Raw genomic sequence first — 57,671 nt, forward strand, 5'->3', positions numbered from 1 at the left:
TGTGTAGCTGGCAACGGTCTTGACCATGCGCAACTGCTTGGCGGTGTTATCCGCGCTCGCTGCCCGAAAGCGAGCCGATTCGTAATCCTCGCCGCCGAAACTGCGCACTACCCGGTAGCCCTGGATGGTTTCCGACGCGATATGCGTCAGGTCACCCATTGCGGCCTGTATTTTCCGGCTCTGTTTGCGAAACTTCCGGCTGGCGCGACTGACCATCAGAGCGATGACCGGCAGGATGGCGACCAGCACCAGGGTCAGTTTCCAGTTCATCCACAGCAGATAGCCGAACAGAAAGAAGACCGTCATCCCTTCTCGTATGACCACCTTGATTGCTTCGGTCGCCGCGCCGGTGACCATCGTCACGTCGTAGGTGATACGCGAGATCAGATGCCCGGAGTTGTGCTGGTCGAAATAGGTGTTCGGAAGGCGCAACAGGCTGTCGAAAAGGGCGCGCCGCAAATCGTCGATCAGACCCAGCGAAACCCTCGCCAGGTAGTAGGAGCCGAGGAAGGAGCCTATCCCTTGCCAGGTGACGACCATCACCAGCAGCAGGGGCATGCCATAGATCAGGTCGATCTCGCCGAACTGCGGAACTGCCAGTTGCGTCGCGCCGCTACCTGCATTCAGTCCGTCGACGAAATACTTCAGAATCGCAGCCATCATCGGGGACGATGAGGCGAACATCAGGTAACCCAGCAGGCTGATCAGGAACAGGCCGACGAAAGGGCGCAGATAGCCAAGCAGCCGGAAATAGATACGCAAGGAGGAAACAGGCGGGGTATTCGCGGGTGGCATTCTTGGGCCGTGCCGGAAATTCTGACGCCGGAGTGTAACACGTTGCCCGGATCTTCCTTGCGGGCACGACCGGGGCAGACGGCAATGGGATAGGCGGGACTGCCTGCGGCTCTGGCAGCATCATGATCCCCCTCCTCCGGAAGGTCCGCGCCTTCCGGGGTTTTCTTCAATCGAGAGTGGCAGGCGCTCCCTCGTAGATTGCAGCGAACTGTGCCGCGGATACGCCAGGCGAATCCGTACAACTGCCGAGCCTCGCCCTGAACTCGCCGGCTACTCCGAAGGCGGCCAGCAGCGCCCGGCCTTCCTCATCCTCGGGCTGGATCAGCAGTGCGCAATCCCCGCCTTCCACAACCATCAACACTTTCATTTCGACCTCCATGTTCGCCCGACTCTCGCATCGGACAGGCGGGCCAGATTCGCAGCGGCTGAGCAGTCGACCTGGCGCCCACTGCCGACACCAAGGCTGAAAGGTCAGAAGATGCAGGCCTTGACCTCTGAAATAAGTGTCGCGGATCTGGTGCTGCAGGTGAAAGGAAGTAGTGCACAGTTGCTACGGGATTCGCCATGCGAGTCACATCGGCGACACATGCACCCTGCTCCGAGCCTGCTCGAAGGACACCCTCTCTGATGATCGGGGTGCCGGGAAAGGCCTTGAGCGTCAGTCTTCCGGCTTGCTGCTTTGGTCGGCGGGCGGCTCAGGTTCCAGTTCGGCTGGCGCATTTTCCTGGTAGAACAGTTCTTCGGCCGGACCCTTGCCGCTCGCCTGCGAAGCGACCGAGACGATGCCCTCGGGAGCCGGTAGGAATGCCTCCGGAACATCCTTGAGCGCCCTGGCCATATAGCTGATCCAGGCAGGCAGGGCAGCGGTGCCGCCGGTTTCGCCAGCGCCCATGTTGCGCGGCTGATCGAAGCCGATCCACGAGCAGCCAACGAGCGTTTGCTGGTAGCCGCAGAACCAGGCATCGACGTGCTCATTGGTGGTTCCCGTCTTGCCTGCGAGATCCCGGCGCTTCAGCGTCGCCGCAGCACGCGCCGCCGTTCCATAAATGGTGACGTCGCGCAGCATGCTGTCCATCAGGTAGGCGTTACGCGGGTCGATCGCGCGCAGGCTTTCCTCGCCGGCAGTGATCGGTTCCGCGCGCGCAAGCACCTGCCTCTTGTTGTCCTGGATCTCGCGCACGACGTAGGGTCGAATGCGGTAGCCGCCGTTGGCAAAAACGGCGTAGGCGGTGACCATTTCCCAGGGCGTCACCGAGCCTGCACCCAGGGCCATGGTCAGGTAGGGCGGGTGTTTGTTCGCCGCGAAGCCGAAACGGGTAATGTAATCCTGGACAAAGTGTACGCCGCTCGCCTGCAGGAGACGGATCGAGACCATGTTCTTCGATTTGGCCAGCGCTGTGCGCATGCGCATCGGGCCTTCGTACTTGCCGTCGTAGTTCTTGGGTTCCCAGGCCTGGCTGCCGGTTACGGCGGAGGGAAAACTGATCGGTTCGTCATTGATCACGGAAGCGGGCGTGAAGCCTTTTTCCAGTGCGGCAGAATAGATGAAGGGCTTGAAGCTCGATCCGGGCTGCCGCCATGCCTGCGTGACATGATTGAATTTGTTGCGGTTGAAGTCGAAGCCGCCAACCAGCGCGCGGATCGCGCCGTCGCGCGGATCGGCAGCCAGGAATGCGGCTTCCACTTCCGGCATTTGCACGATACGCCAGTTGTTCTTCTCGTCCGCCTGGACGCGAATCACCGCACCACGACGCAGGCGTTTGTTGGGCGGTGCCTTCTCGTCAAGCATGCGGGCAGCAAACTTCAGGCCGTCGCCGCTGATGGTGACGACTTCGCCGCCACGGCGGTAGGCACGAATCTTCCTGGTGTCGGCCTGCAGCACGATGGCTGGGTGCAGGTCGTCCGGATCGTGGAAATCCAGCAGCAATTCATCCAGCGCTTCGTCCTGTTCCGACTTGATCTCAGCGATGTCGACGTAGGCCTCGGCACCGCGGTAACCATGCCTGCGGTCGTAGTCCATCACCCCGCGGCGGACGCTGAGGTAAGCCGCTTCCTGATCCTCCTTGAGGATCGTCGTGTAGACGCGCAGGCCGCGCGTATAGACATCATCGGGAAAACGCTCGGCGGCAATCTGGCGTGCCATTTCGGTGACAAACTCGGCGTGCATCGGTGTCTCGCTGACGTCGCGCCGGATCACCAATGCCTGATCAAGCGCAGCCTGGTACTGCTGATCGTTGATGAAGCCAAGCTCGTTCATCCGGTGCAGGACATACTGCTGGCGGATGCGGGCGCGCTTTGGATTGACCACCGGGTTGTAAGCGGAGGGCGCTTTCGGCAGTCCGGCAAGCATGGCCACTTCGGCGACGGTCAGGTCGGCAAGCGGTTTGCCAAAATAGATCTGGGCGGCAGCGGCGAAACCGTAGGCGCGTTGCCCGAGAAATATCTGGTTGATGTACAGCTCGAAGATCTGGTCCTTGCTGAGATTGCTCTCGATCTTGAACGACAGCAGCGCTTCGTAAAGCTTGCGGGTATAGGTTTTTTCCGAGGAAAGGAAGAAATTCTTGGCGACCTGCTGGGTGATCGTCGATGCGCCCTGGCGCTTGCCACCGCTCAACAGGTTGGCGTACAGCGCACGCAGGACACCCAGCGTATCGACCCCGCCGTGCTGATAAAAGCGCTCGTCCTCTGCTGCCAGGATGGCCTGCTTCATGATCGCCGGAACATCCTGGATGCTGACGACCGCCCGGCGCTCTTCACCAAACTCGCCGAGCAGATAGTCATCCGCGGTATACACCCGCAGTGGGATTTTCGGCCGATAGTCGGTCAGAATCTCCAGCGACGGCAGGTTCGGGTAGGCCAGGCTCAGGACAATGACCAGCATCGCGGTGGCCATTGCAACAATTCCGAGAACCACAAGAATCGGATAGATCAACCAGCGTAGGGCAGTAGGCAACAGGGCGTCCGGCAAAAAGGGCAATTGCCCGCCATTATATTTGAGGAAGGAGGTGAAAGGGCTCAGTCCGGCCAAATCGAGGAGCAGTGGGTCTTGCCGGAAAATCCGGCTTCTGGTGTTTTCGGCATCCACTTCTTCTTGCCGGTGCTCGCGACCGGCAGCGCTTGCTGATCCTTATCCGCGAATCTTGCGCTTCAAGGCGCCGAACAGGCCGCCCTTACGTTCTGCTTCCGGCGCTGCCCCGACTGCCGTGGCAGGGGCGGTAGCCGGGGCAGCCACCGCGGCGCACTGCGCGGCCTGTCGTTCCTCGCATTGGGCGGCGAGCTGGGCCAGGGTCTGGAACATGATTTCGCGCGGATTGAGGACGACGCCGTAGCCGGCCTTGAGGCGAGCGATGACGTCCATCAGGAGCAGTGAATCGCCACCCAGGTCGAAGAAGTTGTCCTGCGCGGCAATCTGGCTGACGCCGAGGACGCTTTCCCAGACGCGGGCAATTGCCGTCTGCATGGCGGTGGCGTAAATGACGCTCGGAGCGGCTTCGGCCGCTGCGGCAGCGACGTCGCGCGGCTTGCGTTTGACCCATTGCGCGATGCGCGTCGAGAGATCGCTGGTGGATACCAGCACCTGTGCGCCGAGGTCGGCGGCGAGGATGCGGCGAAAGGCGTCCACGCCTTCTTCGGTGGTCATTGCCAGTGCATTGACGACCGCGCCCATGCCGTGCCTGCCCGAGCTCGCGGCGGAGAGCCAGGCATCCCAGCCGATGGATAGCCAGGCGGGTCCAGACTGTCGCGATGCGCGCACAGCGTAGGCGTCGAGATAAGCGTTGGCGGCGGCGTAGGCGGCATAACCGAGGCCGCCGAGCACCGCCGAGATCGACGAGAGCAGTACGTAGAAGTCTGGCGGGTCGTCGCGCAGCAAGCGGTGCAGCACCAGCAGGCCGTCCACCTTGGGACGGAAGTGTTCGGCGCAGTGCTTTGGCCGGGTGTCCTGCACGGCCAGGAAGGCTTGCTCGGCGACGATGCCGGCGCCGTGAATGACGCCGTCGATATGTCCGAAGTGGCTCCTGGCCTGCGCCAGCGCGCGCGTCATGGCGGCAGCGTCGGCGACGTCGGCGCTGATGACGAGCACTTCGGCACCGAGCCCTTCGAGGGCGCGCACGCGCGCGATGCGCTGGCTGCACGGGTGCCCGGTTCCGTGCGTGCTGATCCAGGTATCCCACTCGGCGGCCGCTGGCAGGGCACTGCGGCCGGTCAGGATCAGGCGCGCCTGCACGCTGCGTGCGAGATCTTCGGCGAGCGCGTAGCCGATCGCGCCGAGCCCGCCGCTGATCAGGTAGACGCCCTGCGGGCGCAGGCGGGCCGGCGGGCCGGCGACGGGCTTCAGATGCCGTGGCTGGTAGTGCTGCACCCAGCGCACGCCGTCGCGGTAGGCGACGATGGCATCCGGCGCGTCGCTGCCGATTTCGCGCAGGATTTGACGGCCGAGTGCCTGCTCGGCAGCGGAACCGACGGCCGGTGGTTGCAGGTCATAGCAGCGGCTGTCGACATTGGCGTATTCCTGGGCGATGACGATGCAGGCGGCAAGTACGCCGGCACGTTCGGCAATGGGCTGTTCACCCGCTGTCAGAGCCTGGATGCCGGTTCCGAGGACGCCGATTCTGAGCGCTTCGGTATAGTCGCGGTCGCCCAGTGCCTGCGCAAGATAGAGCAGGCTGTTGAAGCCGAGATCCTGGGCGCGGGTAAAGCTGTCCCGGTCGGGGTCGCCGGCAGCCGGTGCCAGGTTCCAGGCATGCAGGACGCTCTTCGGCAGTTGGTCGGCGCTGGCCAGCGCTGCCAGCAGGCTATCGTAGTCGGCGCGCCGTGCCGGGTCGAGGGTGTAGCGTCGCTCACCACTCCAGCCAGCCTGGATACCGGGGAGAACCCGGATCACCGCCTGTCCGTCCGCTTGCAGCCGCCCAGCGAGATGTTCGCCGAAGCCCTCGCCGGTGGTGAACAGTAGCCACGGCCCTTTGGCCGGCGTGTTGCCGGCGGGGAGGGGACACTGTTTCCAGGCGGGCAGGTAGAACCAGTCGGCGAGAGGGCGCTTGCCTGGTGTTGCCCGTGTCGGCGGGCGCTCGTCCGCCGCCTGCGCCACTAGTCGACCGGGCTCGATCCAGTGGCGCTGGCGTTCGAAGGGGTAGCCCGGCAAGGGCTCGCGGCGACGCGTTTGATTGGCATGGAAGCCGGCCCAATCGACGTTGACCCCGGCCAGCCAGAGCTTACCGAGGGTGGCGAGCAGCATCGCCTGGTCGGGTTCCTGCTGTTGCGGGTGGCGCATCGACCATAGCGCACCCTCGCTGCCGGAGCTTGCCGCGCATTGCTGGACGAGCGTCCCGAGGGTGCGGCCAGGGCCGACTTCCAGAAACAGCGGGTCGCCGTCGCCGGCGGCACAGCCGATGCCATCGGCAAAGCGCACGGCATGCCGCAGGTGCCTGGCGTAATACGCCGGGTCGCAGGCCTGCGTGGCGCTGAGCCAGGTGCCGCTGAGGTTGGAGACCACCGGCAGGCGCGGCGCCTGCAGCGGGATCGTTGCGACCACGGCGGTGAAGCGCTCGAGGATCGGCTCCATCATCGCCGAATGGAAAGCGTGCGAGGTGTGCAGCAGGTGGCTTGGCTGGCCGCTGGCATCGAGCTGTTGCTGGCAGGCGGCGATTGCCTCGGTTGCTCCGGAAAGGACGCAGCGCTCGGGCGCGTTGACCCCGGCCAGCGCCAGACCGCGGGCTTCGAGATCGACGAGGGCGCTTTCCGGCAGGTCGACGGCGAGCATGCTGCCAGCCGGCATCTCCTGCATCAGGCGGCCGCGCGCGGCCACCAGCCTGAGGGCGTCGGCGAGGCTCATCACTTCGGCCAGGCAGAGCGCGGCGTACTCGCCGATGCTGTGGCCGATCATCGCCGCCGGGCGGATGCCCCAACTGATCCACAGGCGCGCCAGTGCGTATTCGATGACAAACAGCGCCGGCTGGACGATCCAGGTCTGCTGCAGCGCTGCTGCGCTGGCCTCGCGAGCAGGCCAGATCAGGCAGCGCAGATCCTGGCCAAGGTGGGGGATCAGGATTTCGGCGCAGCGGTCGACCTCCGCGCGGAACAGCGGCTCGGCGTCGTACAACTCGCGCCCCATTCCCAGATACTGGGCGCCCTGGCCGGGGAACATGAAAACCACGGGCCGGTTCTGCCGTTCGCAGACCGCTTCGGCACCGCGCTGGCAGTCGCCCGCGAGCAGCGCCTGTACGAGCCCGTCGTGGTCGCGGCAGACCAGCATGCGCCGGTGCGCGAAGCGTTCGCGGCCGGTCTGCAGGGTGAACGCGATGTCGGCGAGGGGCTGCGCCGGATCGGCGCGCAGATGATCGGCAAGACGTTCGGTCATGCGCTCGAGGGCGCCGGGCGTGCGTGCCGACAGGAGGATCAACTGCCAGGCGCGCGACGCGCTGGCGGCGGCACGCTTTGGGGCCTCCTCGAGCAGCACGTGTGCATTGGTTCCGCCGAGACCGAAGGAGCTGACACCCGCGCGGCAGACCGGCTGTGTCCACTCGGCAAGCGTGCTGTTCACGTAGAACGGGCTGTTGGCAAAGTCGATTTCCGGGTTCGGCCGGCGGTAGTGCAGCGACGCGGGAATGCGCCGATGCTCGAGCATCAGCGCGGTCTTGATCAGCCCGGCGACGCCCGAGGCGACGTCCATGTGGCCGATGTTGGTCTTCACCGAGCCAATCGCGCAGTCACCCTGGCGCGTGCTGCTTTCGCGAAAGGCCTGGGTGAGGGCCTGTATCTCGATCGGGTCGCCCATTGGCGTGCCGGTGCCGTGCGTTTCGATGTAGCCGATGGTGTCGGCCGTCAGTCCGGCCATGGCCAGAGCCTCGACGACCACGGCCGCCTGGCCGCTGACGCTGGGAGCGGTGTAGCCGACCTTGGCGTTGCCGTCGTTGTTCACCGCCGAGCCCTTGATCACGGCGTGGATGTGGTCGCCGTCGGCGAGGGCGTCGGCGAGGCGCTTGAGCGCGACGACGCCGGCACCGCTGCCGAGCACCGTGCCGCGGGCATCGGTGTCGAAAGCCCGGCAGTGCCCGTCGGCGGAATTGACGCCGCCTTCCTGGTAGAGGTAGCCGATCCGGTGCGGAACGGCAATCGAGATGCCACCGGCCAGCGCCAGATTGCACTCGCCGTTGAGCAGGCTCTGACAGGCGACATGCACCGCCACCAGCGAGGTCGAGCAAGCGGACTGGATGTTGATGCTCGGGCCGGTGAGGTTGAGCTTGTAGGAGACACGGGTGGTCAGGTAGTCCTTGTCGTTGCCGATCTGAATCTGGAAGTCGAACAACGACGGTGCCACGTCCGGGCGGGTGGCGAGGTGGTAGATCAGGTAGCCGTTCATCGCCGAGCCGGCGAAAACGCCGATGGCACGACCATGCGAGGCGGGGGTGTAGCCGGCGCGTTCGAGGGCTTCCCAGGCGCATTCGAGGAAGATCCGCTGCTGCGGTTCGATCAGGCTGGCCTCGCGCGGGCTGTAACCGAAAAAGGCAGCGTCGAAGCAGTCGATGTCGTCGATCACCGCACCGGCGCGAACGTAGGCCGGGTCGGCGAGGAGGGCGGGGTCGACGCCTGCGGCGAGCAGCTCGGCTTCGGAGAAGAAGCTGATCGATTCGACCCCCTGTTCCAGGTTGCGCCAGAAAACGGAAACGTCATTGGCGTCGGGGAAGCGGCAGCTCATGCCGACGATTGCAATGTCGTTGGGGTGGGGGATGGCAGCGGGCTGGTTCATGTCGGCACTCGGTTCTGACTGGCTGCGGGGATGTGAAGGTCCGGTTTGCGTCCCTCTTCAAGGGAGCGGCGCGACTGCCGTGGCTCAGGAGGGCGATCGTCTGCCGGCGGGCGGGCAGCGATTCTGCATTTCCCGGCGCTGCATGGCGCGTTCCCGACCGGCCGGGATGGCCGGCGGGCTGGCTGATGACAGGCCACTTGCCGCGTTGAGGGAGCGCGCCAGGCTCTGTATGGTCGGGTACTGGTACATCTGCAGCACCGGGATGGCGCGATGCAGGTGCTCGCACAAGCGGCGATTGACCTCGAGCATGCGCAGCGAGGTGCCGCCCAGTTCGAAGAAGTTGTCGGTGCTGCCGACTCGCTCGACCAGCAGCACCGCCTGCCAGATGGCAGCGATGGCTTGCTCGGTGGCGTCGTCCGGGGACAGATAGGACGCGGCCGGCGCTTGCGGACAGTTGTCAGGTGCGGGCAGCGACAGGCGGTCGACTTTGCCGCTGGGTGTCAGCGGCAGGGCGGCCAGCGCCGTGTAGCTGCTGGGCACCATGTACTCGGGCAGGCGTTCGCGCAGCCAGGGCTGCAGCGTGCCGGCTGCCAGGGTGCTGGCTGCGCGGGCAACATAGTAGGCGGCGAGGGCGAGTTCGCCGCGGGCGTCGGGACGGGCGACGATCACCGCTTCCAGGATGTCCGGGTGACTGCAAAGGACGCTGCCAACGTCGTCGGGTTCGATACGGAAGCCGCGGATCTTGACCTGATGGTCGCTGCGGCCCAGGTAATCGATGAACCCGTTGGCGCGGTAGCGGGCCAGATCGCCGGTGCGGTAGATGCGGGCGCCGGCTTCCTTGCGGAATGGGTTAGGAATGAATTTCTCGGCGCTCAATTCGGGGCTGCCGAGGTAGCCGCGGGCGAGTCCGGCGCCGCCCACGTAGAGTTCGCCGATGACGCCGACCGGCACCGGTTGGCGGTGGGCGTCGAGGATATAGGCCTGAACGTTGGCCAGCGGGCGTCCGATCGGTACCAGGGTATCGCTGTCGGCAAGCTGGCCAGCGTCGAAGAAGCAGGCATCGAAGGCTTCCGAGAGGCCGTAGAGGTTGAGCAGCAGACGTCCCGGCAGTGCCCGTGCGAAGCGCCGGGCGAGTTCGATACCAAGAGGTTCGCCGCCGATGCACCATTCGCGCAACAGCGGCAGGCGGGCGGCGAGCTGGTTGGGGGCATTACTCACTTCGTGCGCGTCGAGCAGCATGCGCAGCAGCGACGGGACCAGCATCATCCGGGTGACGCGGTATTCGGCGAGCAGGGCGACCATGGCCTGTGGATCGAGGAGCACCGGTTGCGGGATGAGCAGGCTCGGCACGCCCTGCAGCAAGGGGCCGAGCAGTTCCCACAGCGAATCGACGAAGTTGAGGGCGGTCTTGCAGGCGGAGACATCGCCGGCAACGAAGGGATATTCCCGCCACATCCAGGCCAGGCGGTTGAGGAGCTGGCGCTGCTCGACCAGGACGCCCTTCGGTCGCCCGGTCGAACCCGAGGTGAACACCACGTAGCACAGGCTGGCGGCGCCAGCCGGGCTGAGCGGGCGAGTGGATGCCTGGCGGGCGATTGCCGGCCAGTCGCGGTCGAGACAGAGCACCTCGGCGTGCTGGGGGGGCAGTGCCGCCAGCCAGCGCGTCTTGGTGAGAAGCAGTGCGACGGCGCTGTCTGCGAGCATGGCGGAGACGCGATGACGAGGGTAGCCGGGGTCGATCGGCACGTAGCAGCCACCCGCCTTGAGAATCGCCAGGACGGCGACGAACAACTCGGGGGAGCGTTCCATCGAGACGCCGACCAGGGTTTCATGTCCGACGCCGATCTGGCGCAGGTGGTGCGCAAGCTGGCTGGAACGTTGGTCGAGTTCCCGGTAGCTCAGACCCGTGCCGACGCCGAGAATGGCCGGCGCGTCGGGACTGCGGTCCGCCTGTATCTCGAAAAGGCGCGATAGCGACGAATCGGCCGGGTAGTCGCCGTCGGTGGCGTTCCACTCGTCGACAAGCTGCCGCCATTCGCTGTCGCCAAGCAGGCGCAGCGTGGCCGCTGGTTTGCGGGTGTCGGCGGCGAGATCGTCGAGCAGGTTCAGATAGTGGCCGGCAAGTCGCTGCAGGGTGGTTTCGTCGAACAGCGCCGGATCATAGATCAGGCGGGCGACGAGATGGTCGCCATCCTCGTCGACACGCAGGCTCAGGTCATGGTCGGCGCTGCCGAGATCGACGGCGAAGGGGTGCAGCGTGACGGCGCCGGCCGGCAGCGTCACGGGGGGCGCCGTGTGGTAGTCGAAGAGCACCTGGCAGACCGGTGCGTAGCCGAGGTTGCGGCTGGGCTGCAGGGCTTCGATGAGGCGCTCGAAGGGCAGTCCGGCATGTGCGCGGGCATCCGCGAGGGCTTCGCCGCAGCGCTGCAGCAGGGTGTCGGTGTCGGCGTCGGCCGAGATCTGCAGGCGTAGCGCGAGGATGTTGTCGAGCGGGCCGACCAGCCGGGAAAAGGGCGCTTGCGCCCGGTAGCTGCTGCGCAGGCCGATCACCAGGTCGTTCTGGCCACTGTGGCGCTGCAGCAGGGCGGCAAAAGCCGCCAGGAATACCCCTGGCAGGTCCAGCGCGTGCCTTGCCGCGAGTGCGCGCAAACGGTCTACGAGCGGCGCTGGCAGCGGCAGCGGCAGGCTGGCGCCCTGGTAGCTCCGGATCGCTGGACGGGCGTGGTCGGTCGGCAGTTCCAGCAGCGCCGTCGCACCGGCGAGCCGTTCTGTCCAGTGGGCGAGGAGGGTGGCCTGCTGCGGGTGTTGCCAGGCAACGAAATCGGCGAAGGTCGGTGCCGCCGGGCCGTCTGGCAGGCGGCCGTCGAGGTTGTTCGCGATCTCTCCGAGCAGCAGGTCGAGGGCTTCCTCGTCACAGATGTAGCGGTGGGCGCACAGCAGCAGCAGGTGCTCGGTATCGGCGAGGCGCAGCAGCTGTGCCCGCAGCAGTGGCGGCTGGCCGAGATCCTGCGGTGTGCCGGCGTTGACGGCGATCCAGCGTTGGCGCGCGCGTGCTTGGGCAGTGCTGCCGGGCGTTTCCGAGAGGCTGTCGACGGTCAGTGCAGGGCTGGTGACGGAGAGCGTTTGCGGCGGGGCTCCGAAGCTGCTCCGGAGCACCTCATGACGAGCGCAGACCCGGTCAATGGCGTTCTGCAGGGCGTCCGTGCAGAGAGGCCCGACGATGCGCGCGCCGCTGGCGACGCGGAGGAGGGCGTGGCCAGGATAGGCTTGCTCCAGGAACCAGATTCGTTCCTGGGCCTGCGTCCGGCGAGGAATCGGGCACCCATGATGACATATGGGTAGCAACTGCGCAACCTGTTCCAAACAGGCGGCATCGTTTACTTGGCAAGACATGATCTCTCCCTGACCCTGTGGATTGCTTTGTTCTTATGGGCTTGCCGCCCGCCGCTGCGGTTCCGGCTGACCCCTGCGCTCGACCTCTTGCTGGCATTTTCTCCGGTACCATGGGGTCGAATCTGTTCATACAGTCTAGTACATTTAGTACACTGCCGTGGGCACTTCAAATATATTCCTGACAACCCTGGCTACTGATCAAGGCGCTCGCCTGCGACGTGGAAGCAACGAATCTGTCCGCGGCTGATGACTGCCCGGATGCCCGCGGCGATGGCGTGGTCGGCGTCGGGGCAGGTGGAAAAGAGCGTCCAGGGCGAACCCGCTCCGGTCACCCTGGCGAATCCGGAGTCGGTATTGGGAAGGCTGATCGTGACCTGCTCGGGCGGGCGGGCGAGGCCTGTGCCGAGGGTTTTGAGGACGGCTTCCTTGGCGGTCCAGATGCGGAAGAAATCCCGGTCCTGGTCGCTTGCTGACCTGCCGGCCAGCCAGTTCAATTCGTCGGCGCTGCAACAGTGGGTGGCGAGCGCGTACCGGTTGGGCAAGGGGCGGATGCGCTCAAGATCTACGCCGATCGGTAGCCGGCGGGTCAGCCCGATGAGAACGCGATCCCGGCAGTGGGAAAGGTTGAACTGCAGTCCGCCGGCCGTACTCAGTGCTGGTTTGCCGTAGTCGTTGGTGGTGAAGTCGAGGCCTTGCGGGTCGCGTGCGAGGTAATACCCGAGCAGGTGTCGCAGCAGGCCGCGAGATTGTATCTGGCGCAATCGGTCTGCGGCGAACACCCGGCGGGCGGCGCTGGCACGCTCGGCGGCAGCGGGGAGCTTTTCGATCGTTTGCCGCAGCGCCTCGTGCTCAATCGGGAGGGGCAGCAGCCAGAGGTGGAGGTCGTCGCCGGACAGCAGTGGGGCAGGCGCCTTGTCGAGCAGTTCGGCAATGTTTGCCAGCGTGATCGGCGCGCGCGTTTCAGGCGGCGAAGTGGGCATCGGCCCAACGGCGCAGGGCGGCGATCAGTTCGTCGCGGTGATGGCGCGCGGTGAAGGTGTGATCGGCTCCCGGCATGCGGATCTCGGCGAAGTTCGGGTAGCTGGCAATCCTCGTCATTTCCTTGCTCAGCATCAGTTGCATGTAGTCGAGGGCAGGGTCGCCTTCGGAGTACACCATCAGCAGGGCGGTGCCACGATCGAGGATGCAGTGGAAGGCAGCGCGCAGTTCCGGTGCATTTTCCGGGACCTGCTCGCTGCCGATGAAGCGCCGCAGGAATTGCCGGCCGACGACACGCAGCAGTTCGATGGGATTGCTCTGCCCGCTCAGCAGCTTGCGCCAGCTAGCCGAGTTGAAGAGGGCACTCTTCCAGAGGTAGCGCGCCGATTCGCTGGCGCGCAGGGTACTGTTGATGCCAGCATCAATCGCATCACCAGAGTCGTCGGTGACGCCATGCAGGCCGCGCCCGTTGATCAGCACGGCGCCAAGCACCGCCGGGTTGTCGCGGCAGGTGAGAAATGAGATGTCGGCCCCCGAGCATATCCCGCACAGGATGAAGCCGCTGCAGTCGCTCTCGGCACCGAGCGCGGCCATCGCTGCCGAGGTTTCACTGATGGCACTCTTCTCGAAGCTCAGCGCGTCACTGCGTGGGCTGCTGTCGCCGATTCCCGAGAGGTCGAAGCGCAGCACCGGGTAGCCGACGGCAGCGAGTTGCCGGGCAATATTCACGTACAGTCGATTGGGACCGGCACGATGAACGACCCCGGAATTCACCAGCACGATGCCGGGACGTTTGCTGGACGCGGCGCTGGAGGTATGGATGCCGATCAGGTTATCGCTGTCCCCGAAACGGAGAACGCGCTCGATCATCGCCGACCTCCCTGTACCGATTCGACCATTGCCTGCAGAACACGCGCCGGCGGCATCAGTACGTCGTTCATTTCTGCTCCCTCGGCCCATAGTTCGGGCCACAGCACGTGTTTCCGATCGACGCTTGCACCAAGCGCAGCGAGCCGGTTACCCAAGTCATCCGGGTCGGCCTGCGGGCTGCTGCTCATCAGCAGCACCTGCGGGGCAGGGGCCCGCGGCAGGGTGGCGAGGTCGATGGCGCGCAGGCCGCTTTCCAGGCGGGGAGAGAGGAGGAAACCGAAAATCTCGCGCATCCCGTCTGCATCCGAGGTGGTCTGATCGCGCCCGACCGTCTGGCGGAAGCGCTGCTGGTGGGCTTCGAGCAGCTGATCCACGTAGCGATTGCCGTTCACCACCGGGTCCCACAGGATCAGGCCGTCGACGTCCTGGTGCTGTTCGGCATGCAGGGCAGCCAGGCTGGCGCCGACGCGCAGGCCGGCAAGCCAGACCGGCGCGCCGGGATTATGATTGCGGAAGGTGTTCACCGCTGTGGCGACGTCATCGAGCCATTGCTCCACACTGCCTTCGCTGTCCTCGCCGGCAGAATCGCCCGTTGCGAAGTAGTCGAAGCGCAGCACCGGGAAACCGGCGCGCGCCAGACGGCTGGCGAATTGTCGAAAGACGCGGTGGGTGGAGACGTATTCGCGCCCTGACGGAGGGCAGAGGACGAAACCGAAGGGGCGCGCTCTTGCTCGCCGTGGTGCGTCAAAACAGTAGAAGAGCTGCCTGTCCGCAGCCCCCATGTATCCCGTGATGGTTGGATCACGCATGGTCGAGCTTCCCCCTCTCGGGCCTGGCTTCCTGGCCGGGCCGAGGATCTCTCTGCACCTACTCAAGGGGCTCGCGCTCTCGCCTGTAAGAAGGGCGAGCGACCCAGGATCCTGACACCCCGAGAACGGTATTGTGACGACCGCGTCACCTGTTGTAAACATCAGAGATGGGGGGAGCACAGCCCTGAAGCGAGCATGCCTTTGCCCTGGAATGCCATGCTCGGCTACCACCTCCGCATACGCATGGCAGATGTCGTCAATACGCTGGCTTCAGGGCTGTCAGTCTGGCCAAAGCGTTGAATTTCCTCTCGTTTGGCAGGATAATTCGTTTCTCCCTCCCAACTACCGATGACTGTCATGAATACCTCCCTGCGTCTGCTGCGCCAAGGCCTGCTGGCCGTGGCGGGTCTTGCCCTGGCAATCACTGCGTGGGCACAGTCCACGATGGTCCGACTGCATACCACGCAGGGCGCGATCGATATCCAGCTCTACGATACCGCTGCGCCGAAGACGGTGGCCAACTTCCTCCGCTATGTGCGCAGCGGGGCCTATGTGGACAATTTCATCCACCGCAGCATGCCCGGTTTCGTCGTGCAGTTGGGCGGATATGCGTGGCCCGGCAGCGGCTACGCCGGCCACATCACCACCCTTCCTCCGGTGGTCAACGAGTTCAGCGTCGCACGTTCGAATGTGCGCGGCACGGTGGCGATGGCCAAGCTCGGCGGCGACCCCAACAGTGCCACCAGCGAGTTCTTCTTCAACCTGGGCAACAACGCATCCAACCTGGACACCCAGAATGGCGGCTTCACGGTGTTTGGCCGGGTGACCACGCCGGGCATGGCCGTGGTGGACAGGATTGCGGCACTGAGCACGGTCAATGCCGGTGGCGCTTTTACCAATCTGCCGGTGGTCAACTTCAGCGGCAGCACCATCCTGCGCGAGCATGTGGTTCGCCTGACCGAGGTGACTGAATTCCCGCCGCTCTCCGCTCAGAGCGATTCCGACCGCGTCTTCAACTATCTGGAGGCAGCGTATCCGCAGTACCTCTCGCCTGCGCACGGCCAGGCCGGCGTGGCGTCGGGCTATACCTTCCGCTACTACGCCGGTTCCAATGCCTACGTGGCTACCGCCAACGCCAAGGTCTGGTACCTGCTGCCGTCGATCTCTCCCGACATTGGTCTGCTGGGGGACACGGCTTCCTGGCTGAACGTCGCGGCGCAGGCCGGATACTGATGACCACCACCGGCCACTGCTAGACCAGACAGAAGGCCATCGGCCTGCCGGATCAGTTCGCCGCAGCGCGGATCATCGGCCGCCATTTATAGCCCACGTGCCCACGCCGGCCGCAGTGCTGCTGCTTCCGGGTTGGCGATGGTGTCGCGTACCTGCCGCAGCAGGCGCGCCTTGTCGGCGCCAAGCGTTCCCTTGAGGATCAGCCAGTTCGACGCGTGGTCGCTGCGAAACACGGTCCGTTCGAGTTCCAGCCCTGCGAGAAAATGCTCCATTTCGACAAACAGTTCACGCTGGCTGAGCGCTCGCCAGCCGGGAAAATTTCCGCGCAAGCGTTCCTCGCCGAGCGGAAAACTGACGACCAGCGTTGCCAGATACTCGGGCTGGGTGGCGTTGAGCAGGCGCGCCGAGTGGTCGGCGTGCCGCAGCGAGAGATCCGGGCCAGCGAGACCGTTGAGGATCATCACCGAGCGTTTGATGCCGGCGGCTCCGAGCTTGTTCAGCGCATCGAGAGTCGAGGCATGGGTTTCGCCCTTGTTGACCCGTTCCAGCACCTCGTCGTCGCCTGATTCGGCGCCGACGTAGGCGATCGACAGGCCGGCTGCGGCGAGTTCGCGCAGTTCCTCGACCGACTTCTTCCGCAGGTTGCGCGGCAGGCAGTAGCTCGACACCCGGCGAACGGCCGGCAGATGTTCGCGGATGGCGTAGAGGATCTTGAGCAGGCGGCGCGTCGGCAGCACCAGTGCATCGCCGTCGGCGAGGAAGACGCGCCGGATTGCGTCGGCGAAGCGTTCGCCGGTACGCTCGATGCTCTCCAGCACCTCGGTTTCGTCGCGTGCTCGAAAATGCTTCTGCGGCGCGGTGTACATCTCGCAAAAAGTACAGTGATTCCACGAGCAGCCGTCGGTCACCGGCAGGATCAGCGATTCTGCTTCACTCGGCGGCCGGTAGACGGGTTCGACGTAACGGATGGGGAGCACGGACAGCATGGCATGTAACTGATCTGGATGTGGGCTGATTCACGGATATTGAATAGTAATGCGAAAATCGCGTCAGCGACTCATTCTTCCTCGCTCTCACGCACCAGCGCATAATCGGTATCGCGCACACCGCGCAGCAGCAGGGAGGTGTCGTCAGTGGAAGTGCCGAGAGCCTCCAGGGCCTCCGCTGCCAGACGCAGGCTGGCCTCCAGAAGTTCAGGATAGGCCTTGTTGACGCCGGCTCGCAGCAGGGCCTCGCAGCTGGCCAGGTCGCGGGCGCGCGAGACGATGGTCACCTCCGGCGCGTGCGAGCGGATCATCGCGGCTGCGCGAACGGCAGTGTGCTGGTCGTCGATGGTCAGGACCACCAGATCGACCCCTTGCATTGGCGAAGTGGCGAGCAATTCCGGGTCTCCGATGTCACCATAGAACACCGGATGACCTTCGCTGCGCCATTTGGCGACCAGTACCGCGTCGGTGTCGAAAGCGATGCAGGAGATACCGCTATTGGCCAGGATGGTGCCCACCGTGTGGCCGACGCGACCATAGCCGCCGATCACCACCCGGGCAGCGAATTCCTTTCCTTGCGCGGTATGGCGGAAGCGGTCGTGAATGTCTGCCGGCGCATCCTCTACGCGTAGCGCCAGCCAGTTCCCGAGCTTTACCAGCAGCGGCGTGAGGAGCATGGTGACGGAAATGATCGCCACGGCCATCACGAAGATCAAATCGTCGATCACCCCCAAGGCCTTGGCGGAACCGAACAGCACAAAGCCGAACTCGCCCCCCTGCGCGAGCAGAAAAGCGACCCGCAACGCGGTGCTGCGGCCGGAGCCGAAGCACAGACACAACACGAAGAGCACAATCGCCTTGATGGTGATGATCGCGAGAACATGCAGGGCAAACTCGAATGGATGCTGCGTCAGCGCACCGACGTCCACCGACATGCCGACGGCAACGAAGAACAGGCTCATCAGCAGACCCTTGTGAGGTTCCATGCCGGCCTCGATCTGAATGCTGTAGCGCGAGGTCGAGAGCATCATCCCGATCAGGAATGCCCCCAAAGCCATCGACATGCCCGCATGTTCCATGGCCATCGCGGCGATGAACACCGAGGCCATGGCCGTCAGCAGGAAAGCCTCGCGGTTGTTGGTGCGGGCCAGATGATCGAGAACACGGGGGAGCAGGTAGCGCCCACCGATGATCACCATCGCCACCATCGCCACTGCCAGACCAATCTGTCTCCACAAGGGGATTTCCGTGGCCAGGGCGCCAGTGTCGGCGAGGATCGGGACCAATGCCAGCAGCGGTACCACCGCGATATCCTGCATCAGCAGCACGGCGAATGCGGTCTGGCCGTGCCGGCTGGCGATGTCGCCCTGATCCCTGAGCATCTGCACCACAAACGCGGTCGAGGACAGCGCGAAGCTACTACCGATCAGGAGGGCGGTCGACCAGTCCGGTTGAAAGAGTTTGAAATAGGCGGCGATGGCCAGCGCCGAGACGACGATCTGCAGCGAACCGAGCCCGAACAGCGTGCGCCGCAGATCCCACAAGCGGCGCGGTTTCATCTCCAGGCCGATCAGGAACATCAGCAGCACGACGCCGAGTTCGGTGAAATGCCGCACACCCTCGACCTCGTTGGTGACGAAAGGTCCTGGCGTATGCGGACCGACGATGACGCCGGTGACCAGCAAGCCGAGGATCGAGCCGAGGCCGAAATGCCGGAACACCGCAACGGCGAAGGCCGCGACAACCAGCAACAACACGGCAGAGTCAACGAATGATTTGGGGTCCATGCAGAGTGGTGATCGCTTCCTTTAATGCCTAAGTCGCGTCAGCGACTCACGAATCCCCCCTCCCCACTTGCGGGGGAGGGGTCGGGGGAGAGGGAAACGGTCATGACTTTCATGATCGGGGGTGCCTGGAAAAGTCATGACCGTTAGTCGAAGTAGGCTCCGCGCCGTCTCGAAGCGCTGCGCGAAGTAGCGGGCGTGCCGAGCTGATCGATGCGCACCCGGCCCCTGCTCGACGGCGCGTGCACGAAACGATCATCGCCGATGTACACGCCGACATGCGAGAAAGGGGCGTTGCGGGTGTTGAAGAAGACCAGGTCGCCGGGGCGCAGGCCCGCACGTTCGACCGGACGACCACGGCGGGCGATGTCGGCGGCGCTGCCGCTGACCCGAAGCCCCGCCGCGCGTCCGTAGATGTACGACACCATGCCGCTGCAGTCGAGGCCCGCTTCGGGTTCTTGCCGCCGAAGCGGTAGCCGGTGTCGATCAGGCTGAGCGCAAAGATCACCACGTCGTTGCCTTTCTCGCTGCTCGCCGGGCGTCGGGGGTTGTTGCGGGGCGCCTGCGGCGCCGGCGGCTTGCTGGCGCAGGCGGCCAGCAGCAGCGAGAAGGTGCTGGCGATGAGCAGGTGGACACGCATGCTGCACAGTATAAACTGCAGCTTTCAAGATTTTCGGGGAAAAGCCATGCACCTGCCGATCCGCGCCTGCTGCGCTCGAACTGCTACCTGGATGGTCGCTGGGAAGCCGCCGATGACGGCCGCACTTTGCCGTCAGCGACCCGGCGAGTGGCGAAACGCTGGGCCGAGGTGCCCTGATGGCGGCGGCCGAGACGGCGCGCGCGATCGCCGCTGCTGCGGCGGCGCCTGCCGGCCTGGCAGGAAGACGGCGAAGGAGCGGGCGACCGTCCTGCGCCGCTGGTATGAACTGATCGTCGCCAACGCCGAGGATCTGGCGCAACTGATGACCGCCGAATGCGGCAAGCCGATTGCCGAGGCGCGCGGCGAGGTCGCTTACGGCGCTTCCTTCGTCGAATGGTTTGCCGAGGAGGGCAAGCGCGCCTACGGCGAATCGATCCCGAGCCCGGCCAGCGACCGGCGCTTGCTGACCATCCGCCAGCCGGTCGGCGTCTGTGCGGCGATCACGCCCTGGAACTTCCCGCTGGCGATGATCACCCGCAAGGTCGCGCCGGCACTCGCCGCCGGTTGCACGGTGGTGGTCAAGCCGGCCGAGCAGACGCCGCTGACGGCGCTGGCGCTGGCGCGTCTGGCGCACGACGCGGCACTGCCGGCGGGGTCTTCAACGTGCTGACCGGCGATCCGCTGGCGATCGGTGGCGCGCTGACCGCCAGCCCGGTGGTGCGCAAGCTTTCGTTCACCGGTTCGACCGAGGTTGGTCGCCTGCTGATGGCGCAGTGCGCGCCGACGATCAAGAAACTCTCGCTCGAACTCGGCGGCAACGCGCCGTTCATCGTTTTCGACGACGCCGATGTCGCCGCGGCGGTCGAAGGGGCAATCGTCGCCAAGTATCGCAACACCGGCCAGACCTGCGTCTGCGCCAACCGGCTGCTGGTCCAGGACGGCATCTACGACCGCTTCGTCGAGGGCTGGCAGGCGCGTGCAGTCGCTCAAGGTCGGGCCGGGCAGCGAGGAAGGCGTCGCGCAGGGGCCGCTGATCGACGCGGCGGCGCTGGCCAAGGTCGAGGCGCATATCGCCGACGCCGTCGCCGGCGGCGCGCGCGTGCTCACCGGCGGCAGCCGGCACGCGCGCGGCGGCACTTTCTTCGAGCCGACGGTGCTCGCCGACGTGACGCCGGCAATGCGTGTGGCGCGCGAAGAGACTTTCGGGCCGGTGGCGCCGGTGTTCCGCTTCTCCAGCGAGGCGCAGGCGTCCATGGCCAACGATACCGAGTTCGGTCTCGCCGCCTATTTCTATACGCGCGATATCGCGCGCTGCCTGCGCGTCGGCGAAGCGCTCGAATACGGCATGATCGGCATCAATACCGGCCTGATCTCGAACGAGGTGGCGCCCTTCGGATCGGCGTCAAGCAGTCCGGCATCGGCCGCGAAGGCTCAAGGCATGGCATCGACGAGTATCTCGAGATCAAGTACCTGTGCTTCAGCACGGTCGCGCCCTGAGCGCGGCAGCCGACGCCGGACCTGATCCTGCTCGACATCATGATGCCGGAGATGGACGGCTACGCCGTGCTGCATGCACTGCGCGAGAACCCGGTGACGCGCGACATTCCGGTGCTATTCCTGACTGCGCGCGGTGATCCGGGTGACGAGGAGTACGGTCTGTCGATCGGAGCGGTGGATTACCTCGTCAAGCCGATTCAGCCAGCGGTCGTTCTTGCGCGCGTCCGTAATCAGCTCGATGTCAAGCGCGCGCGTGACCTCCTGCGTGACCACAACGCCTGGCTGGAAGCCGAAGTCAGCCGCCGCGTCGCCGATAACCGCCGCCTCGAGGACGCCAGCCGCGAGGCGCAGGCGCGCCTCAACCATCTGCGCGAGCTGATCCTGAGCACCGCCGACGAGGGCATCTACGGTACCGATGCCGACGGTGTCATCAATTTCGTGAACCCTGCCGCTGCCGAGATGCTCGGCTATCGCCGCGACGAACTGATCGCTTACCCGGCGCACGCCATCTTTCATCACGCGCGCGCCGACGGCAGTCCCTATCCGGAAGCCGAGTGCCCTCTGGTGACTTCGCTGGCCGGCGGGCTGACCCTGCGTGACCAGGAGGAGACTTTCTGGTGCAAGGACGGCAGCGCGCTGCCGGTCGCGTATTCGAGCGTGCCGATTTTCGAGGCCGACCGCCTGCTCGGCGCCGTCGTCAGCCTGCGCGACATCAGCGAGCGCAAGCGCTATCTGGCGCAGCTCGAACGCCAGTCCAACTTTGACGACCTGACCGGCCTTCCCAATCGCAACCTGCTCAACGACCGTCTGGCGCATGCCATCGCGCAGCCGCGGCACGCGCCGGACGGCGCGCTGGCGGTACTGGCGATCGAGCCCGACCGCTTCCAGAATGTCAACGAAACACTCGGCCGCGAGGCCGGTGACCGCGTCATTGCCGAACTGGCGGAGCGCCTCGTGGCGCACGTGCAACCGGCTGATACCCTCGCCCGACTCGAAGGCGACGAGTTCGTGCTGGTCGCCGACATGGGGCGTGCCGAACTCGCCAGTGACCTCGCGCAGGCCATCATCGCGGCGATGACGCGACCGATGCTGGTCGACGGGCGTGAGCTGACGCTCGGGGTGAGCATCGGCATTGCCTTTTTTCCAAAGGACGGTGGCCACGCTGAGGAACTGCTTCGCCACGCCGTTTCGGCGATGCACAAGGCGCGCGCCGAAGGCGGCGGCCGCAGCCACCTCTACTCCACCGATATGGATTCGCGGGCTCTCGAACGCCTGGAGCTGGAAGGCGAACTGCGTCGCGCCATCGGCAACGGCGAGCTGCTGTTGCATTACCAGCCGCAGCTCAGTCTGCGCACCGGTCGCATCGTTGGCGCCGAGGCCCTGGTGCGTTGGCGGCACCCGACGCGCGGCCTGGTGCCGCCCGCAGCGTTCATCCCGCTGGCCGAGGATACCGGTTTGATCATGCCGCTCGGCGAATGGGTGCTGCGGCAGGCCTGCGCGCAGAACCAGGCCTGGCAGGACGCTGGTCTGGCGCGTATCCGTGTCGCCGTCAATCTCTCGGCGCGACAGTTCGAGGGTCAGGACATGCTCGCCTTGGTTACCGCAGTGCTCCAGGAAAGCGGCCTGAACCCTGCCTGCCTGGAACTCGAACTGACCGAGAGCGCGGTGATGAAGGACGCCGAGGCGTTCATCCGCACGACGCAGCAATTCAAGGCGCTGTCGGTGTTGCTGTCGATCGATGACTTCGGCACCGGCTTTTCCTCGCTGAGTTACCTTCGCCGTTTCGCGATGAACCACCTGAAAATCGACCAGTCCTTTATCCACGACATCAACCGCGACCCCGACAACGCGGTGATCGCCCAGGCGGTGATTTCGCTGGCACACAATCTGCGCATGTCGGTCATCGCCGAGGGCGTCGAAAGCGAAGCGCAGCTGGCTTTCCTGCGTGCTCGCGGCTGCGACGAAATGCAGGGCCATCTGTTCAGCCGGCCGTTGCCGGCCGCCGAGTTCGCAGCCTTGCTGGGCAGCGGCCGCGCGCTCGAGTTGCCGGCCGACCCGGCAGTACCGACGCGCACCCTGCTACTGGTCGACGACGAAGCCGACACCCTCTCGTCGCTGCAGCGCCTGTTCCGACGCGAAGGCTATCGCGTGCTGACTGCCGGCAGCGGCACCGAGGCTCTCGACCTGCTCGCCACGCATACGGTCCAGGTCATCATCTCGGATGCGTGCATGCCGGTGATGGATGGTAGCGAGCTGCTCGGCAAGGTGCGCGTCCTCTACCCCAATACCGTGCGCATGATGCTCTCCGGCTACACCGACCTGCAGGCGGTGACGCGCGCGGTCAATAGCGGCGAGCTGTACCAGTTCATCATCAAGCCCTGGGACGATGTCAAACTGGTCGAGGCGGTGCGCGCCGGATTTCGCTACCATGAATCCCGCCGTGCGGCCACCCATGGCGTTGCCCAGCAATTTGTGCCCGACGGCATCCAGGCAGTACCGTGATGACACCCATGCGGTCGGATGGCCGCGCGGCAATGTTGCGCGTGGTGCTCATCTATGCCTTCGTCGCCACCCTCTGGATCCTTTTTTCCGACACCTTGATCGGGCATCTGGGGGTACAGCCGGAGACGCTGGTGATGCTCGGCATGCTCAAGGGCCTGGCTTTCGTCGGGCTGACTTCGATGCTGCTGTACGCCCTACTGCGGCGCCTGCCGGAAGGCGCAGCAGCGACCCCGGCCGGCGGCGGCAGTCGACGGCTGCTGCTGTCGGTGGCGGCACTGGCGCTTCTGATCCTGATCGTCGGCGCCGCGGCGATGCGCCAGGTGGCCGAGCGGCAAGAGACCCGACCGGCCGATCTCTTCTGGATCACGCTGAGCATCGCCGCCGCACTGTTCGCGGTTGTCTTCCTGGGCATCATGCTCCATCAACAGCAGCGCCTGCGCCTCGCCGAGTCGCTTCGGCAGGCACAGGCTGAGGCGCTGCGCAGACAACAACTCGTCGACCAGCAGCGCGCAGAGCACCTGGCACTCGCCAGCCACTACCAGACGATGATCGGCGAGGCGCGCGACATCATTCTCCTGCTCGACGAGAATGGTCAGATCGTCGAAGCCAACGCGGCGGCTGTTGCCGCCTACGGCTGCAGCGCCGACGAGTTGCGCGGCATGCATATCCGTGACCTGCGCGGCGAGGAAACCCGCAGCACCCTCGGGGAGCAGTGGCAGGCTTCGGCCAGGCCCGACGGGGTCCTCTTCGAAACCGTGCACCGACGCCGCGACGGAACCTGCTTTCCGGTCGAAGTCAGTTCCCGCGCTTTCTCGGTCGAAGGCAAGCTCTACCACCAGAGCTTCGTCCGTGACATCAGCGAGCGCAGAAAAGCGGACGAGGCGCTGCGGCGAAGCCATCGCGCCTTGCGCACCTTGAGCGAATGCAATCAGGCGTTGGTCCGTGCCAGCGACGAGGCGACCCTGCTCTCCGACATCTGTCGACTGCTCGTCGACTTCGGCTGCTACCGCCTGGCCTGGGTCGCTTATACCGATGGCAGCGATGAGCCCTTTAGCGTTCGTCCGGTCGCGCAAGCCGGTTACGAAGACGGCTACCTGGAGACCGTCCGCATCCGCAGTGATGACGTCGAGCGTGGGCGCGGCCCGACCGGCACGGCGATTCGCGAGCGGCGACCAGTGCTGGCCCAGAACCTGCAAAGCGATCCCGCCTTCAAACCGTGGCGCGAGGCGGCGCACCGGCAGGGCCATGCGGCTTCGATCGCACTGCCGCTGCTCGCTGGCGACGCGGCCTGCCTTGGCGCGCTCAATCTCTACGCTGGCGAGGCGGAGGCCTTCGACGCCGACGAGACCCAGTTGCTCGTCGAACTGGCCGACGACCTCGCTTACGGCATCCGGGCGCTGCGCGACCGGGCCGCAAGGAATGCCGCCGAAGCGACGTTGCGCGCCACTGCACAGCAGCTCGAGCACCTGCTCGAAGCCAGCCCGACCATTCTCTACGCTCTGCGTTTCATCGACGGCGTGCCACGTGCGCAGCAGGTCAGCGCCAATGTCGAACGAATCAGCGGCTACACGGTTGCCGAAGCGCTGCAGGATGGCTGGTGGGAAGCCGGCCTGCATCCCGACGATCGTGCAGCGGCGCTGCGCTTCTCTGCGTCCTGTGGCGGCATCACGGTGCACGAATATCGTTTCGCACACAAGCAGGGTCACTACCTCTGGATCCGCGACGAACTGCGTCTGATCCGCGACGCTGCCGGCCAGGCGGTCGAGATGGTCGGCGCGTGGACCGACATCAGCACCGCTCGACAGGCGATGCTGGCGCTACAGGAGAGCGAAAGGCGCTACCGCGAGATATTTGTGGCGAATCCGCAGCCGATGTGGGTTTATGACCGCGAGACACTGGCCTTCCTCGACGTCAACGCTGCCGCGATCCGCCGCTACGGCTATCGCCGCGAGGAATTCCTGGCCATGACCATCAAGGACATCCGGCCAGCGGAGGAGATTCCCCGCCTGCTGACCCGTGTCGCGCAGGTCGAGGTCAACGTCGATGCCGGCGTCTGGCGGCATCGACGCCGAGATGGCAGCGAGCTGTTGGTCGAGATCACCTCGCACGCGCTGGATTTTGGTGGCCGGCGTGCGCATGTGGTGCTCGCCCACGATATTACCCAGCGCGTGCAGGCCGAGGCCGAACTGCGCAAGCTCTCGCTGGCGGTCGAGCAAAGCCCGGAGAGCATCATCATCACCGACATCGACGCGCGCATCGAATACGTGAATGAGGCCGCCGTCCGCAGCAGCGGCTATTTGCGTGTCGAGTTGATCGGTGAGAACCCGCGCATCCTGCAGTCGGGCAAGACGCCGTCGCGCACGTATAGGGCGCTGTGGGCAGCGCTGAGCGCAGGCCAGGTGTGGCGGGGCGAGTTGCACAACCGCCGCAAGGATGGCGTCGAGTACGTCGAATTTGCGATCGTCACGCCGATCCGCCAAGCCAACGGGCGCATTACCCACTATGTTGCGGTCAAGGAAGACATCACCGAGAAGAAGCGGATCGGCGCCGAACTCGACCGCTACCGACATCACCTGGAGGAGATGGTGCAGGAGCGAACGGTGCAGTTGGCCGAGGCGAGCGCGCGCGCCGAAGCCGCCAACCGCGCGAAGAGCGACTTTCTGGCCAACATGAGTCACGAGATCCGTACGCCGATGAACGCCATCATCGGCCTGACGCATCTCCTGCAGAGCAGCGCGCCGACGCCGCAACAGAGCGAGCGCCTGGACAAAATCAATGCCGCTACCCGGCATCTTTTGGCGATCATCAACGATATCCTCGACCTGTCGAAAATCGAGGCCGGCAAGCTGGCTCTGGAGCAGGACGATTTTCCTCTCGCGGCAATCCTGGACAGCGTCCTTTCGCTGATCGCCGAGCCAGCGCGCACCAAGGGCCTGACGGTCGAGATTGTCGAGCCTCAGGAGCCGCTGTGGCTGCGCGGCGACGCGACCCGCTTGCGCCAGGCGCTGCTCAATTACGCCAGCAATGCGGTCAAGTTCACGGAATGCGGCCGCGTCATCCTGCGCACGCGCCTGCTCGAAGAGGCGGGCGACACCCTGCAGCTACTTTTCGAGGTCGAGGATACCGGCATCGGCATCGCCGCCGAAAAACTGCCGCAGATCTTCGAAGCCTTCGAACAGGCGGATACTTCGACGACGCGCAAGTACGGTGGCACCGGCCTCGGCCTGGCGATCACGCGCCGTTTGGCACGTCTGATGGGTGGCGATGCCGGCGCCGACAGTGTGCCCGGCCAGGGCAGTCGCTTCTGGTTCACCGCCTGCCTGCAGCGTGGTCGCGGGGTCATGGCGGCGCCCCTGGTCGAGCCTGCGGTGGACGCCGAAGACACCTTGCGCCGGTGTCATGCCGGTGCGCGCCTGTTGCTTGCCGAGGATAACGCGATCAACCGCGAGGTGGCGCTCGAACTGCTGCACGGCGTCGGGCTCGCCGTCGACAGTGTTGCCGATGGCCGTGCGGCGCTGCGCATGGCAACGGCAAGGGACTACGCGCTGATCCTGATGGATGTGCAGATGCCCATGATGGACGGTCTGGAGGCCAGCCGCGCGATCCGCGCGCTGCCGGGCCGGGCCGCGCTGCCGATCGTGGCAATGACCGCCAATATCTTCGAGGACGATCGGCGTGCCTGCGTGGCAGCCGGGATGAACGACTTTGTGGCCAAGCCGGTGGAACCCGAACAACTGTTTGCGACGCTGCTGCGCTGGCTGACTCCCGCCCAGCCTGGCCGCCGCACGGCCAGCACGCCGGCTCCGTCTGGGGAGCGGCTGGCAACGCGGCCAGAAAAGTCAGAGACGCTGGCGCGCCTGACGAGCATCGCCGGCCTCGACGCTGTCGCCGGGGTGCAACTGCTGAACGGCAATGTTGCCAGCTATTGCCGTTTGTTGCGCCTCTACGTGGACAGTTACGGCGAAACGATTGTGTCGATGCCGCAACAACTGCGGAGCGGTGAGCACGACGAGGTGCAGCGCCGCGCGCACGCGATCAAGGGGGTTTCGGCCAATCTGCGCGTCGCCGGCGTCCAGCAGGCGTGCATCGCCCTGGAAGCAGCGCTGCGCGCCGGCGATGCCGCAGCAGACGATCTCGAAGGGCTGGTGATGACGCTTGCCGAGCGTTACACGGCGGTGTGCGCGGCCATCCGCAAGGCGCTAGACGCTGCGCCGGACGCCGCCGGCGCCGGCACGGTGATCCTTGCGCCGGATTGGGACGGTGTGCGCAGTGTCCTGGCCGAGCTCGAAGCGCTTCTCGCCAGCGACAATCTGCGCGCCAATCAGTTGGTCGATGAGAACGCGGCACTGTTGCACACTGCCCTTGGCCATTTTGCTGGCGAGATCGAAGGGCATCTGCGTCAGTTTCGCTATCCAGATGCACTTGATGTCCTGCAGCGTGCCCGGCGTGCGTATCCGCAAGCTCAAACCTTGGCGGCCGCGCCTGCGGTTCTTGCATCGACCGGCCTGACCCGGTAGCAGGCGGCATAGAGCGCCGGCAGGAACCATAGGGTCAGCAGCGTGGCGACGATCAGCCCGCCCATGATGGCGACTGCCATCGGTCCCCAGAAGACGCTGCGGGTCAGCGGAATCATCGCCAGGATGGCTGCTGCGGCAGTCAGCATGATCGGTCGGAAGCGCCGCACCGCCGAGCCGATGATTGCTTCCCAGGCCGGCTTGCCGGCTTTTTCGTCCTGTTCGATCTGGTCGACGAGAATCACCGAGTTGCGCATGATCATCCCTGAAAGCGCGATGACGCCGAGGTTGGCGACGAAGCCGAAAGGTACCTGGAAGATCAGCAGCGCCAGCGCGACGCCGATCAGCCCGAGCGGTGCCGTGAGCAGTACCAGCAACATGCGGCCGACATTCTGCAACTGGATCATCAGCAAGGTGATGACACCAACCAGCATCAACGGCATCACCGCCTTGATCGAATTCTCGCCCTTGGCCGACTCCTCGCTGGCCCCTCCGGCCTCGATACGAAAACCGGGCGGCAACTGGGCGCGCAGCGCGTCGAGCAGGGGATCGATCTGGGCGGTGACGGCGGGCGCCTGCATGCCGTCGAGGAGGTCGGCACGTACGCTGACCGTCGGCAGACGGTTGCGGCGCGCGATCACGGTATCTTCGAGAGCAAAGCTGATCTTAGCCAGTTGCGCCAGCGGCACGTAACGACCGCTGCTGGTATGGATGTTGATGTCGGCCAGCGCCGAGATGCGGGAGCGTTCGTCGCCAGCGGCGCGCGCGACCACGTCGACCAACTGGTCGCCTGCACGCATCTGCGTCACGGTGACGCCGGTCAACATCGAATTGAGGAAAGCCGAGAGTTCCTGCGAACTGACGCCGAGTGCGCGTGCGCGATCCTGATCGATGTCGATACGGATCATCTTGCCCATCTCGTTCCAGTCGAAGTTCACTTCCTTGAGGTGTGGATTGGCGCGCATCACGCTGGCCACTGCCGCGGCGAGCTGCTGCAACTCACCGAGGTCTTCGCCGGAAACCCGAAAGACGACCGGAAAACCCACCGGCGGACCGTTTTCGAGGCGCAGCACGCGCGTGCGCAGGCTGCTCCATTCGCCGCCGGCATCGGCAAAGCGTTCTTCGAGGCGTCGCTTGAGATCCTCGCGCGCCGCGAGGTCGTGGGTGGTGATGACCAATTGCGCGAAATTGTCGTTGAACAGTTGCTGGTCGAGTGGCAGGTAGAAGCGCGGGCTGCCATTTCCGAGATAACTCGCGAAGTACTTGATCGAGCGCTTCATCTCCGGCTCGGCAAGGATCGCTTCGACCTTCCGGCTCGCCGTTTCGGTTGCTTTCAGGGAAGCGCCGTTCGGCAGCCACAGGTCGACCAGCAACTCGGGACGACTCGATGCTGGAAAGAACTGTTTCTGCACACCCAGTCCCAGTCCTGCCAGTGCTGCCGCGAAAGCGATCAGCGTGGCGGCGATCACCAGCCAGCGATGCCGCAAAGACCATTCGATGGTCGCGCGCACACGACGATAGAACGGCGTCTGGTACGTCTCTTCCTCGTGTTGTTGCGCCTGGTGGTGCAGTTTTTCGGCGTCCAGCAGCAGGTAGCCCAGGTAGGGGGTGAACAGCACCGCCACAACCCAGGAAACCAGCAGCGCGATGCTCACCACCGCGAAGATCGAAAAGGTGTATTCACCGGCACCGGACCTGGCGAGACCAACCGGCATGAAGCCGACGGCGGTAATCAGGGTGCCGGTGAGCATCGGAAAAGCGGTCGAGGTATAGGCGAAGGTGGCCGCGCGGAAGCGATCCCAGCCCTGTTCCATTTTCACGACCATCATTTCGACGGCAATGATCGCGTCGTCGACCAGCAGGCCAAGCGAGATGACCAGCGCGCCGAGCGAAATCCGCTGCAGGTCGATCCCGAATATGGCCATCAACAGGAAGGTGACCGCCAGCACCAGCGGGATCGACAGGGCGACGACGGCGCCGGTGCGCAGGCCGAGGCTGAGGAAGGAAACCGCCAGGACGATCAGGACGGCTTCGGCCAGCGAGGACATGAAGAGGTTCATCGACTGGCGGACGATCTGCGGTTGGTCGGCGACGACGTGCATGTCGATTCCCAGCGGCAACTGCTTCTGCAGGCGCTCGGTTTCGGCACGCAAACGGTCGCCGAGCTGGATCACGTCGCCCCCCTTGTTCATGGCGATGGCGATGCCGACCGCTTCCTGCCCCTGAACGCGCATGCGTGGTGTCGGGGGATCGGCAAAACCACGTTCAACCGTCGCGATGTCGCCGAGGCGGAACAGGCGCCCGTCGGCCTGGATGCCGATCTCGCGAATGCTCTCCTGCGACTTGAAATCGCCCGAGACGCGAATGCGCACCCGGTCGGACGGCGTTTCGTAGAACCCGGCGGGAGTCATCGTGTTCTGCTTCTGTAGTGCGTCGAAGATCGCCAACGGATTGAGACCGAGCGTCGCCAGCTTGGCGTGCGAAACCTCGATGTAGATTTTTTCTTCCTGGACGCCGATCAACTCGATTTTCTTGACGTCGGGTACCTGCCGCAATTCGCGGGCGATGCGGTCGGCTTCACGACGCAGCGTGGCAAGGTCGAAGCCATCGCCGGTCAGAGCGTAGATGCTGATGAAGGTATCGCCGAATTCGTCGTTGATGAAGGGGCCGAGAACGCCTTGCGGTAGCGTATGCCGCATGTCACCGATCTTCTTGCGGACCTGGTACCAGGTTTCCGGAACCTCCTTCTTCGGGGTGTAGTCCTTGAGCAGAACGGTGATCAAGGACTCGCCGGAGCGCGTCTGCGAGCGCAGTACGTCGACCCAGGGGACTTCCTGCAGGCGCTTTTCGATCCGTTCGGTGACCTGCAGTTGCACTTCGTTCGCAGTAGCGCCCGGCCACAGTGTACGCACCACCATCGCCTTGAAGGTGAAGTCCGGATCCTCGGCGCGGCCGAGCTTGAAATACGCAAGCACACCACCGAGCATCAGCACGACGATCAGATAGGCAACCAGCGAGCGGTGGCGAAGCGCCCATTCGGACAGATTGGGAGAAGTCATCGCCCGGAGGTGCCTTGCCGATCCTTTTCCGGCAGGGTTTCGTCAAACCGGGGCGCCTGTTCGATGACCTGGACGTGCTCGCCGCTGCTCAGCTTATGGACGCCGGCGACGACGATTCTTTCGCCGGTCTGCACGCCGCTGTCGAGTACGGCGGTGTCTTCCCGATAGCTGGCAAGCACTACCGGTCGCAAGGCGACGGTCTGGTCCGCGCTGACCACCCATAGCGCTGGGTGGCCAGCGTGCTGAAAAATGGCCGTCAGCGGCACCGTCAGGCGAGCCCTCTCTTGTGGGCGATGGAAATGCACCTTGGCGGTCATCCCGAGTAGAACCCGGGCATCCGGATGGTGGATAGACACGCGTGCCGCGTAAGTGCGGGTGACCGGGTCGGCAACCGCCGACACTTCGCGCAGCGTTCCCGGATAGCTGGCCTCGTGGTCGGCCCACAGGCTCACCGCAGCGGACCGAAGCGCGCGCAACTCCGGCATGCGTGCCTCGGGGATCGAGATGGCGACTTCCAGGGTGTCGGCACGCGCCAGTCGCATCACGGTCTGCCCAGCCGCGACGACCTGGCCGACTTCAGCCGTGACGAGTCCGATGACCCCCGCCTGTTCGGCTTTGAGAATCGTATAGGCGGTCTGGTTGCGGGCCAGTTCAGCCTGTACCTGCGCGGCCTTGAAGCTGGTCTCCTTGGCATCGAGGGCCGCCTGGCTGACGAAGTTCCTGGCATGCAGATTCCTGAAACGATCGAGATCGGCAGCAGCAAGGTCCAGTTGCGCCGAAGCCGCCGCTGCCGACAGCGTGCTGTCCGCCGGATCGAGCCTGGCCAGTACCTCACCGGCCTTGACCATGCTGCCGGCATCGACCAGGCGGGCAGTGATCTTGCCGGGAATGCGGAAGGCGAGCGGGATTTCGTAACGTGAGCGAACCTCTCCCGAGTAGGCGAGAACCTCGTCCCCCGCGCTTTTGCCAAGAACCTGTGTCAACACCGGCCGGGCGGGTTCGGGCACTGCCGGCTGCTTGCCGCAGGCGGTGGGCAGGGCGAACAGCGCGAGCAGCAGAATGTTTCGGGGAAAGGCAGTGTTCAGCCGCATACCGTGCCTCCAGTCAGGTGCGCACCGGGGTCAAGGGTCTGCACCGCGCAAAACATGCAACACAGCAGCCTGGGAGCAATGATCGGGCCAGTAATGTATCTGTTGCGGCCAGTGGAGTCAATTGGCGAGGATTGTCCGCCAGTGGCCTGCCGGAGAACGCTGGCAGTGTCGGTGGCGCTCCCATTCGCAGAGCCGATTGATTGTAAAAACAATCAGATAAACAGGCCGGGTGAGGGTTTGTGGGGTTCACGCAAAGCACCACCAGGGTGGCGCTGAAAGCCTCCAGAAATTTCTTTACATGCCGTAACCTTGTTGTTAGCATCAAAAGGAGAGTCTCCATAGGTACGCTAACTGCAAATTATTGAAGGGTTTTTTAGGCGAGGGGTGGCAATTTGCAGCTTGATTTTTCGATTTTTAATCCCAAGGCGCGCTCGCTGGTCGGTCTGGATATCAGTTCGTCTTCGGTCAAAATGGTGGAGCTGGCCAGTGATGGCAAGGGCGGCTACCGTGTCGAGCGTTACGCGATTGAAGTCTTGCCAAGGGATGTCGTTTCGGATGGCAACATCGTCAACCTGGAAGCTGCTGCGGAATCCGTCCGGCGAGCCTGGAAGAAACTTGCGACCTCGACGCGGCAGGTGGCCATTGCCCTCCCGGCGTCACATGTCATTACCAAGAAAATCATCGTCCTGGCAGGGCAGCGCGAGGAGGAACTCGAATTGCTGGTAGAGTCCGAGGCCAACCAGTACATCCCATTCCCGCTCGATGAAGTCAACCTGGATTTTCAGGTGGTCGGGCCAGCGCCGTCTTCTCCTGACGAGATCGAGGTTCTGATTGCTGCGTCGCGCAAGGAAAAGGTGGAAGATCGTGTTGCCGTTGCCGAATCGGCCGGCCTCAAGCCGAAGGTACTGGATGTGGAGTCCTACGCCATGCTTGCTGCTTTTGAACTGATCGAAGCGCAGCTTCCCGAAGGCGGCAAGGGGAAGATCGTTGCCTTGGTGGACATTGGCGCCAATGTGATGAACCTGACCGTTCTGCGCAACGGTCAGCAACTCTATGCTCGCGAACAGGCATTCGGCGGCAATCAACTGACACAGGATATCGCGCGCCTTTTTGGGATGAGTTTCGAGGAGGCGGAGGCCGAGAAACGCCGTAATAATCTGCCGGAGAAATACGAAACCGAACTATTGCGGCCATTTCTTGAGTCGCTGGCTCTGGAACTGTCGCGCGCACTGCAGTTCTTCTTCACTTCGACGCAATTCAACGAGGTCAACCACATTGTCCTCGCAGGTGGTTGTGCAGTGATCCCGGGCGTCGACGAAGTGGTTGCTTCCCGGACACAGATCAACACGATCATTGCCAACCCGTTTGCCAACATGCTGCTCGCCGAGCGGGTTCGCGGCAAGAGTCTGCTGGCCGATGCTTCGTCGTTGATGGTTGCCTGTGGTCTTGCGCTGCGGAGATTCGACGCATGATACGGATCAATCTTCTGCCGCATCGGGAAGAGAAACGCAGGGCGCGGCGGCAACAGTTTTACGCCTTGCTGGGCCTGGTGACGCTGCTTGCGGGGCTGATTGTGGTTCTGGTCTACTCGGTGATTGCCGGTTACCTTTCGGCGCAGGACGCCAGGAATGATTTTCTCAAGAAGGAGATCGCCGTCCTCGACAAGGAGATCGATCAGATCAAGCGGCTCAAGGAGCAGAGCGATGCCTTGATGGAACGCAAACGGATCATCGAATCGTTACAGCGCGATCGGGCAGAGGCGGTGCGTTTGCTGAGCGAACTGGTCAAACAGATGCCGGAGGGGGTATACCTGCGCTCGCTGAAGCAGGAAGGGCAAAGGATCAGTCTCGGCGGTTATGCCCAGTCCAGTGCCCGGGTATCGACGCTGATGCGCAATATCGAAGCATCGCCGTGGCTTGAAAAACCGCAGTTGCTGGAAATCAAGGCGGTGCTGGTAGACAAGCGGCGCCTCAATGAATTCACCATGAATGCCTCGCTCAAGAGGACAGCCGCCGTGGCAGGAGGGCAGAAGTGAAAACGAGGGCTCTTCAGAGCATCGATTACAGGGCAATCTTCAGGGATTTCCAGGATCTGAATCCCAGGGACGTGGGGACCTGGCCACTGGTACCGCGTCTGACCCTTTTGTCAGGCTTGTTTTTGGTGATCGTTTTGGGCGGTTGGTGGTTCTTCTGGGACGAACAGTTGGTATCCCTGGAGAGCAAGCAGCAAACCGAATTGAAGCTCAGGGATGAGTTCATTGCCAAGAAGAAGCTGGCAGTAAACCTCGACCTGTACGTGCAGCGCCTGAACGAGATTGACCGTTCCTTCGGTGCACTCCTGAAACAGTTGCCCAACAAGTCTGAAGTCGAAGCTCTGCTGGTCGAAATCAACCAGGCGGGTATGGGAAGAGGCCTGCAGTTCGAGTTGTTCAAGCCCGGATCAGAGCAAGTCAAGGACTTTTATGCGGAACTGCCAATCAACGTGCGCCTGACCGGCTCTTATCATGACTTGGGTGCTTTCGCCGGGGATATCGGCAAGCTGTCCAGGATCGTCACCTTGAACAATATCGCCATTACCCAGAACAAGGATGGAACCCTGGTAATGGATGCCATTACCAAGACCTTCCGCTATCTCGACGAAGAAGAGTTGGCTGCGAAGAGGAAGGCTGCCCAAGCTGCGAAGGCTGGAAAGAAATGAGGAGACTCGCTGCCCTGCTTGGCACGATCTTTCTGGTCGCCTGTACCGCTGGCGATCACGAGGATTTGCGTGAGTGGATGAAAACCGCGGCTCAGGATACCAAGGCCAAGATCCCCCCCTTGCCGGTGGTCGAGCCCTACGAGGCTGTGCCTTATGATGTGGGCGGTCTGCTTGACCCTTTCAAGCCGGCCAAGGTGGGTCCCGAGGAGAGGAAAGGTGGCGGAGGCTTCCGGCCTGACCTCGATCGACCGAAGGAACCATTGGAGCTTTATCCCCTGGAATCGCTGAAATACGTCGGCGTGATGACCAGAAACAAGGTGTCGTATGCCATTATCCAGGTTGACGGTACGTTGTACCAAATCAAGATCGGAAATTACATGGGGCAGAATTTCGGCGTGGTGGTCAACGTTTCCGAGTCGGATGTCACTCTACGAGAACTCATCCAGGACTCCGCGGGTGACTGGGTGGAGAGGACGAGCACCTTGCTGTTGCAGGAGAAGGGAGCAAAGTAAATGAAGCACATCAAACCATACCTGCTCGGCTTGCTTGCCGGTGCGCTGCTGGCTCTCGGAATGGCGAATGCACAGGATCAGCCGAATTCGATTGAGTCGATGAATGTCGTCCAGCAAGGCGCGGTGTTGAACGTCAAGCTCACCTTCAAGGAACCCTTGCGAGCACTGCCGGCAGCCTTCAGTATCGCCAGACCGGCGCGCATGGCCTTTGATTTTCCGAACACGACCAATGGCCTCGGCAAGTCGAGTCAGGCGTATAACGAGGGCGATCTGAAGAGTGCCAACATCGTCCAGGCGGAGGACCGCACGCGCCTCGTCCTCAACCTGCAGAAAGCAATGACCTACGAGGCAACACTGGATGGCAACAGCCTGCTGCTTGCCTTGGTGCCGAGCGCGACTCCTGCGGGCACGGCGCCGGTGGAGCATTTCGCGCAGGCATACCCCTCTGCCACTTCCAACAGCATTCGCGACATCGCCTTCCGGCGCGGCAAGGATGGCGAGGGACGGATCACGGTGGACCTCACCGACGTCAATGCGGGAATCGACATCAAGCAGCAAGGGTCGACACTGGTGGTCGATTTTGCCAAGGTGACGGTCCCGGAGGTGCTGCGCAAACGTCTGGACGTGACCGATTTCGCGACCCCGGTGTTGACCGTGAATACCGTTCAGCAGGGCGCCAATACGCGCATGACCATCACTCCGCGTGGCCTGTGGGAACACAATGCGTATCAGAGTGACAATCAGTTCGTCATTGAAGTCAAACCGGTCATCGAGAATCCGAACAAGCTGGTGCAAGGGTCGCGTGGCGGTTATCAGGGCGAGAAGCTGTCGCTGAATTTCCAGAATGTCGATGTACGCCGTCTGCTGCAGGTGATCGGCGAGTTCACCGGCATGAACATGGTCGTCAGCGATTCCGTTGGCGGCTCGATCACCCTGATCCTGAAGGACGTGCCCTGGGATCAGGCGCTGGACATCATCATGCAGCAGAAGGGTCTGGACATGCGCAAGAATGGGAATGTCATTCTGATTGCGCCACGCGAGGAAATCGCGACCAAGGAGAAGCTCGATTTCGAGTCGCGAGCGCAGATCGGCGACCTCGAGCCCTTGCAGACCGAGAGTTTCCAGATGAACTACATCAAGGCTGAAGCAGTGCAGAAGCTGCTGGTTGACCCCAAACAGACCTTGCTCTCGAAGCGCGGCAGCGCGCTTCTCGATGAACGCTCGAACATGATGTTCGTCAAGGACACGCCGAGCCGCCTCGATGATGTGCGGGCAATGATCGCCAAGGTGGACACTCCTGCCCGGCAGGTGATGATCGAAGCGCGAATCGTGGAAGCTGGTGATTCGTTTGCCAAGAATCTGGGCATTCGTCTGTCCTTTGGCGCCACAAACAAGACCTCTGTGGTAGATTCGGTCACCGGCCAGGTGACCACGACTGTGGAGCCGTTGAAAGACAAAGGGTACATCGTCAACTCGGACCCCAGAAGTGCGACATACGGTCTCGTGAATCTGCCGGCTACGCCAAGAACAGGGACACCAGGACTGCTCAACCTGAGTTTGTTCGACAACACACTGACGCAGTATCTCAACCTGGAAATATCGGCTCTGGAAGCAGATGGCCGTGGCAAGGTGATCTCGAGCCCACGTGTCATGACAGCGAACCAGGTGGAGGCGATCATCGAGCAGGGCGTAGAGATTCCCTATCAGCAGGCGACGAGTTCCGGTGCCACCAGCGTATCGTTTAGAAAAGCGAATCTCTCATTGAAGGTGAAGCCACAGATCACTCCGGATGGCAAGATCACCATGACCCTGGATGTCAACAAGGACACCCCGAACACCCGCTTGTCGACAGGAGCCGGGGTGGCTATCGATACCAAGCACGTCAAGACCGAAGTGCTGGTCGATAACGGTGGCACGGTGGTGATTGGTGGCATCTACACGCAGGAAAAGCGCACCAATACCCAGCGCATCCCATTTCTCGGCGACCTCCCCTATGTTGGATGGCTGTTCAAGAATCGGGAATGGATTGACGACAAGACCGAACTGCTGGTCTTCATCACGCCGAGGATCGTTGCCGAGAACCTGTCGCTGCGCTGATCGCTGCCTGGCTTACTGCAGCGGCCAGCTGGTGCTGCGCCGTTGCCGTGTCTGCGCATGCGATAGAATAGGCTCGTGAACAACGACCAATGCAACGTCTACCTGGTAGGCCTGATGGGGGCAGGAAAAACGACCATCGGCAAGGCTCTGGCCAGGCGCCTGGCCTATCATTTCGTGGATACCGACCACGAAGTGGAAGCGCGTACCGGTGTCGGTCTGCCGACGATCTTCGAAATTGAAGGGGAGGACGGCTTTCGCAAACGCGAGGCACAGGTCATCGCCGAACTGGCCGCTTTGAAAGGTCGTGTCGTGGCGACGGGAGGCGGTGCCGTGTTGCGGCCCGAGAATCGGCAGAACCTGCAAACGAGTGGTCTGGTGATCTATCTCGATGTGCCGCTGCCAACGCTCCACGAACGGACGCGGCACGACAAGAAGCGGCCGCTGTTACAGGTGAGTGACCCCCGCCAGAAGCTCCGGGAACTGCATGCACAGCGCGATCCGCTGTACCGCGAAGTCGCCGACCTGATCGTCAGTGGCAGCCGAATCACGGTGCAGTCCGTTCTGAATTTGCTGATCAAGAAGGTGGGAGAGTCATGGAAACGCTGACGGTTGCACTCGGGGATCGTTCCTACCCGATTCATGTGGGGCGAGGGCTCATCGAGAGCGCCGAGTTACTGGTGCTGCGGCAGCCGAAAGCGGCGATCGTCAGCAATACGACCGTGGCACCCCTGTACCTGCAGCGCCTGGCAGATCCTCTACGCCGGGCCGGGGTTGAAGTCGTCGAGATGGTGCTGCCCGATGGCGAACGGTTCAAGGACTGGCGAACCCTCAATTCGATTTTCGACGGCTTGCTGGAGCGACGCTGTGAACGGTCAACGACCTTGATCGCCCTCGGTGGAGGGGTCGTTGGCGACATCACGGGTTTCGCGGCGGCCTGTTTTCAGCGCGGCATGCCCTTCATCCAGGTGCCGACGACTCTGCTTGCTCAGGTCGATTCGTCTGTGGGTGGCAAGACCGCGATCAATCACCCCCTCGGCAAGAACATGATCGGGGCTTTCCATCAACCACAGCTCGTGCTGGCCGATACCGATACCCTGAATACGCTGCCGGACCGTGAACTGCGGGCTGGCCTGGCAGAAGTCATCAAATACGGTTTGATCCGGGACTTGCCCTTTCTCGAATGGCTTGAGGCCAACCTGGAGTCCCTCCTGTCCCGAGAACCGACGGTGCTGGCTGAAGCGATTTGCCGTTCATGCCGGAACAAGGCCGAAGTGGTGGTCGCTGACGAACGGGAAACGGGCGAGCGAGCCCTGCTCAACCTCGGCCATACCTTCGGGCATGCGATCGAAACCGGCGTCGGCTATGGCGAATGGCTGCACGGTGAGGCCATTGCGGTGGGCTCGATGATGGCGGCCGAACTGTCTTCGCAGCTCGGCTGGATCGATCGGGATGAACTTCTGCGTGTCGAGCAGCTTTTTCGGCGTGCGGGCTTGCCGGTGTACGGGCCGGCCTTGAAGGTCGAGCGCTATCTGGAACTGATGCAGCACGACAAGAAGGTGCAGGATGGCAAGCTCCGCCTCGTTCTCCTGCAGCAGCTCGGGAAGGCGGTACTCAGCGACGCAGCACCGCCAGCCGAAATCCGCAGAGCCATCGGCGCACGCTCCGCGCATGCCTGAGCTTGCCCCGTACGCGGTCACCACGTTCAATTCACGCGGTCGCCGGTATTCCGACAGCGAGCCCGCCCATCGCAGCGAGTTCCAGCGTGACCGCGACCGGATCATCCATTCCACCGCCTTCCGGCGCCTCGAATACAAGACCCAGGTTTTCGTCAATCACGAAGGCGATCTCTTTCGTACCCGCTTGACGCACAGCCTCGAAGTTGCGCAGATTGCGCGCGGAATTGCGCGTTCGCTACAGCTCAACGAGGATCTTGCCGAAGCCATTTCGCTCGCTCACGACCTTGGCCATACGCCTTTTGGCCACGCCGGTCAGGACGCGCTCAACGATTGCATGCGTGAGCATGGCGGTTTCGAACACAATCTGCAGAGTCTGCGGACGGTTGACCTGCTGGAAGAGCGCTACGCTGCTTTTGATGGCCTCAACCTCTGTTTCGAGACCCGCGAAGGCATCGTCAAGCATTGTTCCCTGGACAACGCTCGCCAGCTTGGCAAGCTCGGTGAGCGTTTTTTCCGGCGCACACAGCCGTCACTCGAAGCGCAGATCTGCAACCTGGCCGATGAAATCGCGTATAACAATCATGACGTGGACGACGGATTGCGCGCCGGGCTGATCACGCTCGAACAACTTCAGGAGGTCAGCCTGTTTTCCCGGCACGTTGCCGATGTCCGGAAAGAGTATCCCGGAGTGGGCGGGCGCCGGCTGATCCACGAAACCATCCGGCGCATGATCAATGTCCTGGTTTGCGACCTGATCGAGACCACCGAAAAACACATTGCACGGCAGAGACCTCGGGATCTTGCCGAGGTGCACCTGGCGCCGCCACTGGTGGCGTTCTCCGACGATTTACACGCAGCGCAGCGTCACCTGAAGCGCTTCCTGCGAACCCAGCTCTATCAGCACTATCAGGTCCTGCGGATGGCCAGCAGGGCGAAACGTATCATCAGCGATCTGTTTGCCGCTTTCACCAGCGATCCGCGCTTGCTGCCCCCGCAATATCAGGTGCTTGCTGACGGTGACCAGGCCCGCAGGGTGGCCGACTATATCGCCGGAATGACCGACCGCTATGCCATCAAGGAACATCGAAGGCTGTTTGCAATTGGCGAGAGCTGACGCGACTTCCCATTACGGTGACGGCCAATCCTTGATGTACGCCTTGAGCAGCTTGTTTTCGAGGTTGCGCTCTTCGAGCACGGCCTTGGCAACATCGTGAAAAGAGACGATCCCGACGATGGTGTCTCCTTCCATGACTGGTACATAGCGCGTGTGCGAATCCACCATGATTCGACGCAATTCGTCCACGTCCATGTCCGGATCAGCAGTTCGGGGGTTGCGGTCCATCGCCTCGATGACCAGGATCTCGGCAATCGGCGGGGTTGGCCCGACCCGACGCTCGGTCTGGCGTTTGGCGAGGATTGCCATCACTTCGCGGAAAGTCAGCATCCCTGCCAGCTTGCCTCCCTCCATGACGATCACCGAGCCGATGTCATTGTCGGCCATCATGATGACCGCTTCCGATAGTGGCGAATCGGGATGTACGGCAAACAGTGCGGAATCTTTGACCTGCAGAACTTCTTTGACCTCCATGTCACCCCCTAGAGATAGGATAGCTGGCGGATGCGCCTTGCACTTATCGGTGAGATTCTACCAGATGTCGATCCACATCCGAAAAATTCGCCCTGCGAAAAGCGCAACGCCCGCGCATGCGGGCGTTGCAGAACGAACGAGGAAGGTCTCTCGATCAGCTCTTCAGGGCAAGCAGCACCTCATCGAGCATCTTCTTGGCATCGCCAAAGAGCATCCGGTTGTTTTCCTTGTAGAAGAGAGGGTTGTCCACCCCGGCGTAGCCGGAGGCCATGCTGCGTTTCATCACGATCGAGGTTTTTGCCTTCCAGACTTCCAGGACTGGCATGCCGGCGATCGGGCTGTTCGGATCATCCTGGGCGGCCGGATTGACGATGTCGTTGGCGCCGATGATCATCGCGACGTCGGTCTTCGGAAAATCGTCATTGAGTTCATCCATTTCCTGGACGATATCGTAGGGCACCTTCGCTTCGGCCAGGAGAACGTTCATGTGGCCGGGCATGCGGCCTGCCACGGGGTGGATGCCGAAGCGAACGTTGACGCCTTTCTCGCGGAGTAGCTTGGTGATCTCGTAGACCGTGTGCTGTGCCTGTGCCACGGCCATGCCATAGCCGGGAACGATGATCACGTTCTTGGCTTCACGCAGCAGTTCGGCAGTTTCCGGAGCGATGATCGGTACCACTTCGCCTGCCGGTTGGGCACCGCCAGCGGCCGCAGGCGTTCCTCCGGTAGTGCCGAAGCCACCTGCGATGACGCTGATGAAGTGGCGATTCATCGCCGCACACATGATGTACGACAGGATTGCACCGCTCGATCCGACCAGCGCGCCGGTGACGATCAACAGGTCGTTCGAAAGCATGAAGCCGGTGGCTGCTGCGGCCCAGCCAGAATAGCTGTTGAGCATCGAAACCACCACCGGCATGTCGGCGCCGCCGATCGCCATCACCATGTGGATGCCGAAGAGCAGCGCGATGACCGTCATCACGATCAGCGGTGTCATGCCGTCGCTGACCGAATGAGCGTGCAGGAACTCGCGTCCAAAGTAGATGACGACCAGCAGTCCGGCGAGATTGATCCAGTGGCGAGCCGGCAGCAGCAGCGGATTGCCCGAAATCTTGCCGGAGAGCTTTCCGAAGGCGATGACCGAGCCCGAGAAGGTCACTGCACCAATCAGGATGCCAAGGTAGATTTCCACCTCGTGAATGGATTTCTCTGCGCCGCTCATATGCGCCGAAGCGCCAGGATCGATGTAGTTCGCAAAACCGACCAGCATTGCCGCGAGGCCGACCATGCTGTGCATCAGTGCGACCAGTTCGGGCATCTGGGTCATCTGTACGGTGCGGGCTGCATAGATGCCGACGCTCGCGCCAACCACCATCGCAGCGATGATCCACGCATAACCGCTACTGCCGACGTGCGGGCCGAAGACCGTCGCCAGAACGGCGATGGACATGCCGATGATCCCGTACAGGTTGCCGCGTCGAGAGGTTTCGGGATTGCTGAGTCCGCCGAGGCAGAGGATGAAGAGGATGGTTGCTCCGAGGTAGGAGACGGTTGCCAAGCTTTCAGACATGTTCATCAACTCCTATTTGCGGAACATAGCCAGCATGCGCTGGGTTACGGCGAAACCACCGAACATGTTGATCGTCGCCAGTACGATGGCACCGACTGCCAGCCAGCGAATCCAGTCGTCCGGACGACTGAGCCCGATGTCGAGTGGCGGCGCGATCTGCACCAGGGCACCGATGGCGATGATGCTGCTGATCGCGTTGGTGACGCTCATCAACGGCGTGTGCAAGGCCGGTGTGACATTCCAGACCACCATATAGCCGACGAAACAGGCCAGCACGAAAACCGTGAAGTGACCGAGGAAGGCCGCAGGCGCGCCCGCCCCGATGAACCAGAAGATTACTGCGGCGGCGGCAAAGAGCATGGCCACGGCGGTGCCGGAAGCCGGAGCGCTGCCCTTGCCATGACCATGCGATTTTTTCGCGGCAACCACCGGCTGGGCCGCCGCCGCTGGCGCAACTGGCGCTGCCGATGGCTTTGGTGCCGGGGGCGGCCAAGTGACATTGCCTTCCTTGATTACAGTCAGGCCGCGGATGGCTTCGTCTTCCATGTTGACGTCGATGATGCCGTCCTTGGTCTTGCACAGTTCCTCGGCGAGGCGGAACAGGTTGGTGCTGTACAGCGTCGAAGACTGCCGAGCCAGGCGGCTGACCAGGTCGGTGTAGCCGATGATGGTGACGTCGTGCTTCACCACCGCCCGGCCGGGCTCGGTCAGCTCGCAGTTGCCGCCCTGTTCGGCAGCCATGTCGACGATTACGCTGCCCGCTTTCATTGAGCGCACCATCTCGGCGGTGATCAGCCTGGGCGCCGGCTTGCCGGGAATCAGCGCGGTGGTGATGATGATGTCCACCTCCCGGGCTTGCTTGGCGTACATCTCGCGCTGGGCTTTCTGGAAGCCCTCGCTCATCACCTTCGCGTAACCGCCGCCGCCGGAACCTTCTTCCTCGTAATCAACCTTGACGAATTCACCGCCCAGCGACGCGACCTGATCGGCCACTTCGGCACGCGTGTCGTTGGCGCGAACGATCGCGCCGAGGTTGGCGGCAGTGCCAATCGCCGCCAGGCCGGCGACGCCAGCGCCAGCAATGAAGACCTTGGCCGGCGGAACCTTGCCAGCCGCCGTGATCTGGCCGTTGAAAAAGCGACCGAAGGCGTTGGCGGCCTCGATGACGGCGCGGTAGCCAGCAACGCCAGCCTGGGAGGTCAGCGCGTCCATCTTCTGGGCGCGCGAGAGCGTGCGCGGCAGCGAGTCGATGGCCAGCACGGTCGCCTTGCGCGCAGCGAGTTGCTGCAGAAGCTCGGGGTTCTGGGCCGGCCAGATGAAGCTGACCAGCGTGCTCCCCTCGCGCATCAGGCCGACTTCTGCTGCTGACGGCCCACGTACCTTGAAGATGATGTCCGACGACGACCAAAGGTTGGCCGCTCCTTCGGCGATCGCAGCGCCGGCAGCCTTGTACGCGTCGTCCGAGATGTTCGCGGCATCGCCGGCGCCGGATTCGACCTGCACGGCGAATCCCAGCTTGATCAGTTTTTCAACGACCTCGGGTACGGTCGCAACCCGTTTTTCTTCTGCAGCAGTCTCTCTGGGAACTCCGATTGTGAGCGGCATTCATTCCTCCATCATTTGTAGTGCCAGTGTTCAAAAAGCCGGTCCGCAGGGCGCGAAACCAGCGTCCCCCAAAAATATCGAGTCCGGATGTTCAAAGCGGTGGGAGAGCCCCCATCCGGCAATCGCTGCCGGGCGATCTTCCCCCTGCTTGTGGCGCAGCCGACCCGGCGCGCCGGTCTGAGCTTAGCACAAGTCCGGTGCGGACTTTACCATGACCAGCACGTCGAATAACGCAGTGCATGTGTTGGCGCAAGCAATCACGGCGTACCGACAGATGCGCGGCCTTGTTTTCTGGCCGGATCATTCCGTCTTGCCGGCATCGAACGAGAAACCCGTGCGCAGTGCAGGTGGGGCGTTGTCGTGGCGATGGCCGGTTATCAGGTACGAATTTTGCTTTCGGATTGCCTTGCACTGCTGAGCTTCCAGGAAGCCGTGCAAGAGCATCGGGCGCCTCTTTTCGGTGCCAGAGCGACGATTTCGTGCACACTCTTGGTGCGACGCAACATCTTGAATGGCCGGAGTATTCAGGGTATAGTCGCCAGTCCCCGCGAGTGGCTCGGTCGATCGGCTTTGCGCCCGACACCGTGACGTTTCAGTCAGAGCTGCCCGGGTACTGTTTTTGTTTTGTGAGGATTCGAGTGTGATGAATGCGGCCATACCTGAAGGGCAGGGGCTTTACGACCCGGCCAACGAGCACGACGCCTGTGGAGTCGGTTTTGTAGCGCACATCCGGGGCAAGAAGAGTCACTCGATCATCGAGCAGGGCCTGTTGATCCTGAAGAATCTGGATCACCGCGGCGCAGTTGGCGCCGACCCGCTGATGGGTGATGGTGCCGGGATCCTGATCCAGATTCCGGATGGCTTTTTTCGCGAGGAGATGGCCAGGCAGGGCATTTCGCTGCCGCAGCCCGGTGACTATGGGGTGGGGATGGTGTTTCTGCCCAAGGAGTCCGCTTCGCGCCTGGCGTGTCAGGAAGAAATCGAGCGTGCCGTACGTTCGGAGCATCAGGTCGTTCTCGGTTGGCGCGATGTGCCGATTGACCACGCCTTGCCGATGTCGCCGACGGTGCGTGCCAGGGAACCGGTGATTCGCCAGATCTTCATCGGTCGCGGGCCGGACGTCATGGTCACCGATGCTCTCGAGCGCAAGCTCTACGTGATCCGCCGCAGCGCGGCCAACGCCATTCAGGCGCTCGGGCTGAAGCACAGCAAGGAGTTCTACCAGCCGTCGATGTCGGCGCGGACGATTGTCTACAAGGGTTTGCTGCTCGCTGATCAGGTCGGCGAGTACTACACCGACCTCAAGGATCCGCGTTGCATCTCGGCGATGGCGCTGGCCCACCAGCGTTTCTCGACAAATACCTTCCCGACCTGGCAACTCGCGCATCCGTTCCGGATGATCGCACATAACGGCGAAATCAACACCGTACGCGGCAACTACAATTGGATGCGCGCACGTGAGAAGGGCACCTCGTCGCCGCTGCTCGGCGCCGACCTGGAGAAGCTGTGGCCGCTGATCTATCCGGGTCAGTCCGATTCCGCTTCCTTCGACAACGCGCTGGAGTTGTTGGTGATGGGCGGTTACTCGCTCGCGCACGCAATGATGATGTTGATTCCCGAGGCCTGGGAGTCGCACACGCTGATGGACGAGAAGCGAAGCGCTTTCTACAAGTACCATGCGGCGATGATCGAGCCCTGGGATGGTCCGGCAGCCGTGGCCTTCACCGATGGGCGTCAGATCGGCGCCACCCTCGACCGTAACGGCCTGCGTCCGGCGCGCTACCTGGTCACCGACGACGATCTGGTGGTGATGGCATCGGAGGCCGGCGTGCTGCCGATTGCCGAGGAGCGGATCGTCAAGAAGTGGCGCCTGCAACCGGGCAAGATGTTTCTCATCGACCTCGATCAGGGACGCATCATCGACGATGCGGAACTCAAGGATACCCTGGCGCGGACGAAGCCTTATCAGGATTGGCTGAGCCGCATCAACATCAAGCTCGACGACCTGCCCGTGCCGAAGAACGTCGCGATGAACAGGGCCTCGGCGCCGCTGCTCGACCTGCAGCAGGCCTTCGGTTATAGCCAGGAAGACCTCAAGTTCATTCTCGAACCGATGGCCACCTCGGGGGAGGAGGCCACCGGCTCGATGGGCAACGATTCACCGCTGGCCGTTCTGTCGAACCGCAGCAAGCCACTGTTCAACTATTTTCGGCAGCTCTTCGCGCAGGTCACCAATCCACCGATCGACCCGATCCGTGAGCAGCTGGTGATGTCGCTGGTGTCCTTCATCGGCCCCAAGCCGAACCTGCTCGGGATCAACGAAATCAACCCGCCGTATCGTCTCGAAGTCGCGCAGCCGGTTCTCGATTTCGACAACATGGCAAAATTGCGCCGTATTGCGACCTACACCGGCAACAAGTTCCACTCCGCCGAGCTCGACATCTGCTATCCGCTGGCCTGGGGTAACGAAGGTGTCGAGGCCCGGCTGGCGTCGCTGTGCGCCGAAGCCGAGGATCATGTACACAAGGGATCGAGCATCCTCATCGTCTCGGATCGCCGGATCGACGCGACGCATGTTGCAATCCCGGCGCTGCTGGCGACTTCGGCGGTGCATCACCATCTGGTGACCAAAGGGCTGCGTACCCGGGTCGGCCTGGTGGTCGAAACCGGTGCTGCGCGCGAGACGCATCATTTTGCCTTGCTTGCCGGGTACGGGGCGGAAGCGGTGCATCCCTATCTGGCACTGGAAACCCTGCAGCAGATCGCCGGCGGCGATGCCGAGAAAGGCGACAAGGCGATCAAGCACTTCATCAAGGGTGTCGGCAAGGGCCTGCTCAAGGTCATGTCCAAGATGGGCATCTCGACCTATATGTCCTATACCGGGGCACAGATCTTCGAAGCCATCGGTCTGCAGAAGAAGATGGTCGACAAGTATTTCACCGGCACGTCGACGCAGGTGGAAGGGATCGGTGTCTTCGAAGTCATGGAGGAGGCGATTCGCCTGCACAAGCAAGCCTTCGGTGACGACCCGGTGTTGGCGACCATGCTTGACGCCGGTGGCGAATACGCGTACCGCGTGCGCGGCGAAGAGCACATGTGGACCCCGGATGCGATCGCCAAGCTGCAACATGCCACGCGTACAGGCAGGTACGAGACCTACAGGGAATACGCACAACTGATCAATGACCAGACACGGCGCCACATGACGCTGCGTGGACTGTTCGAGTTGAAGCCAGCCGGTGCGCCGGTGCCGCTCGATGAAGTCGAGCCGGTCAAGGAAATCGTCAAGCGTTTTGCCACCGGCGCGATGTCGCTCGGGTCGATTTCGACCGAGGCCCACAGCACCCTGGCAATCGCCATGAACCGTCTCGGCGGCAAGTCGAACACCGGCGAGGGAGGCGAGGATCCGGCACGCTTCAAGGTGCTCAAAGGCAACGAAAAGGTTTCCGACGTGGTCGGCAGGTCGCGCATCGAACGCGACTATCAGTTGCAGCCTGGCGACAGCCTGCGCTCGGCGATCAAACAGGTTGCTTCCGGGCGTTTCGGGGTGACTGCCGAATATCTGGTCAACGCCGACCAGATCCAGATCAAGATGGCGCAGGGAGCCAAGCCGGGTGAAGGAGGGCAGCTGCCAGGTCACAAGGTGTCCGAATACATCGGCTACCTCCGCCACTCGGTGCCCGGTGTCGGACTCATTTCGCCGCCACCGCATCACGACATCTACTCGATCGAAGACTTGGCGCAACTCATTCACGATCTGAAGAACACCAACCCCAGGGCTTCGATCAGCGTCAAACTGGTCTCCGAAATCGGTGTCGGTACGGTCGCGGCTGGCGTCACCAAGGCCAAGGCCGACCATCTGGTGATCGCCGGCCATGACGGCGGCACGGGCGCCAGCCCGCAGTCGTCGATCAAGCACGCAGGTTCGCCATGGGAACTGGGTCTTGCCGAGACTCAGCAGACGCTGGTGCTCAACCGCTTGCGCGGGCGAGTGCGGGTGCAGGTGGACGGACAGATGAAAACCGGCCGCGATGTCCTGATCGGTGCACTGCTCGGCGCCGACGAATTTGGTTTCGCAACGGCGCCGCTCGTCGTCGAAGGCTGCATCATGATGCGCAAGTGTCACCTCAACACCTGTCCGGTGGGCGTGGCCACGCAGGATCCTGTACTGCGCCGCCGCTTTTCCGGACAGCCCGAACATGTCGTCAATTACTTCTTCTTCGTCGCCGAGGAAGTGCGTGAACTGATGGCACAACTCGGCATTCGCAGTTTCAACGAGTTGATCGGCCGCAGTGATCTGCTCGACATGCAAAAGGGGATCAGTCACTGGAAGGCGCAGGGACTAGACTACAGCCGCATCTTCCACCGCCCGGAAAACAAGGTCGGCACGCCGGTTTTTCACTGTGAACAACAGGATCACGGTCTCGCCAGGGCGATCGACAATCAGCTCATCGAACTTGCCAGACCGGCGCTCGATGGCGGCGAGAAGGTCAGCATCGACCTGCCGTTGCGCAACATCAACCGCACGGTCGGGGCGATGCTTTCCGGTCGGGTGGCGGAGATCTACGGGCACGCCGGACTACCCGACAGCACCATCGACATTCATTTCACCGGCACGGCAGGGCAGACCTTTGGCGCTTTTCTGGCGCGCGGAGTGACCCTGGACCTGATCGGCGAAGCCAACGACTATGTAGGCAAAGGTTTGTCGGGCGGTCGGATCATCGTCCGACCGAGTGCCGGCTTCCGCGGGGAAACGATGAACAACATCATAGTCGGCAATACCGTCCTTTATGGCGCAACCGAGGGCGAGGCTTTCTTCGCCGGCGTCGCCGGCGAGCGCTTTGCCGTTCGCAACTCGGGGGCTACCGCCGTCGTCGAGGGAGTCGGAGACCATGGCTGCGAGTACATGACCGGCGGTACCGTCGTCGTCCTCGGCATGACCGGCCGCAACTTTGCGGCGGGCATGTCCGGTGGCGTGGCTTACGTGCTTGACGAAGAAGGCAGCTTCGAGTCGCGCTGCAATATGGCGCAGGTATCGCTGGAGCCGGTCGAGGAGGAACTGGTGGCTCGCCAGGGCAGTGACGCCGGTGATGATCTCGAGGGTCACGGCAAAGTGGATGTGCGCCATCTCGGTGTGATCGACGAAGTGCTGCTCAAGGGACTGATCGACAAACACTATCGGTATACCGGCAGCCGGCAGGCGCTGCGCTTGCTCAATGACTGGGAGCGGTGTCGCAGACGCTTCGTGAAAATCATGCCACATGAGTACCGTCGGGTACTCAGCGAACTGGCGGCGGCGCAAAAGCAACTGGAGGCAGCGTAAGCATGGGTAAGCCGACTGGATTCATCGAGTATCAACGTCTCGCGGAGGTCAGCGAGCCCGCTGCATCGCGTCTGAAGCATTACCGCGAGTTCATCATGACCCTGACCGACGAGCAGGCGAAGCTGCAGGGCGCCCGCTGCATGGATTGCGGGATCCCGTTCTGCAACACCGGCTGCCCGGTCAATAACATCATTCCCGACTGGAATGATCTGGTTTACCGCGGCCACTGGGAGCAGGCGCTGACGGTGCTGCACTCGACCAACAATTTTCCGGATTTCACCGGCCGCATCTGTCCAGCACCGTGCGAAGCCGCGTGTACGCTCAATATCAATACCGACCCGGTCGGCATCAAGTCGATCGAACACGCGATTGTCGATAAAGGTTGGGAAAAAGGCTGGATCGTTCCGCAACCGCCAAAAGTCAAAACCGGCAGGAAAGTGGCCATCATCGGTTCCGGCCCGGCCGGCCTGGCCGCTGCCCAGCAGCTGGCGCGCGTCGGGCACGCAGTGGTCGTATTTGAAAAGAACGATCGTCTGGGTGGCTTGATGCGCTACGGAATTCCTGACTTCAAATTCGAAAAGTCGCATATCGATCGCCGCATCGAGCAGATGCAGGCCGAGGGTGTCGAGTTTCGTGTCGGCCAGGAGATTGGCGGAAGTGACGCCAACGCGGTGCCGGCAGCGCAGTTGCTGGCGGACTTTGACGCACTCATCGTCGCCGGTGGCGCCGAGTCGCCGCGCGACCTGAGCGTTCCCGGTCGCGAGCTTGACGGCGTGCATTTCGCGATGGAGTTCCTGCCGCAACAGAACCGGGTCAACGCTGGCGACCAAGTGCCCGCGCAGATTCTCGCAACCGGCAAGCGGGTGGTCGTGATCGGCGGTGGCGATACAGGTTCCGACTGTGTCGGTACCAGCAACCGGCACGGCGCGCTGTCGGTCACTCAGTTCGAGGTGATGCCACAACCACCGGAGCAGGAGAACAAGAGTCTGACCTGGCCGTATTGGCCGCTCAAGCTGCGGACCTCTTCTTCGCACGAAGAAGGTTGTGCGCGCGATTTTGCCGTCTCCACCAAGGAGTTCATCGGTGAGAACGGCAAGGTGAAAGCCCTCAAGCTGGTTCGCGTCGACTGGAGCGAAGGCCGCATGCAGGAAGTCTCCGGTAGCGAAACCGAGATCGCGGCCGACCTGGTATTGCTGGCCATGGGTTTTGTCTCGCCGGTCAGGCAAGGTCTGCTGGAGCAACTGGCGCTTGAACTCGACGCTCGCGGCAACGTCAAGGCGACGACCGATGGCGAAGGCTGTTACGCCACCAGTGTCGCAAAAGTGTTTGCCGCCGGCGATATGCGGCGCGGCCAGTCGCTCGTCGTCTGGGCGATTCGCGAAGGTCGGCAATGCGCGCGTGAAGTGGATGCTTTCCTGATGGGCCGTTCCGATCTGCCGCGCTAAACCCCATGAATCCTTTCTGTGACGAATACATTTTGCACATTCGCACCGCCATTGCTGCTTGCGCGGCAATGGCGGTTTTTTTTCAGGTCAAGAACAACAGCCAAGCGTGACATTGTTGTGAGTTTTTCACGGCCGGACCTGAAATAATACGTTGCAAGATGATTGGCGCCTGTAGCGACGCCGATCGCCTCCAGGCCAGGCCGCCGGTATGCTGTTGCCGGCAGAGGGCAGGCAACAGGAGAGACTCCAAACATAGCGTTCTACCGAGTTCGATCTCATGAATATCGTCATTCTCGCCGCCGGGCAAGGCAAGCGCATGCATTCGAATCTGCCCAAGGTGCTGCATCCACTGGCCGGCAAGGCGCTGCTCGCGCACGTGCTGGATACCGCCCGCAGCCTCGTGCCGCAGCGCCTCTGTGTCGTCTATGGACACGGCGGTGAGGCCGTGCGGACGACCATCGATGCCCCGGACCTGCTCTGGGTTCTGCAGGAGCCGCAACTCGGGACCGGCCATGCCGTCATGCAAGTCCTGCCGCATCTCGACGCCGCCGGGACCACGCTGGTGCTCTACGGCGACGTGCCCCTGCTTCAGGCGGGAACGCTGAAGCAGTTGGTGCATGCCGCACGTGACGCACTGGCCATTCTGACCGTCGAACTTGCCGATCCCGACGGTTATGGTCGAATCGTCCGCAATGCCGCCGGCGAGGTGGTGCGCATCGTCGAGCAGAACGACGCCTCGGCCGCGGAGCGAGCGATTCGTGAAGTGAATACCGGCATCGTCGCGCTGCCGACGGCGCATCTGTCCGACTGGCTCGGCCGGCTTTCGAACGACAACGCGCAGCAGGAGTACTACCTGACGGACATCGTCGGGATGGCGGTTGCTGCAGGCGTGCCGATCCGTACGACGCAAGCACAGAGCGAATCGGAAGTGCTGGGGGTCAATAGCAAGGGGCAACTTGCCCGGCTCGAGCGGGTCGCCCAACTGCGAACCGCCGAACGACTGATGGAGCAGGGCGTTCGCCTCGCTGACCCGGCACGCATCGACGTGCGTGGCGAACTGCTTTGTGGGCGCGATGTATTCATCGACGTGAACTGCGTTTTCGAGGGACGGGTGGTTCTCGAAGAAGCCGTCGAGGTCGGGCCTGCCTGTGTGCTGAAGAATGCCCGTATCGGCGCAGGTTCCCGTCTCGCCGCTTTCAGTCACATTGAAGACGCGATGGTCGGGCCGGATGGCGTGATCGGCCCCTTCGCCCGCTTGCGTCCGGGGACTGAACTCGCCGCCGGCGTCCATGTCGGCAACTTTGTCGAAATCAAGAACAGCAAGTTCGCCGCGCTTTCGAAAGCCAATCACCTGGCCTATGTCGGCGACGCGGTCGTCGGCAGTCGGGTCAACATTGGTGCCGGAACGATTACCTGCAACTATGATGGCGCCAACAAGTTCAAGACCATCATCGAGGACGATGCGTTTATCGGCTCCGATACGCAGTTGGTCGCACCGGTCACGGTGGGTCGTGGCGCCACACTGGGTGCCGGGACGACGCTAACCAAGGACGCTCCGCCAGACACGCTGACCATCGCGCGTGCCCGGCAGATTTCCATCCCCGGCTGGAAACGGCCACAGAAGAAGTGATCTGACCATGTGTGGCATCGTTGCTGCGGTCGCCGACCGCAATATCGTCCCTGTTCTTCTCGAAGGTCTGCGCAAGCTCGAATATCGTGGCTACGATTCGGCCGGTCTCGCCCTGATCGGCGCCAGCGGTCTGCACCGGCTGCGCTCGGTCGGCCGCGTCGCCGAACTGACCGCGCAGGTGGATGAGTCGCATGCTGCCGGCGATACCGGTATCGCGCACACGCGCTGGGCCACGCACGGCGTTCCCTGTGAGCGCAACGCCCACCCGCATATCTCCGCAGGTCTGGCGGTGGTGCACAACGGGATCATCGAAAACCACGAATCTTTGCGCGCTCGCCTCAAGGCGTTGGGTTACCAATTCACTTCGGATACCGATACCGAGGTCGTGGCGCACCTGATCGCTCATGAATTGAAGACCACCCCGGACTTCCTGAGTGCCGTCCGTCAGGCGATCGCGCAATTGCAGGGCGCCTACGCGATTGCCGTGCTGCGTGCATCCGACCCGAGCCGACTGGTGGTCGCGCGCGAAGGCGCGCCCTTGTTGCTGGGTTTGAGCGATGACGCCTGCTACGCAGCCTCGGATGCCTCGGCGCTGGTGCAAGTCACGCGCCGCATGGTCTATCTGGAAAACGGGGACTGTGCCGAGCTGATGCGCAGCAGTTACCGTATCACCCGGGTAGACGGTACACCCGTGCAACGTCCCGAGAGCGAATCGCAACTCTCCGCAGACGCGATCGAGCTGGGCAATTACCGACACTACATGCAGAAGGAGATCTTCGAGCAGCCGGTCGCACTGGCCAATACGCTTGAAATGCTCGGTGCGGCGCGCAGCATCCAGCCCCGGGTCTTCGGCGCCGAAAGCGAAGCGATCCTTGGCGAAGTCCGGCAGGTCTTGATCATCGCCTGCGGAACCAGCTATCACGCAGGGCTGGTTGCCCGTTACTGGCTCGAATCGATCGCCGGCATCCCGTGTTCGGTTGAAGTGGCCAGCGAGTATCGCTATCGCGACTCGGTGCCCGACCCGCGGACCCTGGTGGTGACCATCTCACAATCAGGCGAAACCGCGGACACCCTGGCTGCGCTGCAACATGCCAAGGCGCTGGGCATGCAGCACACGCTTTGTATCTGCAACGTCCCCGAGTCTTCGCTGGTACGCGAGAACCGCCTGCGTTTCATTACCCGCGCGGGTCCGGAAATTGGCGTTGCCTCGACCAAGGCATTTACCACGCAACTCGCCGCGCTCTACCTGTTGACGCTGGTGCTCGCCAAGGTTCGCCAGCGTCTTGACGCGCAGGAAGAGGCCGCGGAATTGCATGCGGTACGGCACCTGCCGATGGCGGTGGCCAAGATTCTCGAACTCGAGCCACAGATTCGTGAATGGGCCGAGTGCTTCTCGATGAAACAGCACGCCCTGTTCCTGGGGCGTGGCCGGCATTACCCGATTGCCATGGAGGGCGCGCTCAAGCTCAAGGAAATCTCCTATATACACGCCGAGGCCTACCCGGCGGGCGAACTCAAGCATGGCCCCCTGGCACTCGTCGATCGCGACATGCCGGTCATTGCCGTTGCTCCCAACGATGCCCTGCTGGAGAAACTCAAGTCCAATCTGCAGGAAGTGCGTGCGCGTGGTGGGGAACTGTATGTGTTTGCCGATGCCGATAGCCAGATGAAGGAGTCGAACGGAATTCATGTCTTACAGCTACCCGAGCACTACGGCGCACTCTCGGCCTTGCTGCACGTGGTGCCGCTGCAACTGCTCGCCTATCACGTCGCGCTGGTGCGCGGGACGGATGTCGACAAGCCGCGCAATCTGGCAAAGTCGGTCACCGTCGAGTAATTCGCGCGTGCAACCTTTGGCGGACCGAGGCTTCTCACAACTCGAATACCTTGGCGATGCGACGCCATTCGCCAGGCAGTTGCACGCCCTGCTTCCCTATTCACCTCTGTTTGAGGATCTCAGCCTCGCCGAGGTCTGCCTGATCAGCCCATTCATGCAGGTGTACCGGGCACAGACCGGCCAGGAAGTGCTTCGTGAGGGCGATGCGGGAGACTTCATGCTGTTCGTGATCGAGGGGCGCATCGAGGTCTTCAAGCAGGCTGGCAGCCATCCGCCGCGCCTGATTGCCGTCGTCACCAACGGCAAGACGCTCGGCGAGATGTCCTTGATCGACGGTAATCCGCGATCTGCGACCTGTATTGCTGAGGCCGGCACGGTGGTCGGTGTGCTGACGCGCGAGAGCCTTGCGCGCATCATTCTCGAACAGCCCATTCTGGGTGCGAAGATCCTGATGGCACTGGTGGTGATGCTCTCGCAAAGGCTGCGCACGACCAGCGCGCAGTTGCTCGCCAGCCTGGAGCAGGCGGGCAGGCAGGACGAAGGTCTGATGGAAAGGGACAGCGGCTTCGTCTGACATGCCCTGGGTCCACCCGGTACGCGCCCTGCAAGCGAGGGGAAACGGTCAGGGCTTTCATCATCCGGGATGTCTCACAAAGCCATGACCGTTAGGCAGGCCTAGAACGGGATGTCGTCATCCATCTCTTCAAAACTCGGGGTCTTCCGGGTTGGCGCCTGGCGTCCGGAACCGGCGGCAGGCGCCGATGGCATGCTGCCTCCGTATTCGCTGTCGCTGGCGGAAGGCGAACCCATGCCTTCGCGGCTGCCGAGCATTTTCATGTCGTTGCCGATGATCTCGGTGGTATAGCGTTCGTTACCTTCCTTGTCCTGCCACTTGTTGGTCCGGATACGTCCCTCCACATATACCTGACGGCCTTTCTTCAGATATTGACCGGCAGTTTCGGCGAGCTTGCCGAAAAAAACGATGCGGTGCCACTCAGTATTCTCCTTGTATTCGCCCGAGGTTTTGTCGCGGATACGATCGGTGGTTGCGACCCGGATGTTGCAGACGGCGTCGCCGCTGGGCAGATAGCGGGTTTCCGGATCAGCACCCAGATTGCCGACGAGAATCACTTTGTTGACCGAAGCCATGTTGCCTCCCAGAATGTGGTGTACGATGGACGAAAAAAGCGGAGCGGATCAGCGCGATTATAGGGGCTTATGCCGGTACCGGTGCCGGCCGGCTGCGCGTTGGCGGCATCGACATGGTCAGTCCGAGCAGCAGCCAGACCACGGACAGCAGCGCTCCAGCAAGCCAGACGGCACCGGTGCCGGCATACTTGGCCAGGACGCCGCCGATGACACCACCAAGAAACAGGCCCAGGGCCTGCGTGGTGTTGTACACCCCGAGTGCCGCGCCCTTGGCGTGCGGCGGGGCAATCCGCGAAATCAGCGAAGGCTGCGTGGCTTCGAGGACATTGAAGGCGACAAAGAACAGCGTCAGCCAGAAGGCCAGCCCGTACAGTCCGCCGGCAAACCGGCCGAAACCCACCTGTACCGCCAACAGCAGCACGATTGCAGCGTTGAAGATCAGCTTCATGCGGGCATATCGCTCAGCGAGAATGATCGCCGGCACCATGATCACGAACGACACCAAGAGCGCCGGCAGATACACCTTCCAGTGTTCGGAGACCGGCAGACCACCCGTACTGATCAGCTCTGCCGGCAGCAGCACCCACATCGCAGTGAGCATCATGTGCAGCGCGAAGACACCGAAGTTCAGACGTAGCAACTGGCGATTGGTCAGGACTTCGACAAAGCTCTGCCACACTGGTTGCCGCGGCACCATCGGTGCAGCGGGTACCACCCTGAGCACGACGACCACTGCCAGCAGCGCCAGAATCCCGGTCAGTGCAAAGATGCCGGGCATGCCGATCAGCACGTAGAGCAGCGGCGCGCCGACCATCGAGATGGCGAACACCAGACCGATCGAAGAGCCGATCATCGCCATCACCTTGGTGAGATGCTGCTCGCGGGTGAGATCGGCGGCGAGGGCAGTGACCGCAGCCGAAATCGCTCCGGCGCCCTGCAGCACACGCCCGGCGATGATCATATCGATGTCGTCGGCAGCAGCGGCCAGGAAACTGCCGAAGGCAAAAAGCAGTAGCCCGAAGACGATCACCGGTTTACGCCCGAGACGATCCGATGCGGCTCCGTAGGCGATTTGCAGACAGGCCTGGGTCAGCCCATAGGCACCGAGCGCGATACCGACCAGCGCCATGTCATTCCCCGAAGGCAGTTCCCTGGCATAAATCGAGAACACCGGCAGGATCAGGAACAGGCCGAGCATGCGCAGGGCGAAAACAGCCGCCAGGCTGATGCCGGCGTATTTCTCCTGGCGGCTCATACGGTCGGTATGGGAGGTGGACATGGAATTTGCTGCCGGACTGCGGAATTGCGTATATTAACAGGTTTGCCCCAGCCCTCAGGTCAGCAATCCATGGACGAGATGCGAGAGATCAGGATCCGCGGCGCGCGCACGCACAACCTGAAGGACATCAACCTCGATCTGCCACGCAACCGGCTGATCGTGATCACCGGTCTTTCAGGCTCAGGCAAGTCTTCGCTGGCTTTCGATACCCTGTACGCCGAAGGACAGCGCCGCTATGTCGAGTCTTTGTCGGCCTATGCGCGACAGTTTCTGCAACGCATGGAGAAACCCGATGTCGATCTGATCGAGGGACTCTCGCCGGCGATCTCGATCGAGCAGAAGGCGACCAGTCACAACCCGCGCTCGACGGTCGGCACAGTCACCGAAATCCACGATTACCTGCGTCTGCTCTTCGCCCGCGCCGGCACGCCATACTGCCCTGAACACCAGCAGCCGCTCGCAGCACAGACGGTGTCGCAAATGGTCGATCACGTGCTGGCGCTGCCTGCGGGAAGCCGGCTGATGATCCTCGCGCCGGTGGTCGCCGAGCGCAAAGGTGAGCAGCTTGAGCTGATTGCCGACTTGCGGGCGCAGGGTTTTGCCCGGCTGCGGGTTGACGGCCAGATTCACGAAATCGATGCCGTCCCCAGACTCGCCAAGACGCACAAACACAGCGTCGACGTGGTCGTTGACCGGCTCAGGATTCGCGAAGACATCCGCCAGCGTCTCGCCGAATCTTTCGAAACCGCACTGCGTCATGCCGATGGCCGTGCCATTGCCTACGAGATGGACAGCGAGCGCGAGCATTTCTTTTCCGCCAGGTTTGCCTGCCCGGTCTGCTCGTATTCGCTGTCGGAACTCGAACCGCGGATTTTCTCGTTCAACAGCCCGCTGGGCGCCTGCCCGAAATGCGATGGTCTCGGCGTCATCCAGTTCTTCGATCCAAAACGCATCGTGGCCCGACCGGAACTGTCTCTGGCCGCCGGCGCGATCCGCGGCTGGGACCGGCGAAATCCCTTCTACTTCCAGATGCTCTGCTCGCTCGCCGCACACTATGCTTTCGCGGTCGACACGCCGTTTCGCGAACTGCCGGAGAACGTCCGGCAGATCCTGCTCTACGGTTCCGGACGTGAGCAAGTACCGTTCAACTATGTCAACGAGCGTGCTCAGGTGACCCTGCGCGAGCACGCTTTCGAAGGAATCGTCGTCAATCTCGAGCGCCGCTACAAGGAAACCGACTCGCTTGCCGTTCGCGAGGAACTGGCGCGAATGATCAGCAACCAGACCTGCCCGGCTTGCCAGGGCAGCCGTCTGCGCGAAGAAGCACGCAACGTGCGCGTCGGCAGCAAGGACAATGCGCGCACCCTG

At 63.0% G+C, this 57,671-nt stretch carries 34 protein-coding genes and 2 pseudogenes (2 of these 36 only partly in view); 18 read left to right on the forward strand and 18 right to left on the reverse strand.

Annotation, left to right across the window (positions count from 1 at the left end; translation table 11 throughout):
* From msbA to V5B59_RS19345, 8 genes are all read right to left on the reverse strand, one after another.
* A protein-coding gene (gene msbA, locus V5B59_RS19310) for a lipid A export permease/ATP-binding protein MsbA (RefSeq protein WP_169069672.1) crosses the window boundary here: on the reverse strand, window positions 1-795 show its 5' portion. 1,137 nt of this gene lie to the left of the window's left edge; 795 of the gene's 1,932 nt are visible here — the first part of the coding sequence; its start codon is at window positions 793-795; its stop codon lies beyond the left edge, outside the window.
* Between the two features lie 166 nt (window positions 796-961).
* Window positions 962-1,162, reverse strand: coding sequence for a hypothetical protein (locus tag V5B59_RS19315; RefSeq protein ID WP_034919060.1), 201 nt, complete (start codon window positions 1,160-1,162; stop codon window positions 962-964).
* Between the two features lie 291 nt (window positions 1,163-1,453).
* Complete coding sequence (locus tag V5B59_RS19320; RefSeq protein ID WP_332352235.1) at window positions 1,454-3,688, reverse strand: penicillin-binding protein 1A; 2,235 nt, start codon at window positions 3,686-3,688, stop codon at window positions 1,454-1,456.
* A 234-nt stretch (window positions 3,689-3,922) separates the two neighbouring features.
* The gene (locus tag V5B59_RS19325) at window positions 3,923-8,539 is read right to left on the reverse strand and encodes a type I polyketide synthase (protein WP_332352236.1); all 4,617 of its coding nucleotides are present in this window, start codon (window positions 8,537-8,539) and stop codon (window positions 3,923-3,925) included.
* 84 nt (window positions 8,540-8,623) lie between these two features.
* The gene (locus V5B59_RS19330) at window positions 8,624-11,932 is read right to left on the reverse strand and encodes a non-ribosomal peptide synthetase (RefSeq protein ID WP_332352237.1); all 3,309 of its coding nucleotides are present in this window, start codon (window positions 11,930-11,932) and stop codon (window positions 8,624-8,626) included.
* Between the two features lie 191 nt (window positions 11,933-12,123).
* Window positions 12,124-12,912: a 4'-phosphopantetheinyl transferase family protein gene (locus V5B59_RS19335; RefSeq protein ID WP_169069668.1), complete on the reverse strand. Its 789-nt coding sequence runs from the start codon at window positions 12,910-12,912 to the stop codon at window positions 12,124-12,126.
* Window positions 12,893-13,780, reverse strand: coding sequence for an alpha/beta fold hydrolase (locus tag V5B59_RS19340; RefSeq protein ID WP_169069667.1), 888 nt, complete (start codon window positions 13,778-13,780; stop codon window positions 12,893-12,895). The genes V5B59_RS19335 and V5B59_RS19340 overlap by 20 nt, the downstream gene beginning before the upstream one ends.
* Window positions 13,777-14,589: an alpha/beta fold hydrolase gene (locus V5B59_RS19345; protein ID WP_169069666.1), complete on the reverse strand. Its 813-nt coding sequence runs from the start codon at window positions 14,587-14,589 to the stop codon at window positions 13,777-13,779. The genes V5B59_RS19340 and V5B59_RS19345 overlap by 4 nt, the downstream gene beginning before the upstream one ends.
* 357 nt (window positions 14,590-14,946) lie before the next feature.
* Here V5B59_RS19345 and V5B59_RS19350 point away from each other — a divergent pair, with 357 nt between their 5' ends.
* A complete protein-coding gene (locus V5B59_RS19350) occupies window positions 14,947-15,822 on the forward strand; it encodes a peptidylprolyl isomerase (protein ID WP_169069665.1) in 876 nt (291 codons plus the stop codon).
* Window positions 15,823-15,908: 86 nt separating this feature from the next.
* On the opposite strand, the gene V5B59_RS19355 is transcribed toward V5B59_RS19350, so the two are convergent.
* The 3 genes and pseudogenes from V5B59_RS19355 to V5B59_RS19365 all read right to left on the reverse strand — a co-directional run.
* Window positions 15,909-16,808, reverse strand: coding sequence for a radical SAM protein (locus V5B59_RS19355; RefSeq protein ID WP_034917288.1), 900 nt, complete (start codon window positions 16,806-16,808; stop codon window positions 15,909-15,911).
* Between the two features lie 71 nt (window positions 16,809-16,879).
* Window positions 16,880-18,595: a cation:proton antiporter domain-containing protein gene (locus V5B59_RS19360; RefSeq protein WP_332352238.1), complete on the reverse strand. Its 1,716-nt coding sequence runs from the start codon at window positions 18,593-18,595 to the stop codon at window positions 16,880-16,882.
* Between the two features lie 156 nt (window positions 18,596-18,751).
* A pseudogene (locus tag V5B59_RS19365) lies at window positions 18,752-19,232 on the reverse strand (C40 family peptidase); the annotation flags it as partial.
* Window positions 19,233-19,247: 15 nt separating this feature from the next.
* Between V5B59_RS19365 and V5B59_RS19370 the strand changes: the two are divergent.
* The 3 genes and pseudogenes from V5B59_RS19370 to V5B59_RS19380 all read left to right on the forward strand — a co-directional run bounded on the left by V5B59_RS19370 (window position 19,248) and on the right by V5B59_RS19380 (window position 27,748).
* A pseudogene (locus V5B59_RS19370) lies at window positions 19,248-20,729 on the forward strand (NAD-dependent succinate-semialdehyde dehydrogenase).
* Window positions 20,730-20,780: 51 nt separating this feature from the next.
* Complete coding sequence (locus tag V5B59_RS19375; protein ID WP_332352239.1) at window positions 20,781-23,231, forward strand: EAL domain-containing protein; 2,451 nt, start codon at window positions 20,781-20,783, stop codon at window positions 23,229-23,231.
* The gene (locus V5B59_RS19380) at window positions 23,231-27,748 is read left to right on the forward strand and encodes a PAS domain S-box protein (protein WP_332352240.1); all 4,518 of its coding nucleotides are present in this window, start codon (window positions 23,231-23,233) and stop codon (window positions 27,746-27,748) included. The genes V5B59_RS19375 and V5B59_RS19380 overlap by 1 nt, the downstream gene beginning before the upstream one ends.
* On the opposite strand, the gene V5B59_RS19385 is transcribed toward V5B59_RS19380, so the two are convergent.
* Both V5B59_RS19385 and V5B59_RS19390 read right to left on the reverse strand, forming a co-directional pair.
* The gene (locus tag V5B59_RS19385; RefSeq protein ID WP_332352241.1) at window positions 27,694-30,804 is read right to left on the reverse strand and encodes an efflux RND transporter permease subunit; all 3,111 of its coding nucleotides are present in this window, start codon (window positions 30,802-30,804) and stop codon (window positions 27,694-27,696) included. The two genes, V5B59_RS19380 and V5B59_RS19385, sit on opposite strands and share 55 nt — an antisense overlap.
* Window positions 30,801-31,895, reverse strand: a complete 1,095-nt coding sequence (locus V5B59_RS19390; RefSeq protein ID WP_169069660.1) for an efflux RND transporter periplasmic adaptor subunit — start codon at window positions 31,893-31,895, stop codon at window positions 30,801-30,803. The genes V5B59_RS19385 and V5B59_RS19390 overlap by 4 nt, the downstream gene beginning before the upstream one ends.
* A gap of 392 nt (window positions 31,896-32,287) precedes the next feature.
* Here V5B59_RS19390 and V5B59_RS19395 point away from each other — a divergent pair, with 392 nt between their 5' ends.
* The 8 genes from V5B59_RS19395 (at window position 32,288) to V5B59_RS19430 (ending at window position 39,991) form a co-directional block, all read left to right on the forward strand.
* On the forward strand, window positions 32,288-33,367 hold the full coding sequence (locus V5B59_RS19395) for a pilus assembly protein PilM (RefSeq protein ID WP_288131144.1): 1,080 nt from the start codon (window positions 32,288-32,290) through the stop codon (window positions 33,365-33,367).
* A complete protein-coding gene (locus V5B59_RS19400) occupies window positions 33,364-33,930 on the forward strand; it encodes a PilN domain-containing protein (protein WP_034911904.1) in 567 nt (188 codons plus the stop codon). Before V5B59_RS19395 ends, V5B59_RS19400 begins: the two co-directional genes overlap by 4 nt.
* On the forward strand, window positions 33,927-34,592 hold the full coding sequence (locus V5B59_RS19405) for a type 4a pilus biogenesis protein PilO (protein ID WP_169069659.1): 666 nt from the start codon (window positions 33,927-33,929) through the stop codon (window positions 34,590-34,592). The genes V5B59_RS19400 and V5B59_RS19405 overlap by 4 nt, the downstream gene beginning before the upstream one ends.
* Window positions 34,589-35,104, forward strand: a complete 516-nt coding sequence (locus V5B59_RS19410; RefSeq protein WP_034911898.1) for a pilus assembly protein PilP — start codon at window positions 34,589-34,591, stop codon at window positions 35,102-35,104. Before V5B59_RS19405 ends, V5B59_RS19410 begins: the two co-directional genes overlap by 4 nt.
* Complete coding sequence (gene pilQ / locus V5B59_RS19415) at window positions 35,105-37,201, forward strand: type IV pilus secretin PilQ (protein WP_169069658.1); 2,097 nt, start codon at window positions 35,105-35,107, stop codon at window positions 37,199-37,201.
* A 75-nt stretch (window positions 37,202-37,276) separates the two neighbouring features.
* On the forward strand, window positions 37,277-37,807 hold the full coding sequence (locus V5B59_RS19420) for a shikimate kinase (RefSeq protein WP_034916050.1): 531 nt from the start codon (window positions 37,277-37,279) through the stop codon (window positions 37,805-37,807).
* Window positions 37,795-38,877, forward strand: coding sequence for a 3-dehydroquinate synthase (gene aroB / locus V5B59_RS19425; protein ID WP_169069657.1), 1,083 nt, complete (start codon window positions 37,795-37,797; stop codon window positions 38,875-38,877). Before V5B59_RS19420 ends, aroB begins: the two co-directional genes overlap by 13 nt.
* Window positions 38,870-39,991 (forward strand): deoxyguanosinetriphosphate triphosphohydrolase, encoded by a 1,122-nt coding sequence (locus V5B59_RS19430; RefSeq protein ID WP_034916054.1) that lies wholly within the window; start codon window positions 38,870-38,872, stop codon window positions 39,989-39,991. The genes aroB and V5B59_RS19430 overlap by 8 nt, the downstream gene beginning before the upstream one ends.
* Before the next feature lie 12 nt (window positions 39,992-40,003).
* On the opposite strand, the gene V5B59_RS19435 is transcribed toward V5B59_RS19430, so the two are convergent.
* From V5B59_RS19435 to V5B59_RS19445, 3 genes are all read right to left on the reverse strand, one after another.
* The gene (locus V5B59_RS19435; protein ID WP_169069656.1) at window positions 40,004-40,465 is read right to left on the reverse strand and encodes a CBS domain-containing protein; all 462 of its coding nucleotides are present in this window, start codon (window positions 40,463-40,465) and stop codon (window positions 40,004-40,006) included.
* Window positions 40,466-40,619: 154 nt separating this feature from the next.
* Window positions 40,620-42,035, reverse strand: coding sequence for a Re/Si-specific NAD(P)(+) transhydrogenase subunit beta (pntB, locus tag V5B59_RS19440; protein ID WP_169069655.1), 1,416 nt, complete (start codon window positions 42,033-42,035; stop codon window positions 40,620-40,622).
* 12 nt (window positions 42,036-42,047) lie between these two features.
* Window positions 42,048-43,640 carry a Re/Si-specific NAD(P)(+) transhydrogenase subunit alpha gene (locus tag V5B59_RS19445; protein WP_169069654.1) on the reverse strand — a complete coding sequence of 531 codons (1,593 nt, stop codon included), beginning with the start codon at window positions 43,638-43,640 and terminating at the stop codon, window positions 42,048-42,050.
* Window positions 43,641-44,283: 643 nt separating this feature from the next.
* Here V5B59_RS19445 and V5B59_RS19450 point away from each other — a divergent pair.
* The 5 genes from V5B59_RS19450 (at window position 44,284) to V5B59_RS19470 (ending at window position 54,449) form a co-directional block, all read left to right on the forward strand.
* A complete protein-coding gene (locus tag V5B59_RS19450; RefSeq protein WP_332352242.1) occupies window positions 44,284-48,963 on the forward strand; it encodes a glutamate synthase-related protein in 4,680 nt (1,559 codons plus the stop codon).
* Window positions 48,964-48,965: 2 nt separating this feature from the next.
* The gene (locus tag V5B59_RS19455) at window positions 48,966-50,408 is read left to right on the forward strand and encodes a glutamate synthase subunit beta (RefSeq protein WP_034917326.1); all 1,443 of its coding nucleotides are present in this window, start codon (window positions 48,966-48,968) and stop codon (window positions 50,406-50,408) included.
* 277 nt (window positions 50,409-50,685) lie between these two features.
* A complete protein-coding gene (glmU, locus tag V5B59_RS19460; RefSeq protein WP_034917322.1) occupies window positions 50,686-52,038 on the forward strand; it encodes a bifunctional UDP-N-acetylglucosamine diphosphorylase/glucosamine-1-phosphate N-acetyltransferase GlmU in 1,353 nt (450 codons plus the stop codon).
* A 7-nt stretch (window positions 52,039-52,045) separates the two neighbouring features.
* Window positions 52,046-53,875: a glutamine--fructose-6-phosphate transaminase (isomerizing) gene (gene glmS, locus V5B59_RS19465; RefSeq protein WP_169069653.1), complete on the forward strand. Its 1,830-nt coding sequence runs from the start codon at window positions 52,046-52,048 to the stop codon at window positions 53,873-53,875.
* 7 nt (window positions 53,876-53,882) lie between these two features.
* Window positions 53,883-54,449 carry a cyclic nucleotide-binding domain-containing protein gene (locus V5B59_RS19470; RefSeq protein ID WP_169069652.1) on the forward strand — a complete coding sequence of 189 codons (567 nt, stop codon included), beginning with the start codon at window positions 53,883-53,885 and terminating at the stop codon, window positions 54,447-54,449.
* Window positions 54,450-54,550: 101 nt separating this feature from the next.
* On the opposite strand, the gene ssb is transcribed toward V5B59_RS19470, so the two are convergent.
* The gene (ssb, locus tag V5B59_RS19475) at window positions 54,551-55,024 is read right to left on the reverse strand and encodes a single-stranded DNA-binding protein (protein WP_034917317.1); all 474 of its coding nucleotides are present in this window, start codon (window positions 55,022-55,024) and stop codon (window positions 54,551-54,553) included.
* Window positions 55,025-55,091: 67 nt separating this feature from the next.
* Entirely contained in the window at window positions 55,092-56,303 is a 1,212-nt protein-coding gene (locus tag V5B59_RS19480) for an MFS transporter (RefSeq protein WP_248594722.1), read from the reverse strand.
* Between the two features lie 78 nt (window positions 56,304-56,381).
* Between V5B59_RS19480 and uvrA the strand changes: the two genes are divergently transcribed.
* On the forward strand, window positions 56,382-57,671 hold the 5' end (the start) of the coding sequence (gene uvrA / locus V5B59_RS19485; protein ID WP_169069738.1) for an excinuclease ABC subunit UvrA. The gene runs 1,596 nt beyond the window's last position; only the first 1,290 of its 2,886 coding nucleotides appear in the window; its start codon is at window positions 56,382-56,384; its stop codon lies off the right edge, out of view.

Source organism: Candidatus Accumulibacter contiguus (assembly GCF_036625285.1).
GTDB lineage: Bacteria > Pseudomonadota > Gammaproteobacteria > Burkholderiales > Rhodocyclaceae > Accumulibacter > Accumulibacter contiguus.

Excerpts from the sequence above, each read along its gene's own strand:
- V5B59_RS19350 (WP_169069665.1), top strand. The coding sequence starts at position 14,947 with ATGAATACCTCCCTGCGTCTGCTGCGCCAAGGCCTGCTGGCCGTGGCG.
- ssb (WP_034917317.1), bottom strand. The coding sequence starts at position 55,024 with ATGGCTTCGGTCAACAAAGTGATTCTCGTCGGCAATCTGGGTGCTGAT.
- V5B59_RS19320 (WP_332352235.1), bottom strand. The coding sequence starts at position 3,688 with ATGGCCACCGCGATGCTGGTCATTGTCCTGAGCCTGGCCTACCCGAAC.
- glmS (WP_169069653.1), top strand. The coding sequence starts at position 52,046 with ATGTGTGGCATCGTTGCTGCGGTCGCCGACCGCAATATCGTCCCTGTT.
- V5B59_RS19435 (WP_169069656.1), bottom strand. The coding sequence starts at position 40,465 with ATGGAGGTCAAAGAAGTTCTGCAGGTCAAAGATTCCGCACTGTTTGCC.
- V5B59_RS19480 (WP_248594722.1), bottom strand. The coding sequence starts at position 56,303 with ATGTCCACCTCCCATACCGACCGTATGAGCCGCCAGGAGAAATACGCC.
- V5B59_RS19335 (WP_169069668.1), bottom strand. The coding sequence starts at position 12,912 with ATGCCCACTTCGCCGCCTGAAACGCGCGCGCCGATCACGCTGGCAAAC.
- V5B59_RS19430 (WP_034916054.1), top strand. The coding sequence starts at position 38,870 with ATGCCTGAGCTTGCCCCGTACGCGGTCACCACGTTCAATTCACGCGGT.
- V5B59_RS19315 (WP_034919060.1), bottom strand. The coding sequence starts at position 1,162 with ATGAAAGTGTTGATGGTTGTGGAAGGCGGGGATTGCGCACTGCTGATC.
- V5B59_RS19340 (WP_169069667.1), bottom strand. The coding sequence starts at position 13,780 with ATGATCGAGCGCGTTCTCCGTTTCGGGGACAGCGATAACCTGATCGGC.
- V5B59_RS19330 (WP_332352237.1), bottom strand. The coding sequence starts at position 11,932 with ATGTCTTGCCAAGTAAACGATGCCGCCTGTTTGGAACAGGTTGCGCAG.
- V5B59_RS19325 (WP_332352236.1), bottom strand. The coding sequence starts at position 8,539 with ATGAACCAGCCCGCTGCCATCCCCCACCCCAACGACATTGCAATCGTC.
- V5B59_RS19375 (WP_332352239.1), top strand. The coding sequence starts at position 20,781 with ATGGACGGCTACGCCGTGCTGCATGCACTGCGCGAGAACCCGGTGACG.
- V5B59_RS19455 (WP_034917326.1), top strand. The coding sequence starts at position 48,966 with ATGGGTAAGCCGACTGGATTCATCGAGTATCAACGTCTCGCGGAGGTC.
- V5B59_RS19360 (WP_332352238.1), bottom strand. The coding sequence starts at position 18,595 with ATGGACCCCAAATCATTCGTTGACTCTGCCGTGTTGTTGCTGGTTGTC.
- V5B59_RS19380 (WP_332352240.1), top strand. The coding sequence starts at position 23,231 with ATGACACCCATGCGGTCGGATGGCCGCGCGGCAATGTTGCGCGTGGTG.
- V5B59_RS19385 (WP_332352241.1), bottom strand. The coding sequence starts at position 30,804 with ATGACTTCTCCCAATCTGTCCGAATGGGCGCTTCGCCACCGCTCGCTG.
- V5B59_RS19355 (WP_034917288.1), bottom strand. The coding sequence starts at position 16,808 with ATGCTGTCCGTGCTCCCCATCCGTTACGTCGAACCCGTCTACCGGCCG.
- V5B59_RS19390 (WP_169069660.1), bottom strand. The coding sequence starts at position 31,895 with ATGCGGCTGAACACTGCCTTTCCCCGAAACATTCTGCTGCTCGCGCTG.
- V5B59_RS19400 (WP_034911904.1), top strand. The coding sequence starts at position 33,364 with ATGATACGGATCAATCTTCTGCCGCATCGGGAAGAGAAACGCAGGGCG.
- V5B59_RS19410 (WP_034911898.1), top strand. The coding sequence starts at position 34,589 with ATGAGGAGACTCGCTGCCCTGCTTGGCACGATCTTTCTGGTCGCCTGT.
- V5B59_RS19345 (WP_169069666.1), bottom strand. The coding sequence starts at position 14,589 with ATGCGTGATCCAACCATCACGGGATACATGGGGGCTGCGGACAGGCAG.
- glmU (WP_034917322.1), top strand. The coding sequence starts at position 50,686 with ATGAATATCGTCATTCTCGCCGCCGGGCAAGGCAAGCGCATGCATTCG.
- aroB (WP_169069657.1), top strand. The coding sequence starts at position 37,795 with ATGGAAACGCTGACGGTTGCACTCGGGGATCGTTCCTACCCGATTCAT.
- pilQ (WP_169069658.1), top strand. The coding sequence starts at position 35,105 with ATGAAGCACATCAAACCATACCTGCTCGGCTTGCTTGCCGGTGCGCTG.
- V5B59_RS19445 (WP_169069654.1), bottom strand. The coding sequence starts at position 43,640 with ATGCCGCTCACAATCGGAGTTCCCAGAGAGACTGCTGCAGAAGAAAAA.
- pntB (WP_169069655.1), bottom strand. The coding sequence starts at position 42,035 with ATGTCTGAAAGCTTGGCAACCGTCTCCTACCTCGGAGCAACCATCCTC.
- V5B59_RS19450 (WP_332352242.1), top strand. The coding sequence starts at position 44,284 with ATGAATGCGGCCATACCTGAAGGGCAGGGGCTTTACGACCCGGCCAAC.